This window comes from Ruegeria sp. HKCCD7296, from assembly GCF_013110775.1.
Taxonomy (GTDB): Bacteria; Pseudomonadota; Alphaproteobacteria; order Rhodobacterales; family Rhodobacteraceae; genus Ruegeria.
On the sequence record NZ_WVRF01000003.1, the window covers coordinates 338,359 to 395,398 of the forward strand.

The 57,040-nt window shown below is 56.9% G+C and carries 60 protein-coding genes (2 of these 60 running past the window's edge); 25 read left to right on the forward strand and 35 right to left on the reverse strand.

Going from position 1 to position 57,040, the window contains the following annotated elements; all coding sequences use genetic code 11:
• Both GS632_RS06685 and GS632_RS06690 read left to right on the forward strand, forming a co-directional pair.
• Positions 1-555, forward strand: partial view of a pyruvate dehydrogenase complex dihydrolipoamide acetyltransferase gene (locus GS632_RS06685; protein ID WP_171721483.1) — the 3' portion only. The gene continues 756 nt to the left of window position 1, outside the view; the window shows 555 of its 1,311 coding nt (coding positions 757-1,311); its start codon lies beyond the left edge, outside the window; it ends in the stop codon at positions 553-555.
• Positions 556-709: 154 nt separating this feature from the next.
• Positions 710-952 carry a hypothetical protein gene (locus GS632_RS06690; protein ID WP_171237772.1) on the forward strand — a complete coding sequence of 81 codons (243 nt, stop codon included), beginning with the start codon at positions 710-712 and terminating at the stop codon, positions 950-952.
• A 7-nt stretch (positions 953-959) separates the two neighbouring features.
• Here the strand turns inward: GS632_RS06690 and cysE are convergent, their stop codons facing one another.
• Positions 960-1,769, reverse strand: coding sequence for a serine O-acetyltransferase (gene cysE, locus GS632_RS06695; RefSeq protein WP_171179647.1), 810 nt, complete (start codon positions 1,767-1,769; stop codon positions 960-962).
• 84 nt (positions 1,770-1,853) lie between these two features.
• Here cysE and GS632_RS06700 point away from each other — a divergent pair, with 84 nt between their 5' ends.
• Positions 1,854-2,192, forward strand: coding sequence for a TraR/DksA C4-type zinc finger protein (locus tag GS632_RS06700; RefSeq protein ID WP_171234501.1), 339 nt, complete (start codon positions 1,854-1,856; stop codon positions 2,190-2,192).
• On the opposite strand, the gene GS632_RS06705 is transcribed toward GS632_RS06700, so the two are convergent.
• The 17 genes from GS632_RS06705 to GS632_RS06790 form a co-directional block, all read right to left on the reverse strand.
• Complete coding sequence (locus GS632_RS06705; RefSeq protein ID WP_171179643.1) at positions 2,173-2,469, reverse strand: hypothetical protein; 297 nt, start codon at positions 2,467-2,469, stop codon at positions 2,173-2,175. The two genes, GS632_RS06700 and GS632_RS06705, sit on opposite strands and share 20 nt — an antisense overlap.
• Complete coding sequence (locus tag GS632_RS22075; RefSeq protein WP_253284435.1) at positions 2,469-6,584, reverse strand: glycoside hydrolase/phage tail family protein; 4,116 nt, start codon at positions 6,582-6,584, stop codon at positions 2,469-2,471. Before GS632_RS22075 ends, GS632_RS06705 begins: the two co-directional genes overlap by 1 nt.
• The gene (locus tag GS632_RS06720) at positions 6,584-7,030 is read right to left on the reverse strand and encodes an NlpC/P60 family protein (RefSeq protein WP_171721484.1); all 447 of its coding nucleotides are present in this window, start codon (positions 7,028-7,030) and stop codon (positions 6,584-6,586) included. Before GS632_RS06720 ends, GS632_RS22075 begins: the two co-directional genes overlap by 1 nt.
• Positions 7,027-7,914 carry a DUF2163 domain-containing protein gene (locus GS632_RS06725; protein ID WP_171721485.1) on the reverse strand — a complete coding sequence of 296 codons (888 nt, stop codon included), beginning with the start codon at positions 7,912-7,914 and terminating at the stop codon, positions 7,027-7,029. Before GS632_RS06725 ends, GS632_RS06720 begins: the two co-directional genes overlap by 4 nt.
• The gene (locus GS632_RS06730; RefSeq protein ID WP_171721486.1) at positions 7,914-8,546 is read right to left on the reverse strand and encodes a DUF2460 domain-containing protein; all 633 of its coding nucleotides are present in this window, start codon (positions 8,544-8,546) and stop codon (positions 7,914-7,916) included. Before GS632_RS06730 ends, GS632_RS06725 begins: the two co-directional genes overlap by 1 nt.
• A gap of 15 nt (positions 8,547-8,561) precedes the next feature.
• Positions 8,562-9,224 carry a phage tail tape measure protein gene (locus GS632_RS06735; RefSeq protein ID WP_171721487.1) on the reverse strand — a complete coding sequence of 221 codons (663 nt, stop codon included), beginning with the start codon at positions 9,222-9,224 and terminating at the stop codon, positions 8,562-8,564.
• Entirely contained in the window at positions 9,211-9,420 is a 210-nt protein-coding gene (locus GS632_RS06740) for a rcc01693 family protein (RefSeq protein WP_171237778.1), read from the reverse strand. Before GS632_RS06740 ends, GS632_RS06735 begins: the two co-directional genes overlap by 14 nt.
• A complete protein-coding gene (locus GS632_RS06745) occupies positions 9,417-9,737 on the reverse strand; it encodes a gene transfer agent family protein (protein WP_171237779.1) in 321 nt (106 codons plus the stop codon). Before GS632_RS06745 ends, GS632_RS06740 begins: the two co-directional genes overlap by 4 nt.
• A 4-nt stretch (positions 9,738-9,741) precedes the next feature.
• Positions 9,742-10,155 (reverse strand): phage major tail protein, TP901-1 family, encoded by a 414-nt coding sequence (locus GS632_RS06750; RefSeq protein WP_171237780.1) that lies wholly within the window; start codon positions 10,153-10,155, stop codon positions 9,742-9,744.
• Positions 10,156-10,175: 20 nt separating this feature from the next.
• The gene (locus GS632_RS06755; RefSeq protein WP_171237781.1) at positions 10,176-10,589 is read right to left on the reverse strand and encodes a DUF3168 domain-containing protein; all 414 of its coding nucleotides are present in this window, start codon (positions 10,587-10,589) and stop codon (positions 10,176-10,178) included.
• Positions 10,586-10,924 (reverse strand): phage head closure protein, encoded by a 339-nt coding sequence (locus GS632_RS06760; RefSeq protein WP_171237782.1) that lies wholly within the window; start codon positions 10,922-10,924, stop codon positions 10,586-10,588. Before GS632_RS06760 ends, GS632_RS06755 begins: the two co-directional genes overlap by 4 nt.
• The gene (locus GS632_RS06765; protein ID WP_171721488.1) at positions 10,921-11,520 is read right to left on the reverse strand and encodes a head-tail connector protein; all 600 of its coding nucleotides are present in this window, start codon (positions 11,518-11,520) and stop codon (positions 10,921-10,923) included. Before GS632_RS06765 ends, GS632_RS06760 begins: the two co-directional genes overlap by 4 nt.
• 171 nt (positions 11,521-11,691) lie before the next feature.
• Positions 11,692-12,870: a phage major capsid protein gene (locus GS632_RS06770; protein ID WP_171721489.1), complete on the reverse strand. Its 1,179-nt coding sequence runs from the start codon at positions 12,868-12,870 to the stop codon at positions 11,692-11,694.
• Positions 12,871-12,906: 36 nt separating this feature from the next.
• Positions 12,907-13,452 carry an HK97 family phage prohead protease gene (locus GS632_RS06775; protein WP_253284436.1) on the reverse strand — a complete coding sequence of 182 codons (546 nt, stop codon included), beginning with the start codon at positions 13,450-13,452 and terminating at the stop codon, positions 12,907-12,909.
• 26 nt (positions 13,453-13,478) lie between these two features.
• On the reverse strand, positions 13,479-13,697 hold the full coding sequence (locus tag GS632_RS06780) for a hypothetical protein (protein WP_171237785.1): 219 nt from the start codon (positions 13,695-13,697) through the stop codon (positions 13,479-13,481).
• On the reverse strand, positions 13,690-14,850 hold the full coding sequence (locus tag GS632_RS06785) for a phage portal protein (RefSeq protein ID WP_171237786.1): 1,161 nt from the start codon (positions 14,848-14,850) through the stop codon (positions 13,690-13,692). The genes GS632_RS06780 and GS632_RS06785 overlap by 8 nt, the downstream gene beginning before the upstream one ends.
• A gap of 630 nt (positions 14,851-15,480) precedes the next feature.
• Entirely contained in the window at positions 15,481-16,824 is a 1,344-nt protein-coding gene (locus tag GS632_RS06790; protein ID WP_253284440.1) for a DNA-packaging protein, read from the reverse strand.
• A gap of 871 nt (positions 16,825-17,695) precedes the next feature.
• On the opposite strand from GS632_RS06790, the gene GS632_RS06795 reads away from it, so the two are divergent.
• A complete protein-coding gene (locus tag GS632_RS06795; protein ID WP_171237787.1) occupies positions 17,696-18,961 on the forward strand; it encodes a DEAD/DEAH box helicase in 1,266 nt (421 codons plus the stop codon).
• 85 nt (positions 18,962-19,046) lie between these two features.
• On the opposite strand, the gene mltG is transcribed toward GS632_RS06795, so the two are convergent.
• The 7 genes from mltG to fabD form a co-directional block, all read right to left on the reverse strand.
• Positions 19,047-20,204: an endolytic transglycosylase MltG gene (mltG, locus tag GS632_RS06800; RefSeq protein ID WP_171237788.1), complete on the reverse strand. Its 1,158-nt coding sequence runs from the start codon at positions 20,202-20,204 to the stop codon at positions 19,047-19,049.
• Positions 20,205-21,470 (reverse strand): beta-ketoacyl-ACP synthase II, encoded by a 1,266-nt coding sequence (gene fabF, locus GS632_RS06805; protein ID WP_171237789.1) that lies wholly within the window; start codon positions 21,468-21,470, stop codon positions 20,205-20,207.
• 194 nt (positions 21,471-21,664) lie between these two features.
• A complete protein-coding gene (locus GS632_RS06810) occupies positions 21,665-22,408 on the reverse strand; it encodes a HisA/HisF-related TIM barrel protein (protein ID WP_171237790.1) in 744 nt (247 codons plus the stop codon).
• A 123-nt stretch (positions 22,409-22,531) separates the two neighbouring features.
• On the reverse strand, positions 22,532-23,071 hold the full coding sequence (locus GS632_RS06815) for a GNAT family N-acetyltransferase (RefSeq protein WP_171179607.1): 540 nt from the start codon (positions 23,069-23,071) through the stop codon (positions 22,532-22,534).
• 138 nt (positions 23,072-23,209) lie between these two features.
• Complete coding sequence (locus GS632_RS06820) at positions 23,210-23,443, reverse strand: acyl carrier protein (RefSeq protein ID WP_050602116.1); 234 nt, start codon at positions 23,441-23,443, stop codon at positions 23,210-23,212.
• A 208-nt stretch (positions 23,444-23,651) separates the two neighbouring features.
• Positions 23,652-24,389, reverse strand: coding sequence for a 3-oxoacyl-[acyl-carrier-protein] reductase (gene fabG / locus GS632_RS06825; protein ID WP_171234507.1), 738 nt, complete (start codon positions 24,387-24,389; stop codon positions 23,652-23,654).
• 42 nt (positions 24,390-24,431) lie between these two features.
• On the reverse strand, positions 24,432-25,370 hold the full coding sequence (fabD, locus tag GS632_RS06830; protein ID WP_171237791.1) for an ACP S-malonyltransferase: 939 nt from the start codon (positions 25,368-25,370) through the stop codon (positions 24,432-24,434).
• 174 nt (positions 25,371-25,544) lie between these two features.
• Between fabD and GS632_RS06835 the strand changes: the two genes are divergently transcribed.
• Positions 25,545-26,765: a cytochrome b/b6 domain-containing protein gene (locus tag GS632_RS06835; RefSeq protein WP_171721490.1), complete on the forward strand. Its 1,221-nt coding sequence runs from the start codon at positions 25,545-25,547 to the stop codon at positions 26,763-26,765.
• Positions 26,766-26,856: 91 nt separating this feature from the next.
• Here the strand turns inward: GS632_RS06835 and GS632_RS06840 are convergent, their stop codons facing one another.
• Positions 26,857-27,429: a YceI family protein gene (locus tag GS632_RS06840; protein ID WP_171234510.1), complete on the reverse strand. Its 573-nt coding sequence runs from the start codon at positions 27,427-27,429 to the stop codon at positions 26,857-26,859.
• Positions 27,430-27,554: 125 nt separating this feature from the next.
• Positions 27,555-28,073 carry a hypothetical protein gene (locus tag GS632_RS06845; RefSeq protein WP_171721491.1) on the reverse strand — a complete coding sequence of 173 codons (519 nt, stop codon included), beginning with the start codon at positions 28,071-28,073 and terminating at the stop codon, positions 27,555-27,557.
• A gap of 283 nt (positions 28,074-28,356) precedes the next feature.
• On the opposite strand from GS632_RS06845, the gene rpsF reads away from it, so the two are divergent.
• The 6 genes from rpsF (at position 28,357) to GS632_RS06875 (ending at position 32,123) form a co-directional block, all read left to right on the forward strand.
• The gene (rpsF, locus tag GS632_RS06850; RefSeq protein ID WP_171179594.1) at positions 28,357-28,710 is read left to right on the forward strand and encodes a 30S ribosomal protein S6; all 354 of its coding nucleotides are present in this window, start codon (positions 28,357-28,359) and stop codon (positions 28,708-28,710) included.
• Positions 28,711-28,738: 28 nt separating this feature from the next.
• A complete protein-coding gene (gene rpsR, locus GS632_RS06855) occupies positions 28,739-28,966 on the forward strand; it encodes a 30S ribosomal protein S18 (RefSeq protein ID WP_005608650.1) in 228 nt (75 codons plus the stop codon).
• A 12-nt stretch (positions 28,967-28,978) separates the two neighbouring features.
• Complete coding sequence (rplI, locus tag GS632_RS06860) at positions 28,979-29,599, forward strand: 50S ribosomal protein L9 (protein ID WP_171721492.1); 621 nt, start codon at positions 28,979-28,981, stop codon at positions 29,597-29,599.
• A 156-nt stretch (positions 29,600-29,755) separates the two neighbouring features.
• Positions 29,756-30,238 (forward strand): transglycosylase SLT domain-containing protein, encoded by a 483-nt coding sequence (locus GS632_RS06865; RefSeq protein WP_371732260.1) that lies wholly within the window; start codon positions 29,756-29,758, stop codon positions 30,236-30,238.
• 238 nt (positions 30,239-30,476) lie between these two features.
• Entirely contained in the window at positions 30,477-31,178 is a 702-nt protein-coding gene (locus tag GS632_RS06870) for a LuxR family transcriptional regulator (RefSeq protein ID WP_171179589.1), read from the forward strand.
• Positions 31,179-31,274: 96 nt separating this feature from the next.
• Positions 31,275-32,123: an acyl-homoserine-lactone synthase gene (locus tag GS632_RS06875; protein WP_171721493.1), complete on the forward strand. Its 849-nt coding sequence runs from the start codon at positions 31,275-31,277 to the stop codon at positions 32,121-32,123.
• Between the two features lie 98 nt (positions 32,124-32,221).
• Here the strand turns inward: GS632_RS06875 and tig are convergent, their stop codons facing one another.
• From tig to GS632_RS06890, 3 genes are all read right to left on the reverse strand, one after another.
• A complete protein-coding gene (gene tig, locus GS632_RS06880; RefSeq protein WP_171721494.1) occupies positions 32,222-33,553 on the reverse strand; it encodes a trigger factor in 1,332 nt (443 codons plus the stop codon).
• 185 nt (positions 33,554-33,738) lie between these two features.
• Positions 33,739-34,863: a porin gene (locus tag GS632_RS06885; protein ID WP_171234512.1), complete on the reverse strand. Its 1,125-nt coding sequence runs from the start codon at positions 34,861-34,863 to the stop codon at positions 33,739-33,741.
• Between the two features lie 308 nt (positions 34,864-35,171).
• Positions 35,172-36,776 carry an NAD(P)H-hydrate dehydratase gene (locus GS632_RS06890; protein ID WP_171237796.1) on the reverse strand — a complete coding sequence of 535 codons (1,605 nt, stop codon included), beginning with the start codon at positions 36,774-36,776 and terminating at the stop codon, positions 35,172-35,174.
• 169 nt (positions 36,777-36,945) lie between these two features.
• Between GS632_RS06890 and GS632_RS06895 the strand changes: the two genes are divergently transcribed.
• The 5 genes from GS632_RS06895 to GS632_RS06915 all read left to right on the forward strand — a co-directional run bounded on the left by GS632_RS06895 (position 36,946) and on the right by GS632_RS06915 (position 41,433).
• Positions 36,946-37,284, forward strand: coding sequence for a P-II family nitrogen regulator (locus tag GS632_RS06895; protein ID WP_171179579.1), 339 nt, complete (start codon positions 36,946-36,948; stop codon positions 37,282-37,284).
• 33 nt (positions 37,285-37,317) lie between these two features.
• Entirely contained in the window at positions 37,318-38,724 is a 1,407-nt protein-coding gene (glnA, locus tag GS632_RS06900) for a type I glutamate--ammonia ligase (protein ID WP_171179577.1), read from the forward strand.
• Between the two features lie 107 nt (positions 38,725-38,831).
• On the forward strand, positions 38,832-39,467 hold the full coding sequence (locus GS632_RS06905; protein ID WP_171237797.1) for an MSMEG_1061 family FMN-dependent PPOX-type flavoprotein: 636 nt from the start codon (positions 38,832-38,834) through the stop codon (positions 39,465-39,467).
• A gap of 66 nt (positions 39,468-39,533) precedes the next feature.
• A complete protein-coding gene (locus GS632_RS06910; RefSeq protein WP_171237798.1) occupies positions 39,534-40,322 on the forward strand; it encodes a lytic transglycosylase domain-containing protein in 789 nt (262 codons plus the stop codon).
• Between the two features lie 199 nt (positions 40,323-40,521).
• Positions 40,522-41,433, forward strand: a complete 912-nt coding sequence (locus GS632_RS06915; RefSeq protein ID WP_371809969.1) for a hypothetical protein — start codon at positions 40,522-40,524, stop codon at positions 41,431-41,433.
• Between the two features lie 35 nt (positions 41,434-41,468).
• Here GS632_RS06915 and GS632_RS06920 read toward each other — a convergent pair whose 3' ends face one another.
• A complete protein-coding gene (locus GS632_RS06920) occupies positions 41,469-42,212 on the reverse strand; it encodes a DUF3445 domain-containing protein (protein ID WP_171237800.1) in 744 nt (247 codons plus the stop codon).
• A 122-nt stretch (positions 42,213-42,334) separates the two neighbouring features.
• On the opposite strand from GS632_RS06920, the gene dddP reads away from it, so the two are divergent.
• Together dddP and GS632_RS06930 are read left to right on the forward strand one after the other, a co-directional pair.
• On the forward strand, positions 42,335-43,678 hold the full coding sequence (gene dddP, locus GS632_RS06925; protein WP_171237801.1) for a dimethylsulfonioproprionate lyase DddP: 1,344 nt from the start codon (positions 42,335-42,337) through the stop codon (positions 43,676-43,678).
• 473 nt (positions 43,679-44,151) lie between these two features.
• Positions 44,152-45,366, forward strand: a complete 1,215-nt coding sequence (locus GS632_RS06930; RefSeq protein ID WP_171179564.1) for a bifunctional alpha/beta hydrolase/OsmC family protein — start codon at positions 44,152-44,154, stop codon at positions 45,364-45,366.
• A gap of 30 nt (positions 45,367-45,396) precedes the next feature.
• Here the strand turns inward: GS632_RS06930 and GS632_RS06935 are convergent, their stop codons facing one another.
• From GS632_RS06935 to GS632_RS06945, 3 genes are all read right to left on the reverse strand, one after another.
• Positions 45,397-45,720 carry a hypothetical protein gene (locus tag GS632_RS06935; protein ID WP_171179562.1) on the reverse strand — a complete coding sequence of 108 codons (324 nt, stop codon included), beginning with the start codon at positions 45,718-45,720 and terminating at the stop codon, positions 45,397-45,399.
• A 12-nt stretch (positions 45,721-45,732) separates the two neighbouring features.
• On the reverse strand, positions 45,733-46,293 hold the full coding sequence (locus tag GS632_RS06940) for a hypothetical protein (RefSeq protein WP_171237802.1): 561 nt from the start codon (positions 46,291-46,293) through the stop codon (positions 45,733-45,735).
• Between the two features lie 166 nt (positions 46,294-46,459).
• Complete coding sequence (locus GS632_RS06945) at positions 46,460-46,792, reverse strand: hypothetical protein (RefSeq protein ID WP_171721495.1); 333 nt, start codon at positions 46,790-46,792, stop codon at positions 46,460-46,462.
• A gap of 88 nt (positions 46,793-46,880) precedes the next feature.
• Between GS632_RS06945 and purB the strand changes: the two genes are divergently transcribed.
• From purB to GS632_RS06965, 4 genes are all read left to right on the forward strand, one after another.
• On the forward strand, positions 46,881-48,185 hold the full coding sequence (purB, locus tag GS632_RS06950) for an adenylosuccinate lyase (protein WP_171237804.1): 1,305 nt from the start codon (positions 46,881-46,883) through the stop codon (positions 48,183-48,185).
• A 379-nt stretch (positions 48,186-48,564) separates the two neighbouring features.
• On the forward strand, positions 48,565-49,113 hold the full coding sequence (locus GS632_RS06955; protein WP_171721496.1) for a hypothetical protein: 549 nt from the start codon (positions 48,565-48,567) through the stop codon (positions 49,111-49,113).
• 69 nt (positions 49,114-49,182) lie between these two features.
• Positions 49,183-50,277 carry a flagellar motor switch protein FliG gene (locus tag GS632_RS06960; protein WP_171721497.1) on the forward strand — a complete coding sequence of 365 codons (1,095 nt, stop codon included), beginning with the start codon at positions 49,183-49,185 and terminating at the stop codon, positions 50,275-50,277.
• A gap of 126 nt (positions 50,278-50,403) precedes the next feature.
• The gene (locus GS632_RS06965) at positions 50,404-51,327 is read left to right on the forward strand and encodes a lysophospholipid acyltransferase family protein (RefSeq protein WP_171237806.1); all 924 of its coding nucleotides are present in this window, start codon (positions 50,404-50,406) and stop codon (positions 51,325-51,327) included.
• Here the strand turns inward: GS632_RS06965 and GS632_RS06970 are convergent, their stop codons facing one another.
• The gene (locus GS632_RS06970; protein ID WP_171237807.1) at positions 51,328-52,029 is read right to left on the reverse strand and encodes a thioredoxin family protein; all 702 of its coding nucleotides are present in this window, start codon (positions 52,027-52,029) and stop codon (positions 51,328-51,330) included.
• Between the two features lie 226 nt (positions 52,030-52,255).
• Here GS632_RS06970 and acnA point away from each other — a divergent pair, with 226 nt between their 5' ends.
• The 3 genes from acnA to GS632_RS06985 all read left to right on the forward strand — a co-directional run.
• Entirely contained in the window at positions 52,256-54,946 is a 2,691-nt protein-coding gene (gene acnA, locus GS632_RS06975; RefSeq protein WP_171721498.1) for an aconitate hydratase AcnA, read from the forward strand.
• 117 nt (positions 54,947-55,063) lie between these two features.
• Positions 55,064-56,566 carry a BCCT family transporter gene (locus GS632_RS06980; protein WP_171721499.1) on the forward strand — a complete coding sequence of 501 codons (1,503 nt, stop codon included), beginning with the start codon at positions 55,064-55,066 and terminating at the stop codon, positions 56,564-56,566.
• Positions 56,567-56,705: 139 nt separating this feature from the next.
• A protein-coding gene (locus GS632_RS06985) for an SDR family NAD(P)-dependent oxidoreductase (protein ID WP_171237810.1) crosses the window boundary here: on the forward strand, positions 56,706-57,040 show its start. Its footprint extends 367 nt past the window's final position; only the first 335 of its 702 coding nucleotides appear in the window; its start codon is at positions 56,706-56,708; the stop codon falls past the right edge of the window.

Sequence of the window (57,040 nt, forward strand, 5' to 3'; positions counted from 1 at the left end):
CTGAACAAGCAGTTGGAAGGCCGTGGCGTGAAGCTGAGCGTCAATGATTTCATCATCAAGGCCGTCGCAAACGCGCTGCAACAGGTTCCAGCCTGCAACGCAGTTTGGGCGGGCGACCGGGTGCTGCAATTGAAACCTTCGGACGTGGCTGTTGCTGTTGCGATCGAAGGCGGCTTGTTCACCCCGGTTCTGCAAGATGCTGACATGAAGTCGCTGTCCGCCCTGTCTACCGAGATGAAAGACCTTGCAGGCCGCGCCCGTGAGCGCAAATTGGCCCCGCATGAATACCAGGGCGGCACCTTTGCCATCTCGAACCTAGGCATGTTCGGCATCGATAACTTCGACGCCATTGTGAACCCGCCGCATGCCGGAATTCTTGCTGTAGGGACCGGTGTGAAAAAGCCTGTTGTCGGAGATGATGGCGAATTGACCGTGGCAACCGTGATGTCTGTCACAATGTCTGTGGATCATCGCGTCATCGACGGGGCGTTGGGGGCGGAACTTCTCAAGGCCATCGTCGACAATCTGGAAAACCCGATGGTCATGCTGGCCTGAGGTGCAGAAACATGCCCCCGCCCAAGCTCTTGCTGGGCGGGGGCATCCTATCTATTGGCGCCGAATTGAGCCCACGTGATCGGCGCATCAATTGCCTAAAGCAGCCTGCCATCCCACCTTCTTCTCTAAGGTAGAAACAGAAGGAGAGTGCGCTGTGACCCGCAAGAACCTTGTTCAAAGCCTGATAATTTTGACCTTTCTGACCGGAACGGCATCAGACGAGGCGATTGCGAAACCGAACAGTTATCCGGGTGAGCACTCGAAATTCAATTCCAACGATCCTGCGGCGATTGCCGAGCAGAAAGCTGAACAAAAGCGGCGCAAAGAATTGCGTCAGCAAAAACGAGAGGAACGCAAGCGCAAGCGGTTGGAAAAACGCACCAACCGCTTGAAGTGATTTTTACCTACTGGTCTTTGCCCAGCATATGATCCATCGAAATTGCGGGTTGGTCACATCCCGCCTCGCCCACGATCTTCGCCGGGATACCTGCAACAGTTTTGCACGCTGGCACGGGTTGCAATACCACCGAACCGGCGGCGATGCGGCTGCAATGGCCCACTTCGATGTTGCCCAGCACTTTTGCCCCGGCTCCAATAAGAACACCGTTACCGATCTTGGGGTGACGCTGTTCCTCTTCCTTGCCGGTCCCACCCAGCGTTACAGAGTGCAGCATTGAAACATTGTCACCCACAACAGCAGTCTCACCAATCACAATCGAATGCGCGTGGTCGATCATGATACCCTTTCCGATTTTTGCGGCTGGGTGAATGTCGATTCCGAAAATCTCGGACGAGCGCATCTGGAAGAAGTAGGCCAGATCATAGCGACCTTTGTTCCACAGCCAATGCGCGACGCGATAAGCCTGCATGGCCTGGTAGCCTTTGAAATACAGGATTGGCTGCAAAAGGCGGTGGCATGCTGGATCACGTTCGTAAACAGCCATTAAATCGGCCCGCGCCGCTTCGATCACATTGGGATCATCACCGTAAGCCTCATCGACAATCTCGCGCAGGACCATCATCGACATTTCGTTAGAACACAGCTTGGCCGAAATCCTATAGGAAAGCGCGCGCTCAAGACTGCGGTGATGCAGGATACAAGCGTGCACAAGGCCGCCCATAAGTGGCTCTTGTTCAACGGCCGCATGGGCCTCGGATGTGATGCGGTTCCACACCGGATCGACCGGCGTCACATGGCTGCGCTTTTCAAACATGGCTTTTGATCCTTTGCTGCGCCTAGAATGCCATTTAGTGGCAAAAAGACCAAACGCAAACCCATGATCTGCTGCGCAACAAAAATGAATGAGTCCGAAAGCACATATTTCGAAACAAAAATTCGCGAGCGGCTGGCCGAGCTTGAGCAGCTTTCTGCGTCAGCCCTAAAGGCGCAGGCGGTGGTCGAATTGGATCAGCAGGCTATTGGGCGGCTGAGCCGAATGGACGCCTTGCAAAACCAGGCGATGGCAAAAGCACAGCAGGCCAACCGCGACATTGAAAAGAGCCGGCTTCAAGCCGCTTTGGTACGGATTGAGGAGGAAGAGTACGGGTATTGCGAAGATTGCGGCGATCGTATCCCGGATGGGCGGTTGTCTTTGGACTTGGCTGCCAGCAAATGCGTTAGCTGCGCTGCCGGGTGATCAGAAATCTGGACAGATGGTGCAAAACCGTTTCAAAACACTGGCAATATTGCAAGTTGTCGAACCCTGGCTCATCTGCCAGGGCTCTGTTGCGAGCAACGGCCATGAGAGAGCCGTTGCCGTGAATGGGATGAAGCCGCCCGGTGTTTTTAAGATGCTCGTCGGCCAGTTCCGCCTCATGGATCATCCGAACACATAGACGGGTCCGTTCCGCTTGCGGCACGGTCAGCAACGCGCGCGCCGCTGCGCTGACATCTCCGTGCAGGACTGGGCGCATCAGATCACCAGCCCCACTGTCAAACGCGACGACAAACCGGGGCCATAGATCGCCGACACCTGCGCCACATTAAGCTCGTACGCGCCAGTGACCCCATCCGCCGCCTTCATGGACGCAGAATAAGTCCAGTACGGCTCGGCGATGAGTTCTTCGCGCATCAAGGTGCCATTGGCACGGATGCGCACAAGGTAAGATTCGCTTTCCTCGCCCAATGGAATCTCAAATCCCGACCAATCGTCAGCGTCAAGACGCGCGCGCCGTATCCAGCTAAATGCATCACCGGATAAGCTGGATTGCACACTCAAGTGCGCCGGAGCGTAAGGGCGCAGTCCGTTACCATCAAACGAGGCGATCAGATGTTGGAAAGACGGGTCATCATAGCGTCGGTTTGCCGGGCCGATCCTATAGTGCTTGGCCATTCGACGTTCATTGCGTCGCAAGTTGATCTGTTGGATCTGCGTGTTCAACAACACAAACACGGACCCATCCGGCCAGACATCCGGCATCAGCGCATCCGTACCCAGTTGCCCCCTGAGACGGCCGCTCAGGGCATAAACACCGGGCGCTTCCAGGGTCGCGTCAGAGAACTGGAATACCTCCCAATTACCGGGCGACCCATCACCGATGGCCGCCAGGTTAACGCCATTCAGAACCGATCCGCGCGTACGCGATTCCAATTGACCCGAGACAAGCTTGACCCGCAGCGCGGGGCCTTCGTCCCAAACCCCCGTTTTGGCGCGGTGCAGTGGTGTTTCCGTGGTGCCAACAACTGCCTGCCTTTGGATGATGTCGCTTAAAGTGTACGATTCGTCACTGGACGAAGAGTAAACAACAGCGGCACCAGGCCAAGGATCGCCCGACACGGCAAGATACGGAGCATGCGGCGTTTCCGCCCCGGTGATCAACGGCAGATCCAGAAAGATCGGCAATACAGGCGTTGGCGCGGCATAGGGTTTGACTGTCGGCCTGTCATCTTTCAATTCCGACGCTTTATAGACGCCTTGTTCAACCCGGACCGCCTCGGCCAATTGCAAGTCAGATGTTTCCAGACGGTCGATGCGATAGATAGGGCTGTTTTCAGCATCCGATAACCGAACCAGGTCCCCCGCCCCCAGATGCAATTGCGAAGGTGGCAATGCAAACCTGAGAGTATCACGCGCAACCCGAGCTTCGCTGAGCCATCTTTCGGCTGTCTGACGGCCTTCCGTGCGTGTCATCGACAAGGGCATTTCGTTCACGGACACAGCATGGGTTTTATCTTCGGGCAGCACGGCTTCTTCGGCAACCAGTTCATGGTCGGAATCTGACTGCACAAATCGCAGACGAACCCGCCCGGTCATTTCGGCTTCGGCCTCGCGCCTGTGTTCCAGCGTACCCTCCAGATCGCTGCTTACAGCCAGATGATCGGAGTCCAGCGTGACCGCACCGTAGCCGTCGCGCATCTGGAACCGTAATTGACCGTCCCGTTCGATCGCGTCGAAACCATACCGCAGCATCAAAGGCTGCAACGCAGATCGCGCATTGGTCACATCTTCGATGACATATCCCCGAACCACGCCATAAAGCCGCGAGACGTCAATATCCGTCACACCTGCCCCATGGCATATTTCGGTCACGACAGATGCAAGCGTGCGCGATCCGGACCGCCCGTTCAGCCAATGCCCACGGGCATAGTTCTTACCATCATCCCACTGTCTTTGCAGATTGGGGAACGTAGGAAATGGACGAGTGTCCCAGGCCCAGACGTAAGCGTTCGCCAAGTCCAGCATCCGAGAGCCATAGATATGTGACACAGGATTGACTGCGGGATCGTTCCAATACCCAAGAGTCGCCGTCAGGTATTGCGCCTGAATGAAATCATCCCGCAATCCGTTCGAATACGCAGGCAACAGCGATTCCGAAGACTTAGGGTCCAGGAACTTGTTGGGCTGGTTGGTACCTTTGTCAATTGCTGCACAGCCTAGTTCGGTGAACCAGATCGGCTTTGAACCCGGCACCCAATCCGTTGGGTTGGGTTGGCGCACCCCATCGATCCTCTCGTGATGGGGGTTCGACCACCAGTTGCGCAGATCCTTGTAACGCCACACCCATGCCTCGCCATGCGCTGCGTCTTCGATGGGAGTTCTGATCTGTGCATTGGCCTCTTCGGGCGAGGCGTAATACCAGTCATACCCTTCCCCGCCCTCGATGTTGCTGCGCAAATAATCCAGGTCGTAGATAGACGGGGCACCGGCCTGGGCGTCCAGATGGTTCTCACCATCGCGCCAATCGGACAACGGCATGTAATTGTCAATGCCTATGAAGTCGATGTTGTCGTCTGCCCACAGTGGATCGAGGTGAAAATGCCTGTCATCACTGCCTTCAGGCTGATAGCCAAAATACTCGGACCAATCCGCTGCATAACTGATCTTCGTATTCGGGCCCAGAATCTGACGGACTTCTGCCGCCAGGGCTCGCAGTTGCGCAACGGCGGGAAAGCCAGATGCCCCGCGTATTTGCGTCAGACCACGCATTTCTGAGGATATGCAAAAAGACGACACACCACCCGCGGCTTTGCACAACATGGCATAGTGCAGAATGAAGCGGCGCAGGCTCCATTCCTGTGGGCCTGAATACGAGATGATTTCCTTTGCAATAATAGGTTCTTCGCCAACGCCAAGCCCCGCTAACAAACCGTTTTCGCCGAACCAAATCAGCTCTCCTCGCCCTTGATCATCCGCACGCCCTCCAAGCAATGGCGGCGTAAGTGTGTCGCGATCAGAGTCATTGTCCGGGTCAAGTGCTTCGGGGTTGATCGTAAAGTCCTGCGCCCGCGCTGTTCCAAAGAACGCAGCCACCTGAGCATCTGCTGCGGCTGTCTGATCCGGTGACCCGGCACGCCCAGGCGCCACGTCCAGCGTGATCCGCCCCCGCCACGGCAAATGTGGCTGGTTTGTCGCGTCAGACCATGGATCCGGCAACCCGTTATCCTTCAATTGCTCCATCAAAATAAATGGATAGAACATGACCCTTTTGCCGGTCTTGTTCAGATGGCGGATCGCCTCAACCACTGCTGCATCCGCGGGTGTTCCACCATAGACCGGGCGGCCATTTTCCTTGGCCACAACGCCCGCATTGCCTCGATTCCGGTCCGACACAGCCCACGGCATGTCTCTGCTATCTAGGCTGTTTTGCTCAATCTTGGGACGTATCTGGCAAGCGTTGCACCGCAGATCGTCGCCGAACCAAGACACAACCAAAGATGCGGCATCGCAATTGGGAAGTTCAGTTCGCAAAGCGCGCGTCGAAGCCAGAAAATCGGTCATTCCAGACGCTGAATGCGCGTTGGTGGCCCAACTTTTCCCTTTGTTCTTAAAGTTCACCTGTGACGTCGCCAATGTGTATTCACCGGTTCCGGGGATCATTGCGACCCCCCGTACGAGCTGCGAGACCGCACTGTCATGATCGGGCATGTCACGCTGTGCATGCCGTACGACTTCAAATGAAAACTGCGGCACGCGGTTACCAAAGGCGGCAAGCGGGAAATCTTCGATGACCACATAGGCCGTTCCCCGATACGCCGGTACAGTACCTGCGCCCTCAATGGCTTCAATCAGCGGGTCGGGCAATTGATTTTGCGTACCATGGTAGACCCGCATATTTAGGCCGGATCGTTCTTGTTCTTCACCATCCGCCCACACACGTCCCACATCCGCAATTTCGCCCGCGCTGACCGCGATAGCCAACGAAACCGAGTAGCTGTATGAGATGGTTGTGACTTCGGGTGTGCTGGGCGTTCCTTTACCACCGCCACCGCCCCCCTCGGTCGTCGATGTTTGCGTTTCCAGGAAATCCGAGGCCCAGATAACCTGACCGCCTACGCGCATGCGCCCGAACACCGTGCTGACCGGTGCGCCCTCGCCCGTTTCAGTGAGCCTAAAGCGGTCCATCCGCCCGGTTTCGACAACTTCGCTGCCGCTTCCCATGACAGATTGGCTGAAGAAACGCTGGTCAATCACCCGTCCGATCGTGGCGCCCACGGCCCGCCCAATGATGGCCGTCGACAAGCCAGCAATCGTACCACCGATCGAACCGCCCAGTGCGGCGCCGGCTGCAGAAAGAAGAATGGTAGCCATCAGAGCTCCTCCAACGGAAATTCAAAACAGGAAACGACCCGGCGCTGCCACGGGACGCTCAGAGCGTTCTCGACAACACCGCGACGGGAATACGCGTGAATGAAACGCGGGGTGGGCTGCGTCGCGCTGACAATGCCCAGATGCTTGGCCACGCTACCCTCGCGCATCCGAAAAAACAGCACATCTCCGGGTGCGAACCGGGAGACCGGTTTTTCGACCAGATGCCGCTGCGCGGCCGCCCACATGCGTTCTTCCCCTTGCGGCTCGGACCAATCCAGGCTGTAGATCGGAACGGCTTCGGGCTCTTGCCCGATCAGGGCACGCCACACACCACGCAGCAAACCCAGGCAATCCGTACCTGCTCCTTTGGTTGAAGCCTGATGGACATATGGCGTTCCAACCCAGCTGCGTGCCTCAGCGACAATGTCCTGTTTCTTGAGTGTCACCGTAGGCTTCCTCCGTTGTTGGCTTTGCCTTTCTTGGGAACAGCCATCACCCAATGCTCCCCAGGAAGATCCGGGAAACCTTGAAAGTTCAGAATGTTGTTGAATTTCGACCGACAGGTCTTCATGCGTTTGTCACACCCTGCCCGCAGTCGGACCAAGTCGCCCGCGACCAGGTTTTCGCCAAACCCTGACCACAGCGTGATCTCGCGCCCGCGTCCTGTTTGCCGGTCTCGCTTGATCGAGGCCCACAGCCCTTTTGCAGGACCCGACACCACATCGACCCGGCCGCGGTCGAACCAACCGTTTGCGATGGTTTCTCCGCCGTTCACCAACAATACAGTTCCGCCATCAAAGCCGATGACTGCGCCATCAATCCAGTACCCGGGCGAGTCCATGTTGAACCGGCAATTCTGATCCCCCAGAACAGCCGTGCAGGGCTTCTGGTAAATCCGTCCCAAAGGCCGGTTCAGCAAATCAGTCAGTCCGCGCAATTCAGCATGAAACGCGCCACCCGCGCGCCGCAGTTCGCCCATAGAGCCTCGGAACTGCAATACACGCTGTTCCAGATTGGCCCAATTTACCAACCAGGCCCGAACCTCGGCCCCGTCGAAACGCCCGGCGTCGATATCCTCTTCTCGAATAGAAGCATCCGACAGCGCACCCATGGCTTCGGTATTGTCAATTGAAAGGCCTGTGGCCTGTTCAATGGCCGTCGCGGTCAGCCCTGAACTGGCTTTGAAGGTCAATCCTTCAAACACCAGCTCCATGTCATGATCGGTGAAACCGTATTCTTGCCCATCCAAGCGTTTTATCGCCCAGCACCGGCACACTGTTGTCATCCCACTTTGCAAATGCGCATGCAGGCCCTGAATATCCCCGACCATCAGACACGCACCTCGACCACAGGAACATTTGGAACATCGCCGGCCTGAAAACTGGCAACGCTGGTCTGGATTTTGTCGGTGTCAAACCGAACCGGCACGTCAAATTCAAACCCGGCGGTGATATCAACTTCTTCCGGAGGTGGATCCGCAAAAGTGATCTTGCCGGTCGCCAGATCCACATCGAAATCCACGCCCTCGCGGATTTCATCCTGATCCACCCCCAAACGCACGGTGCCCAGAACTGGTTTGACAATGGGGCGCGCATAGCTGACCCCGCCCGAGCTGTAGGTTTTGATCAGTTGGAACTCGGTGGTGACGCCATCGCCCTGGGCGATCACCTGATCCGAAAAATCGACATCCAGCGTGACCTTGCCGGACTTGAAATCCGACCAATCCTTCCACCGGAAGCCGAACATCTGCCCCTGCCGCGCCTCGAAGAACGAAATCAGCGTTTCGATATCGTCCAATGATCGCATTCCCAGCCCCGCATCATAACGGCGACGGGAATGAGCCCAAGGGGTGTTGCGTTCTTCGAACCCGTTGGCCAACGTCACGATGTCCGTGCGCCGTTCGGGACCGCCGACCGAGCCAAAGCTCAAACTGGCGGGAAACCTTACCTCGTGGAAATTCATGACATGCTCCCTGTTTTATCTGTTTCGATTGCCACGCCCCAAAGCACGGCTCATCTGCGAGGCGATCTGCCCCTGAGATCTGCGGAACCCCTGTACGTCGGGCGTCGTGATATTCATCACCACATTCACGGCACGCCCTCCGCCCTGTGTGCGGACGCCCAGCTTGCCGTCGGCACCCCTTGCCAGCGGCATGATCGCCTCGGGCCCCGCCTCGCCCATCAGTCCGGTGCCACCACGCATGGGAAACATGGTCGGGCTGCTGACGACACCACCATTGGCAAAAGGCATCACCCGGCCCTGGCTGAAACTGCCACCATCAGCAAAGGGCAGGATGCCCTTCACCAATCCACCGACTGTATTCGCCAACATTCCACCGAAATGGTCCGTGACAGGCTTGATCGCAGCCGCATAAGCCGTTTGGATCAAAGAGTTCTTCAGAACATCCAACGCATCCGACAGGTTCATTCCATCCAACACAACGCCGTCGAATGCCTTGCGCAGTCCGCTGGACATCCCACGTTCCAGTGTCGCGACATCCTTGCCGGTTTCCTCAAACGCGGCGCTTATGCGCTTCATCTGGCTATCGAACGCTGCTGCCATGGTTGCAGCATCGCCCAGAGAGTCGCCCAGCGCCTCTCCCCGTTCTTGCAGGTCATCAAACCCGTCACGATCCGTCATTACGCTCTCCTTGTGTCTTGTCCGGATAGGCCGCCAGCAGCGCGTCCAACCCCGCCCGGTTCATTGCGGACATTCCGGCACCCTGCCCCAGCATCAGCCGCAACTCGGCCGGGGTCAGACGCCAGAACTGTTCCGGGGTCAGACGCAAGCCCAGAAACCCGGCACGCATCAGGGCGGGCCAGTCGAAGCCACTCATGCGCCCTCCGGTACCATGAAGGCCCGCGCCAGCAGCTCGGCTGCGGTTCTCGCCGCAGCCATGGGGCCGCCTTCTATTTCGGCATGAAGCAGATCAGTGCGGGAAATGTCCCAGCCTCCACCCCGCAAACCGGCGACGATCAGGGCCAAGACATCCGTGCTGGAATAGGCCCCACCTTCAAACCGCTGCACCAATTCGACCAACGACCCCGCGTTCAATTCTTGCTCCAGTTCCGCCAAAGCACCCAGCGTCAGTTTGAGCACCCGCCGCTCTCCATCGATGGTCAACGTCACCTCGCCCGTCCACGGATTGGCCATCTGATCAAAGCGCCGTAAAGGTTAGAGCGCCGGCACTTGCCATGCTCATCTCATAAGTCGCTTCACCATTGTGCGACCCTGCATACTCGATGCTGGTTACTTGGAAGGGCCCCTCAACGACGCCGAAATCAGGAATGATCACCTGGAAGCCGGGCGTCTCACCATCAAAGAACAACTGTCGCGCGCGCTCATCTGTCCCCGCGTCCTTGAAAACCCCCGAGCCCGAAATCGAGGCCGACTTGACCCCCGCGCCCGACAACAGCTCGCGCCACCCGCCCTGGCTTTCCAGGCTGGTGACATCCACACTTTCGGCGTTGAAGCTGATCCGCGTTGCGCGCAAACCAGCGATCGTCTGGAACAGTCCCGTTCCGTTCATATCCACTTTGACCAAAAGGTCTTTTCCGTTCTGGGCAGCCATGTGTTCTCTCCGTTGATTGCTTAATCGTCTTCCACGCGGGCGCGGAATCTCAGGTCGATCTGGCGGATCGTGCCGCCAGTTCCTGTGCGCCGTGCGCGGGCGCGTTCGAACCACAAGCCCACCAAATGGCCGCGATCCAACGTCAATGGCGCACCTTCCAAAGCGTCGCAAACCGCGCCCGCCAGGGTCTTCGCTACGCCAAACCCAGCCGCTTCGGACACGACCGAAACCGTAAATCGATGAATCGCGCCCGCACCCGAGCGGTCGGACGCGTCGCGCACCTCTTCCGGTCCAAGGGTCACATAGGTCTGCGGCACAACACCGGCGGGCACCGCGTCATAGATTGCGCCGCCAGACTGATTGCTGACCGCGATGTCCCCCAACAACTGTTGATACACGGCCGCTTGCAGGGCTGCTGACACGCCATAGCTCATGCTGCCACCTCTTCATCCGCGAAACAGGTCAGGTACTGTCCGCGTGGATCGCGCTCTGCCACAGCACGGATCACAAAGCGGCGATTGCCTTCCCGAAACCGTTGATCAGGCGCAGGACGCATGGAAGATCCCTCCGGGGCACCACGCACGACAATGCGATACCCAACCCTCGAAACTGACACCCCAGCGATTTGGCGCTCTGTCCCGCTGCGCGCTGTGACCTCTGCCCATAACGTTCCCAGTGCAGCCCAGGTCTGGATGTAACCGCCCGATCCATCCGCGCTTCGTATCGGGGCTTCCAGCATCAATCTGCGGTTCAGATGCGGTAGATTCATTGCGCCACTCCCGCACCGAAACGCACCATGCGATAGCGCTGGATCAAACTTGTGACGCCAAAAGGCATACAACCCGCGCTCAATGCAGTTTCATCGCGGTACTCGTAGTAATGCGCAGCCAACAGCAGAACCGCCTGACCCAAATCGGCAGGCAGCCCGCCCCAATCTTGCGCCATCCCCGCAACAAAGCTGATCTTTGCAGAACCGCCCGTTGCAATTGCAGGCAAGCTTGAACCCCTAGGACGCACGCGCGGTCGCTGACCGTCTCGTTCCAATTGATAGGTACCCGCATCGACGGCCGCTTCAGTACCCTGTGTGTCAGTCACTGTCACCGCCTGCACCGAGATCACCGGTGCAACCGGCAAAACTTCACCCGACGAATCCCGCCAACCATTCAGGCTCCACGAAAAATCCCGCGCAATCAGAAACTTGCCGGTACGCGCCTCAATCGCCGCGATCGCCGCACGCAAGAACCCCTTGAGTACTTCATCCTGCACATCGCCTTCAGCAAAGCCTGTACCCAGCCTCAGATGCGCTTTGAACTGATCCACCGGCAGCGCCGCATCCGCGATGGCGGTTTCTTCGATCAATATCATCCATTCACTCCGCAATCTCGGACCCCTCCGGGGCCGCATTCCTGGAAAATGACGGGCACGCGCCGCCCCACGTTGCTCGGACGGAGGGGAGCAGCTAGACAACGCGGGGGATCTCACCCCGGCCCGCGCCCGCCGCCCGAGGGGCCGGCGGCCCCCCGGATCCGCCACCGCTTAGGCAGTGCCGAATTTCACCAGCTTGATTGCAGCAAAATCGCTTACGTCGCCGCCCACACGTTTGGTCGCATAGAACAAGACATGCGGCTTGGCGCTGAACGGATCACGCAGCACGCGCATATCGGGGCGTTCGGCAATGGTGTAACCGGCCTGGAAGTCGCCAAAGGCGATCGAGAAACTATCGGACGCCGCATCCGGCATATCCTCGGCAATCAGCACCGGGTACCCCATCAGTCGTGCAGGTTCACCGGCCGCCAGACCATCCGACCACAAGAAACGGCCATCACCGTCTTTCAACTTGCGGATCACCCCAGCGGTTTTCGAGTTCATAACGAAAGTGCCGTTGACCCGGTATTGCGCGCCCAACGCATAAACCACATCGACAATCGCATCAGCGTCAATGCCCCCATCGATCCCGGTCGCGACATAACCAAGGCTGCCCCAGGACCAGCTGTCGTTGGACACAGCTCGGTGAATCATGATGCCCTTCGGCTTGTCGACACCGTCTCCATTTATAAATGCCGAAGCCTCGGCACGGGCAAACTTGTCCGCGATACGACCGGCCAGCCAGCCCTCGACGTCAAACGCGCTGTCATCCAACAGACGTTGTGACGCTTTGGGTAACGCGCTCAGCTCGTGCAGCGGAATCGAGATGCGGTCGATGGAAGGGGAGCCGGTTTCCGCCGCGGCCGCGTTTTCATCCGCCCAGCCCGCACCGACATCCGTGTGATCGATCAGCACGTCAAACGAGTTCGCCTCAACGTTCACCACTGACGCAATCGAGCGGATCGAAGCCGTCGAGTTTAGAACCGATTTGATGGTCTCCGCGGTTTGTGGATCAACAAGATACCCACCGTCGCTGTTAACAGCCGTCGAAAGCGACTTGGCTTCCATCTCCAGCCCGCGCAGGCCGTCATCCTCGCCAGACCGCACATAGGCGTCAAATGCCTTTTGGTGTGGGGCACCGTCTTCGTTCGAGGCCGCAAGGTGCGGGCGTGCCGCGATGGTTGATTTACGATCCAGCATGGTCAGTCGCTCTTCTGTCTGTTGCAATTTTGTCTTAACTTCAGCTTTCAGGCCCTTGAATTCATTCACGAAGCCAGCCATCTCCTGCTTCACCTCCTGAACCAGGGACGCACCCTCTCCGGTCAAGGCCGGGGTCTCGGTCTTGCTCATCAGCATGTCCTGTTTTTGGATGGGTTTTGAGGCGCGCTAGGTCCGCGCCAGCTCCTGCCGAGCGCTGTCGAACACTTCGGCAATTCTGCGCCAGGTGCTCTCAGCCTCAGGGTCGCTCCCCTTGGCCGACACCCGCGCACTGGGCAGCATCGGGAATGTCACCAGCGACACCTCCCAAAGCTCCAGTTCGGTCAGGACCCGCTGGCCCTTGTCATTCTTTAAAGCCCGCTTGGTGCGATAGCCAATCGACAGGCCATCCATCGCGCCCGCCCGGATCAACTCCGCCGCTTCGCGGCCCTTCTGGGTGCTTTCCAGCAGGCGCCCCTTGACCCACAGGCCCTTGTCGTCCTCGCGTACCTCGTCCCAGACACCGATGGGCTGCGCTGGGTCGTGTTGCCACAGCATCTTGACCCGCTGACCCGCAACCTTGAGCCCCTCAAGCGAAGCCCGATACGCCCCGCGCTGCACGACGTCACTGCCTTGATCGACCTGACCGAAAAGGCTCGCATAGCCCTCGATCATCGCGTCCTCGGACACCGACAACCCGTCTCCGAACCGCGCGAATTTATGTTCCAAATCCATGAACTTCTCCATGTAACAAACTGATCTTAAGGTGTTACCGCAAGGAATGACTGAAACGCCTGCGCCAAGATCACGGCGGCCACCCCGTAGACCGTCAGCCACAACCGACGCTCCAGCCGCTCCATCATTTCTTCAATCTGATCCAACCGCCGACAAAGATGCGCGTGCTGGATTTCGGCCACCCGCTCATGCGCGGCCAAACGCAGGCCCGGCGCGCATTCAAACGAGGGATACCCGTCAGTCATCAGCACGCTCCGGCAACCCCAACAACGCGCGTTTCTCGGCATCTGTCAGGAAATCAGCCCCGTTGACCCGCGCCCATTGCGCGTCACGCTCCACCGAAAGTGCAGGCACCTGATCCAAATCGGGTTTCAGCACCAGCTCTTCGCCGGTAAACCCCGCCAGCCACTCTGACACCGCCGCCGCCACCCGCGTCACTAGGGGCAGCACGGTCAGACGATAGAACGCCCGGTTGGCCTCCTGATAGTTCGAATAGGTCGCGTCGCCCTGGATCCCCAGCAACATCGGCGGGACCCCAAAGGCCAACGCGATCTCGCGGGCAGCGGCTTCCTTGGTCTTTTGAAACTCCATATCGGACGGAGAGAACCCCATCGGCTTCCAATCCAGCCCCCCTTCCAGAACCATCGGACGACCAGCATTGCGCGCCCCGCGATAGTTCTGCTCGATCTCATCCGACAAACGCCGGAACTGATCCTCGGCCATCACCCCATGGCCATCGCCCTTCCACACCAGCGCCCCCGAGGGCCGCGCCGCATTGTCTAACAGCGATTTCGACCACCGCGACGCGCTGTTATGCACATCAACCGCCATCGCCGCCGCCTGCATCGGCGAGAACCCATAATGATCATCCTGCGGATGGAACGACTTGATATGGCAGATACTTTCCGCAGCAAACCGGTGCTTCTTGCCACCCACCGCATAATCATACGCTTTGGGCCAGCCATCCGCCCCCGGAACAACGCTCATCCGGTCGGATCGCAACACATGCAGCTCAACCGGCAGGCTCTCATCGGCCTGCACCGCCTCAACGTAAGCATTGCCCGATAGCAGCAACTGTCCGAACAGCGCCTCCATCAACTCCGCCCGTCCCTGAGCCGCATTCGGACGGCGCATCAACGACAGGATCGGATGTGTCTCATACCGCTGCGCCTGATCCTGCAACACCAAGGGCAACGCCGCCGCCGCCTCGGCAATCAGCTTGACGGATCGAAACCCCACCGGGTTCCCCGAAAACCCCGTCCGCGTCAGCGATACCGCATCCCTGGGGCTCCACGCCACGCGCCCGCCCGTCTGCCACGCCACCACCGGGCCCGCCGCGCTCGCCTTCGCCTCGGGTGTCTCACCAGCCGATCCACGACGCAAGAAATCGAATACCATCTGTGCTCCTTTCTGCCGCCGCTCTGCCCGGCTTGTTGAAAGGATTTATGACGGAAAGAAGTTTAAGGCTTGGGAATGGTGCGTACGGGGGTGGGGCAACAGATAGTTGACTAGACACAAATGGATTTGGGGGCACCCAGGAAGCTCACCAAAAAACCAAATTACTCTTATCTTTCAATCTAGACGCAAAGAATCCGCTCGAATACTCCTGAATTTACAATGTAATAGTTTTTAGAATACAGTGAGGTTTTATGAATTTGACCAAAGCAATGGTACCAGTCTTGCTTTTTACAACGTCTGGGTGTTTCGGACCAAATCTGGACTACGACGCGGAGCCAACAACTTTCAATTATACCGAAGCGGGCACGTCAGGCTTAAATCCGGTCAGACCCTACCCCACACCGGAAGACGTTTGCCAAATCATAAGCGAAAATCGAGAAATCCGCGAACCAGTCAATGACGGATCTATTTTGATTGCTTGCCCAAAGCATGAACGCGGCGCTCTCAGCGACAGGCAAAGCGAAGGCGCGCAAGTGATAGCTCACGCGCGACACTGGACAATTCTATCTGTACCCGCTCGATAGAACCACGTTTCGCCAATTTATGGCATCTACTCTGGGCTGCGGAACGCTAGAGCGCCCGCACCCGAGGCCGCCGATAAGCCCCGGCAGGCCCCACCACAAGTTCATGCAGCGCCCAGACCAGCGCGTCGACCCGGTCGGGCGAGCCCTGCCCCTCGAACCCGCGCGCGGTCATCTGGCACATCTGCTCCTCCAGCGCGTCCAGACCGGCCACATGGCGCACCCGTCCCTGCTCGTACAACGCCGCCACAGGCTCGGCCCGCGCCGCCTTGCCGCGTGACGCCCGTACTGCGCGATAAGGGACCAGAGGGTCCACCTGCCGCACGACTTCCTCTACCAGTTGCCCACCCTGATTGACCTCGGCCACCAGCCGCTCGGCCCCAAACTCGTCCATCGCGTCAATCGCCGCCTGCGCCCAGCCCGCCGGACCAACGCCCTGCACCGTCCGGTCAGCCAGCACATAGGCGCGCCACTCCTCAGGCGTTCCCTGCACCTGAGCGCCAACAACCACGATCCCGCAGGCATCCGCGCCTGAACCGGATGTCACCGCCGGGTCCAGCGCCACCACCACACGGTCCAGCTCGGGCACCTGCGCACACCGCGCAGCATCCAGCATCGATCCCGTCCACAACGCACCCTCAGCATCCGACAACAACACCCCGTCCAATTCCTGCCGCCCCAGCCGCGTGCCCGCATATCGCGCGCGCACTTCCTGCAAGAACGACTCCGCCAGATTGGCACGGTTTGCCTCCGTCGGCGCATGGGTCTGCACCGTGGACGGCGAGGCCAACAAATCCTTCAAAACCTTCACATTGCGCGGCGTCGTGGTCACACAGACCCGAGGCCGCTCTCCCAACCGCAACGCAAATTGCAACATATCCCAGGTTTCCCCGGCTTTTTTCCACTTGGACAGCTCATCCACCCAGGCCGCATCAAACTGTGGTCCCCTCAACCCCTCCGGGTCATGCGCCGAAAACGCCTGCGCCTCGGCCCCGTTGGGCCAGATCAACTTGCGCTCCGATGCCTTCCACACAGGCCGCCGGTCCGGCGGCGAGCATTGCAAAATTCCACTGTCGCCAAAGATCATCACATCGCGCACCTGATCGAAGGTCTCGCCAACCAACGCCACGCGACTGGCCTCGCCACGATCCAACGGCTTGGCCCCCTCAACCATCGCCCGCACCCATTCAGACCCGGCGCGCGTCTTGCCCGCGCCGCGCCCGCCCATGATCACCCATGACCGCCAATCGCCCTCGGGCGGCAACTGATGCGGCAGCGCCCAGAACTCGAACAGGAAAGGGAGGGCACACAGCCCCCCCTCCCCGATCTCACTCAGAAATCTCTCCCGCACCGCAGCATCGGCGGAGGCGAGCCAACCTGCACCCGATTTCAAATCGAGCGCGCTCAAGGTCGAGCGCGTACCCCCCTTGGGCAATTCCGGCTTGTCTGTGATGTTGTTCGACAAAGCTTGTCTCCACTTTCTGACAACTTCGGATCAGCCCCTCTAACTGCCCGAGTTGCCTGGCTGAACCAGCAAGATCTGCATCCTCCCCGGCACCGATCTGTTTGCGCAGGTCTTCCGCCGCTTGCCGCAGATCGCGAATGGACCTCTCAAGCGACTGCAACAAATCAGCCGTCTGGGAAATCCGCTCTTCCGGGGTAATCAAAGTCATGTTTGCCTGTGACCTCATGCGTGAGTTTTCTCCGCACGAGAGAAACGAAAAACGGCCGCTGGGTTTCCCCGTGGCCGTTGCCCACTTCTTCTAGCATGACACAACTTATATGGATTTAAGTTCGCAATGTCAATTAGTTACGCAACACGAACGCAACAGGGAGCGTACGCAGAAGTAAGACTTTCAGCCCCCAGCATAGCTGCTTCGCGAATACTGCTCTCGTTGAAAAACCATCAAAACCACCCTCTTGCTTCAGGACGTCACTCAAAACCGGGCTAAGAAACGCGTTAAATTTGACACCCTCGCTGCCAACGCATGGCTCCATTTACAAATGCTAGCTTGACAATCCTTCCCTCAACCCCCATTTGCCGACAATCAAAGCGCTGCTGCGTGAGCTTGCGCGGACCTCTTCCGCCCTACAGCGCCCGATCCACATTACAGTTCCCCATCACGCAGGGTTCTTGACGCGACGACCGGATAGCGCAGGGTGCGCCTGCCCGTCCCGAGGTCTCGCACAACCCTGCTGGTCGCCACATGCGACCCGTCACGATCTGTCCGTGGGCGATAGCTCCGGACAAAAAGGATAATTTTTTGTTCGACTTCGACATGCTGGGCCTTGCCCCCACACTCAACAAAGCACTGAAAAGCGCCAATTTCACACAACCCACCCCGATCCAGAATCAAGCCATTCCGCTGGCGCTGAATGGGCACGATATCCTCGGACTGGCCCAAACTGGTACAGGCAAGACACTGGCCTTTGGCCTACCTCTGATCGACCACCTGCTGGCTCAGCCGGGAAAACCTGATCCAAAGACAGCCAAAGCGCTGATCCTTGCACCGACCCGCGAACTGGTGAACCAAATCGCCGACAGCCTGCGCGTCCTAACCAAAGGCTCCAAGCTGCGTGTGGCGACCGTTGTGGGCGGACAATCGATCAACAAGCAGATCATGTTCCTGTCCCGTGGCACTGATATTCTGGTCGCAACCCCCGGTCGCTTGATTGACCTAATGGACCGAGGCGCGGTTGACCTCGGCGCAGTCCGGCATCTCGTGCTGGACGAGGCAGACCAGATGCTTGATCTTGGCTTTATTCACGCATTGCGTCGCATTGCACCCGCTTTGGGAACGCCGCGTCAAACCATGCTGTTTTCCGCGACCATGCCCAAGCAAATGGAAGAACTCAGCCGAGCCTATCTGAATAACCCGCAACGGGTGCAGGTTTCGCCTCCGGGCAAGGCCGCCGATAAAATTACTCAGTCCGTGCATTTCGTCTCAAAACCCGAAAAACCAGCCAAACTGCGCGAGATTCTCTCACGAGACAGCAATGCCCTAACGCTGGTGTTTTCGCGCACTAAACACGGGGCCGAGCGGTTGATGAAGGGACTGGTGGCCGACGGCTACAACGCCGCTTCGATCCATGGCAACAAAAGCCAGGGGCAACGCGACCGCGCGATCAAGGCGTTTCGCGCAGGCGAGGTCAATGTCCTGGTGGCCACCGACGTCGCAGCCCGTGGTATCGATATCCCCGGTGTTGCCTATGTCATCAATTTCGACCTGCCCGAAGTGCCAGATAATTATGTCCACCGTATCGGCCGCACAGCCCGTGCCGGGCGCGAAGGTGAGGCTATTGCCTTCTGCTCTCCGGAAGAAGTCGATTTGTTGCTTCAGATTCAGAAGCTGATGAAGATCGAAATTCCAGTGGCAAGCGGCTCCATGCCCGAAAGGATAGAAACTCAAAAACCGGCGCGTCGCCAGAACAACCGCCGCCGGGGGTTCAAGCCCAAACCGGCAAATGGTGCTGGCAAACCTTCAGGGTCAAAAGGTCGACGTCCCCGCCGCAGGCGTCCTGCTGCGTAGCGCCCACACCGAATTCAAAATGAAACGCCGACGTCAGACAACCCTCTGACGTCGGCGTTTCTTTTGAAAGCGTTTAAGGTTCGGATTAATTCCCCGAGTTCCGCTCGGCTTCAATCTCGCGCCACTTGGCTACGTTACGATTGTGCTCCTGCAACGTCTCTGCAAACGCATGACCACCGGTACCATCGGCCACAAAGAACACAAAGCTGGTGTCATCCGGCGCAACAGCAGCCTCAAGACTTGCCAAACCTGGGTTCGCAATCGGGGTCGGCGGCAACCCATCGATTTGATACGTGTTCCAGGGCGTTGGGCGATTCAACTCGCTGCGACGCAAACCGCGACCCAAAGTGCCCTGACCCTTGGTCACGCCGTAGATGACCGTCGGGTCCGTCTGCAACCGCATCCCTTGATTCAGGCGGTTCACGAACACGCTGGCTACTTGACCACGCTCTTCGGGAACTCCGGTTTCCTTTTCGATGATCGAAGCAAGGATCAGCATCTCTTCGGGGCTTTCCAGCGGCAAGCCATCCTGACGGTTTTCCCAGGCCGCATTGATCCGAAGCTGCTGTTTATCTTGCATGGCTTGCAGGACATCATTGCGGTCCTGACCGGCCACAATGTCATAGCTGTCTGGGGCCAACATCCCCTCGGCCGGAATCTCAGTCACTTCTCCGGCCAGCGCCTCGAAGGACTTCAACGCCTCAACCACCTGCCACGAGGTCACGCCTTCGGCCAACGACACACGATACCTGGTATCGGCCTCGTTGCGTTTTTCGGTATAGGTTTCTGGCGCCTCTTCCTCCAACGCATCGAAAGACGCGATTTCATCAAACTCCAACGTCGCGGGGTTCAGCTCGCGCACCCGTGTCTGGGCACGGTTCACGCCGATGCGGTATTCGATCTCGGATCCGCAGGTGCTGGCACCGCTGCTGGTAATCTCAGCGATGATCTGCTCCATCGACGCGCCTTCGCGCACCAGAAAGCTACCGGCTTTCAGCTGCTGCGCGCGGTCGGTGTAGTCCGCTGCCATCCGGAACAGCGTCGCATTGCTAATCGCGCCTTGCTCTTGCAGTTCCTGACTGACACGCGTCATGTTCGATCCGCTTCTGACTTGTAGGCAGATCGCGGTTTCCAGCGGGCCTTCCGCTTTGTATTGAGATTGCCCCCAAAGGATCAGTCCGCCCATCAGGAACAAGCCGACCACCAACATGGTCAGAGCATTCGAAGCAATGGCCCGCCACATTTAGCTGACCTTTCCAAAGATCACGCTGGCATTGGTACCGCCAAACCCGAACGAGTTTGACAGAGCCACGTTGATCTCACGCTCGCGCTTGGCATTCGGTGCCAGATCAATCGGTGTTTCGACCGCCGGGTTGTCCAAGTTGATCGTCGGCGGCGCAACCTGATCACGGATTGCCAGAATCGAGAAAATTGCCTCAATCGCGCCCGCAGCCCCCAGCAAGTGCCCAGTGGCTGACTTTGTCGATGTCATTGTGGCGTTTGACGCATGATCGCCCAGCAGGCGTTCCACAGCACCCAACTCAATCGTATCCGCCATGGTCGAGGTGCCATGCGCGTTGATATAGTCCAGATCTTTCGGCTCCAGCCCGGCACTGCGCAGCGCGGCCTTCATCGAACGTTCGGCCCCATCGCCATCCTCTGACGGCGCGGTGATGTGATACGCATCACCCGACATGCCATAACCCAGAACTTCGGCATAAATCTTGGCTCCACGTGCTTTTGCGTGTTCGTAGTCTTCCAACACCACGATGCCCGCACCCTCGCCCATGACGAACCCGTCGCGGTCGACGTCATAGGGACGGCTGGCTTTCTTCGGGTCGTCTGCATATTTCGTCGACAGCGCCTTACAGGCATTGAAACCTGCAATCCCGATCTCGCAGATGCAGCCTTCGCCGCCACCTGCAACCATGACGTCCGCATCACCCGCGCGGATAATACGGCTGGCATCGCCAATCGCATGGGCACCAGTCGAACATGCGGTCACAACAGAGTGGTTCGGCCCTTTGAAACCGTGGCGGATCGACACCTGACCCGAGGCCAGATTGATCAGAGCACCCGGAATAAAGAACGGTGACACCCGTCGCGGACCCTTGTCGCGGATCAGATTAGCGGTGTTGGCAATCGAGCCCAACCCGCCGATACCCGAACCAATCAGAACACCTGTTCGCAGACGGTCTTCCTCATCCTCCGGCAACCAGTTGGCGTCCTTGCAGGCCATTTCCGCGGCCGCAATCGAATACAGGATGAAGTCTTCGATCTTGCGCTGTTCTTTCGGCGGCATCCAATCGTCAGGATTGAACGTTCCGTTGGTACCATCCCCGCGCGGCACCTCGCAGGCATAGGTCGTCGTGACCCCGCTTGCCTCAGCGTCGAAATGCGTGATGGGGCCTGCGCCGGATTCCCCGTCCAGCAACCGCGACCATGTTTCCTCGACCCCGCTGGCCAAAGGAGTGACCAATCCAAGACCGGTTACAACGACTCTGCGCATGAAGTGCCTCTTGCCTGCTTCCTGTTATGAGAACCGCTCATACCCCGGCCCGGGGTCCGGGGGCAAGAGCAAGGGCGATTTCCGAACCGGCATCCAGCCGCCGATCACCCAGAGAAACGCGTATTTTAAGGAAAACACAGTACCCGCCCTTTCACGCGCGCAGCAGAAAGGGCGGGATGGTTTGTTTATTCGGCTTATTGGAACTGCGCCACTGGCTCATGTGCGGCCTTAGCCATCTCCAGAGCATCTGATAATTCCAGCGACTTGCGGAACAGCGCCCGCCCGACAATTGCGCCCGAAATGTTCGGGATATAGGCCAGACGGGATATATCGTCCGCCGTGCGCACGACTCCGCTTGCAATCACCGGGGTCCGGGAATGCCCGGCGATCCCGGAAATCAAACCAAGCTGCGCGTCTACATCTTCCATGTCGCTATCGATATCCGTGACGACAATCGCTGCAAACGGAACGCCCTCAAACGCGTCAATAAATGCCTCGGGTGTAAAGGCGCTCTGGTTACGCCAGCCATCCGTCATGACAAATCCCTGCCAGACGTCGACAGACAGCACGATCTGATCCGGATAGAGCTTGGCCAGTTCTTTGACCAGATTCGGCTCCAGCGCGGCCAACGTGCCGATAACGACACGCCCCACCCCTTTGTCGATCCAGTATTCGACCTGTTCACGTGTGCGCATACCGCCGGCCAGTTGCACGGGAATCTCTGCTCCTCGAATGATTTCCTCAATCAGCTGGGCGTTGGTGTCCTTGCCTTCAATCGCGTCGAAATCAGTCAGATGCATCCATTCGGCACCTGCCTCGGCCCAGCCCCGCGCGGTTTCAACCGGATTCACATGCCAGATCATCGCGTTATCCAGACGGCCTTTATCCAGCGTGACACACCGGCCGTTCTGCAGTTCCATCGTGGGGTAAATCCTCATGAGCTTGCTCCTCCGCTCAATCGCTCTGAAAATCCCCGGCAGCATAGATCACACATTCCAAACCCGATTTACCGGGATCGGCACAGTTTGGCCATTTTGCGGCATATAGGCGAACTGGCGGAATTACGCGCGGGCGGGTGGTCCGTTGCGCCGCAACAAATGCACCGGGGTTTCATTATATACCCCTTCACGGATCAGAACATAGCCCAGCTTTTTCGCGAGCTTCTGCGAAGACGTATTCGACGCGTTCACCATTGCAACCAAAGGTCCGGGAATCACCCGATCAAACCAATCATGGGCGGCCTTGGCCGCTTCATATCCCAACCCTTGGCCCTGAGCTTCGGGGGCTAGGATCCAACCGGCTTCGGGGAAACCGTCAAAATCCTCCCCCATACGTCGGTTGCCGTAGAAGAACCCTGCCTGCCCTATCAGCGTACGCGTTGACTGCTGCATTACGCCCCACTGGCCGAATCCGGCCATTTGCCAATGCCCAGCATTTCGCAGAAACGAATCCCACGCTTCGCCACGTGACCGTGGCGTCCCGCCAATATTCTGAACGACGCAAGGGTCACGCCAGATTTCGGCGAACCGCTCAAAATCCTCGGGGCGCATGGCGCAAAGCGTCAAACGCGCGGTATTTATCATTGGAGTGGATCTTATCATGCCCTGTCCACTTTGAGTTTTGCCTCAATGGAAACAGTGCGCAGTGGAAAATGACCACGCAAGACCGAAATTTGATCGGGCACAAAAAAACGGCGCCTCCGTTGCTCGGAAGCGCCGCTTTTGATCAGATAGAAACGCTTAGGACGCTTCGCTGATGAACTTAACCGCGTCGCCGAATGTTTGAATGGTTTCGGCTGCGTCATCGGGGATCTCGATGCCGAACTCTTCTTCGAAGGCCATAACCAGCTCAACAGTGTCCAGGCTGTCTGCGCCCAGATCGTCGATGAAGGACGCGTTTTCAACGACCTTATCTTCTTCAACACCCAGGTGCTCAACAACGATCTTCTTAACGCGATCTGCGACGTCGCTCATATCTATTCCTCATTCCTTTACAGGGCGGTCTGCCCGATTCTGCCCTTGCCCGCACGGGTTGGCTTTGATTTGCCCGTTTCGGGCGGTTTGGGTCCCGGGAAACCGGGAAAGTAGAAGGCCGACCTGAAAGACCGGCCCCGCATAGATGCGCCGCCTATAGCATAGTCGACGCAAGAGGCAAACGCTTTCGCGCTCGCCCCTGATGCGATCACAACATGACCATACCGCCGTTCACATGCAAGGTGCTTCCGGTGACATAGCCTGCTTCGGGGCTTGCGAGGTACAGAACCGCCGCAGCAATTTCTCTGGGATCGCCCATGCGGCCCGCCGGAACCTTGGTCAACAAACCCTTTTTCTGATCCTCGCTCAGCTTTTCTGTCATTGCCGTTGTGATGAAACCCGGCGCCACGGCATTTACGGTGATACCGCGCGTTGCAACTTCATGGGCCAAGGCCTTGGAAAAACCAATCATTCCGGCCTTTGAAGCGGCGTAGTTAGTTTGCCCCGGATTACCGATAGCCGCCACGATGGACGAGACATTCACGATGCGCCCCCATCGGGCCTTCATCATGCCCCGGATCACGCCTTTACACAGTTTCATGGTCGAGGTCATGTTCACGTCAATGACGCTCTGCCATTCCTCGTCTGACATACGCATAAACAGATTGTCGCGCGTTATACCGGCGTTGTTGACCAGAATGTCGACCGATCCCATCACCTCGGCCGCTTGCTTCGGCAGCGCCTCCACAGCTTCGGGATCACTCAGATTACAAGGCAGTACATGTGCACGCTCGCCAAGCTCATCAGCAAGGGCTTGCAGCGGTTCGACCCGTGTACCGGACAACCCAACCGTTGCACCCGCGCCGTGCAGTGCACGTGCAATGTCGCCACCGATGCCCCCTGACGCACCAGTGATCAGTGCGTTTTTACCTGTCAAATCAAACATACAGTTTCCCTCTTGGTGCGTCGGCAAAGACGCGCATTCAGCTTACGATTCGGCCTGAAGGGCCTTATGAACATCTTCCGGCGCACCCACAGCTTTGCCGGCGATGGCACGGTCGATTTTACGGATCATTCCAGAGAGTGCTTTACCGGCGCCAATCTCCCATGTCTCAGTCACACCCTGCGCAGCCATGTACTGCACGCTTTCGCGCCAGCGCACCGAGCCCGTCACTTGTTCGACAAGCAACTGACGGATCAAATCAGGGTCACTGACCGCCTCAGCGCGTACATTGGCGACCAACGGCACTGCAGGTGCCTTAATTTCGACTGCAGCAAGGGCTTCCGCCATTACATCTGCAGCAGGTTGCATCAGCGCACAGTGAAATGGAGCACTTACAGGCAACATAACTGCACGTTTAGCCCCTTTTTCTTTGGCGATCTCAGCTGCACGCTCAACGGCGGCTTTTGAACCGGACACAACAACCTGGGTTGGGTCGTTGTCATTGGCCGCCTGACATACCTCGCCCTGCGCGGCCTCTTCGGCAACGGCGCGAACCGCTTCAAGGTCCAACCCGAGAACAGCGGCCATGGCTCCCTCGCCTACGGGCACGGCGCTTTGCATGGCTTGCCCGCGCGTGCGCAACAGGCGCGCGGTGTCGGCAACCGACAACGCTCCAGCAGCGGCCAAAGCGGAATATTCACCAAGCGAGTGCCCCGCCACAAAAGCGGTCTTGCTGATTGAAACACCCTCGGCCTCCAAGGCACGCATTGCGGCCATTGACGTTGCCATTAACGCGGGTTGCGCATTCTGTGTCAGCGTCAACTCAGCGATATCGCCATCCCAGATCAGGCTGCTCAGTTTCTCACCCAGAGCGTCGTCCACCTCATCAAAGATGGCTTGCGCCGCCGGGTAAGCCTCGGCCAGCGCTTTGCCCATACCGATTGTCTGGGCGCCCTGCCCCGGAAAAACGAACGCGAGTGTCATTGCAACCTCATGCATGCTGTTAGGTTGCGGCGGGGTGTAAACTGACTGCTCGTCTGGCACAAGCGCTGCCTGCGTTCTGCATTCTGGCACTGTTGCTGTGCGCCCGCGCTTACTTGTGTCTCATTCTGTCAGCTTTACGTTGGACAAGATCAAGAATCTCGGAGTCCACGACCCATGGCCGCGACCAATTCCTTTTCCAGCTACGGAAGCGTTGCAAAGACGTTTCACTGGCTCACAGCCCTGCTGATCCTGACGGCCTTGCCGCTCGGCTGGGTCGCAGACAACCTTGCATATGCGGTTCTTCACGCAGACACCGCACCAACCGAAGCCGAGATCGCCCGCGCAGCGCGCGTCTTTTCGCTGCACAAAACAGTCGGGATCGCAGTGTTCTTCGTCGCATTGGCGCGTATCCTGTGGGCCCTCACCCAAACAAAGCCCGGCCTTTTGAATGTCGAAAACAAGCCCGAGGCCTTCGCCGCAGAGACCGTTCACTGGCTTCTTTATGGATCCTTGGTTCTTGTTCCTCTCAGCGGGTGGGTTCACCACGCCGCAACAGAAGGCTTTGCTCCGATCCTATGGCCTTTTGGGCAAAACTTGCCCTTTGTTCCCAAGTCCGACGTACTGGCCGAGGTTACAGGCGTGCTTCATTGGCTGTTCATGTGGGTTTTGGTCGGTTCTCTGATTCTGCACATCGCTGGCGCGTTGAAACACCATGTCGTCGATAAAGACAGCACGTTGCGCAGAATGCTGCCAGGACGTTCGGATGCGCCTGAACCCCCGCGACAACACCATTCTCTCGTTCCCGCAGTTGCCGCTTTGGCGGTCTGGGCTATGGTTTTGACGGGCGGTTGGGTCACGGGTGAATTCGCTCGGGAAGCTGGAGACGCCGACATCGAACTGGCCGAGGTACAATCGGACTGGCAAGTTCAGACAGGCACTCTGTCGATTACGATCTCGCAACTGGGCAGCCCCGTCACCGGTTCCTTTACAGACTGGACGGCGGCCATCACATTCGACGACCCGGCGCAAGTCGGACCTGCGGGATCAGTGGACGTCACCATTGCCATTGGCTCGCTCAATCTTGGTACAGTTACCGAGCAGGCCATGGGTGCCGATTTCTTCAATACGGCGCAATTCCCCACTGCTCAATTCACTGCTGACCTCTTCAGGACCGAAACCGGGTTTGAAGCTCGCGGCCCCCTGACAATTCGCGACAAAACGATTGATATCGTGCTGCCCTTCTCGCTGGATGTTGAGGGTGAAACAGCCGTAATGTCTGGCTCGGTTGATTTGAACCGCTTGGAATTTGATGTCGGCACGTCACAGCCCACCGAGGAATCCCTGGGTTTTGCCGTCTCTGTTTCCGTCGACCTTACAGCTACCCGCGCGGAATGATCCTAGGGCTATCCACGCGGAATAAGGACGGTTCAACAAAAAACCGCCGGTGAAATGCTCACCGGCGGCTTCGTCTTTAGCAATGTGGGCTTTAGTCGGCCTTTTGGGCCTCTATCGAGATTTGAACCTGAACTTCGTCACCGACAAACGGTGCAAACTGACCCAGATCGAAATCGCTGCGAACCAAAGTTGTCGTTGCGTTGAAGCCGGCCCAAGGCTTGTTGGCCATCGGGTGGCTGTCCGCTTTGTTCAGCTTGGCGTCCAGAACAACGGATTTGGTGACGCCATTCATGGTCAAATCGCCGGTGATGTTGGCGGTGTCGTCGCCCGTCACCTCGATACCGGTCGAAGTGAAAGTGATCAGATCGCCCTCGGCAGCGCCGAAGAAATCCTCGGTCATAAAGTGATCTTCGCGCGGCTTCCAGCCGGTGAACATCTCCATGACTGGCATCGAAACGCTGACGCTGGACGCCGCAGGGTTTTCCTGATCAAACATGATCTCGCCCTCAAAGCCCGAGAACATGCCATAGGTGGTCGAAAACCCAAGGTGGTCATAGCTGAAAAGAACCTGGCTGTGGCTGGGGTCCAGCACGTATTTCTCAGCGCTGGCAAACGAAGCAGTCGCCGAAACGGCCAAAGCAGCAGCAAGAAGGGTGGATTTCATAACAATCTCCGCGTTTTTGTGAATGCAAGCCGATGGGGTTGCTCAAAAACAAGATGTGCCGCCCTAGGGCGGCACACAACCTCTGTTGGCTAACAATTTCTGTTCCTTTTTGAACAGAATAAATATCAGCCGAAAATTGTTACGCTTTTGTTCAGCTGTCCTTTCAGGGCTCGGCTGACATCCGCCGATTCAAGCGGCAGCTTCATCAACAAGCTTCCGTCCACGTCAAACAGATGAACTTCATTCTCTTCAAAACGCGCACCACCCAAAGAGTCATAGCTGCGGCGCAAAACAGTCTGCGGACGCCCGTCCTCGTTCTTCTGCAGCACTCGTACTTCGCGGCGAATTGGGTCGAAATAGGCATCAGGACGAGGATCAAGAACCTCGATTGTCAGCAGGCTGACACCAACGATCAAAAACAGCATCGAAGCGGCCATCTTGATGGGCCAGACTTCAGCCCCAATGACGGACCCCGGCATCAGCCACATGGAAAACGCCGATACGATCAGAAAAGCGCCAACCATCCGCGCCAGGATCAAACGCGCCTTCCAATTCGGCGCGAAAGTGATCAGTACCGGGACCGAGTGCTCAAAACGCGATCCCGCCGCATCTTCCCGGTATGTGTTTGTGTTCATCGCGGTCATAACATTTCACCTTTTGTCAGGTTACTGTCGAATAAAAATTGGCTCCGGGTATCGTCCGGTATGCAAAACAACTTTGAGCCGAAAAGCGTCAGCAATTGGGCACCCCAAAGGAAATTGGGCGGCGTCTCAAAGGCATATGTGGCAGGGCTTGCCCCGCCCGCTCAAACGTGTATACGGGGCCATCCTTCGCAGTCATATGAATCGCGCAGCCTCTCGTGGCAGGGTCGCGAAGGACCAGATGGCCCCGCCTATGAAATGCGCCTTGATATAAACAGGAGTGCACATGCCACTGTATGAGCATGTAATGATCGCGCGTCAGGACCTGTCCAACGCGCAGGCGGAAAGCCTCGTCGAACACTTTGGCACCGTACTGGCCGACAATGGCGGCAGCCTCGTCGACAGCGAGTACTGGGGCGTCAAGACGATGGCCTACAAGATCAACAAAAACCGCAAAGGCCACTATGCCTTCCTGAAGACCGATGCCCCCTCGGGTGCGGTTCAGGAAATGGAACGCCTGATGCGCCTGCATGACGATGTCATGCGTGTTCTGACCATCAAGGTCGACGGCCACGAAGACGGCCCGTCGATTCAGATGCAGAAGCGTGACGAACGTGGCGACCGCCGCGAGCGTCGTTGATCACCGCCTGAGGAAAGGACACTAAACCATGGCCGCAAAACCATTTTTCCGCCGTCGTAAGGTCTGCCCGTTCTCGGGTGAGAACGCGCCGAAAATCGACTACAAGGACACCCGTCTGCTGCAGCGCTACATCTCTGAGCGTGGCAAGATTGTTCCTTCGCGCATCACCGCCGTTTCGGCGAAAAAGCAGCGTGAACTGGCCCGTGCTATCAAACGCGCCCGCTTCCTCGCCCTGCTGCCCTACGCCGTGAAGTAAGGAGACACTGACATGCAAGTTATCCTGCTGGAACGCGTTGCGAAACTGGGTCAGATGGGCGACGTCGTTGACGTCAAGCCCGGCTATGCCCGCAACTTCCTGCTGCCCCAAGGCAAAGCGCTGAGCGCGTCCGAAGCGAACATCGCCTCGTTCGAAGCCCAGAAAGCGCAGCTGGAAGCCCGCAACCTGGAAACCAAGAAAGAAGCTGAAGCACTGGCTGAAAAGCTGGACGGTCAGCAGTTCATCGTGATTCGCTCGGCATCCGATGCTGGCGCTCTGTACGGCTCTGTCACCCCGCGTGACGCGGCAGACGCTGCGACTGAGGCCGGTTTCACCGTCGACAAGAAACAGGTCGTCCTGCTTGCTCCGATCAAGGAACTGGGTCTGCACACCGTTGGTGTTCGTCTCCACCCCGAGGTCGAAGTCGCGATCAAGATGAACGTTGCTCGTTCGGAAGAAGAAGCTGAACTTCAGGCATCGGGTAAATCGATCCAGGAACTGGCTGCTGAAGAAGAAGCCGCTGCTGAATTCGAAATCGCCGAACTGTTCGACGACATCGGCTCGGCTGCGTCAGATGATGATGACCTGGTTGCCGAAGTCCCTCCTGCTGAGGAAGACGAAGCGAAAGCCTGATCAGGTTTCGAACCTACCAATCCAAAGGCCGCGCAATTTGTGCGGCCTTTTTTGGGCGCCGCAGTCACACCAGCAAATTTCGGCCCAAATTGATCGCTAGTGTTGCGACCGGACAAACGTTCCATATCATAGCGCCCTATTGACCGGAGATTCATGATGCCTGTTTACCCTCGCCGCAGCATTCTTGCTCTTTTGTTCGCAACGCCACTGCTTGCCTGTGGTGGCGGAGAAGTCTCCAAAGCGGACACGTCCCTATACAACCCACCGCTATATCCAAACGAAACCCCTGAACTCAGAGCGTCGATCAACAAATGGGCAGACCATTACGAGCTGCCCCGTGAGCTTGTGCATAAACTGGCCATCCGCGAAAGCACACACCGCCCATGGGCAGTGAACCGCCCATATTATGGGCTATTGCAGATCCTCCCAGCCACAGCACGGTCCATGGGATACAAAGGCAATGCCGAAGGATTGCTGGACGCGGATACCAACCTAGAATTCGCAGGCAAATACCTGCGCGGGGCATGGTTGCTGTCTGATGGAGACCAGCAACGCGCGATCTTTCTGTATGCCAAAGGGTATTGGCCCGAGGCCAAAGCCCGCGGATTGCTGGTAGAAACTGGATTGAAATCGCAGTAGCAGTCTGCACAATCTAGCGATTAACTATGGACATTCGACGCGAATTCACGTCAAATCCCCCGCAATATCACCATATTCAGCCGCATTCGAGGTTTAATGTTGCGCAAAACACGCACCAAACTGCGAGATATGAACACTTCCCTTGCGCTTTGCGCATCGGTTGACGCAACGTAGCGTTGAATACGGACAAACTTGGCACTTCTTGAGGGATGGGAAGGGCTAAACAAAGGTTGGACAGGTGAAACTGATAGACTTGGCCGCGCTTGACCACGAGGAAAAGTCGACCGCAGACGTTATAAATTCTGTCTGCGAGGAGCTTGGATTCGACTACGCGTCCTATGCCACGATGAACCCTGTCAAAGGGGATGTGCAAGGATATGCAAACTATCCTGACGAGTGGAAGATTCATTATGGCAGCCACGGGTATCACCATTTCGATCCCACAATCTATCAATCCGTTCTAAGCATCGCCCCGGTCGATTGGAGCCGCTTTAATCAGGACGAAAACTTCAACGCTGTTTTTCGCGACGCGCATGACTTTGGCATTACCCCACGCGGGTTGACTGTCCCTGTTCGTGGTCCTTATGGCGAGTGCGGGATTCTCAGCGTGACACGCGATTGTTCAGACGGTGAGTGGGAAAAGCTGAAAAAGCATGTTATGGGCGATCTGCAAATGGCGGCTGTGCATGCTCATGACATGGTTATGCAGTCTGGCGTTCTGGCCAAAGCGCTTTACCTCCCTGCCCTGTCCACGCGCGAAAAAGAGATTTTGCAATGGGTTGCCGAAGGCAAATCCCAACAAGATGTCGGCGATATTTTGTCTATCTCGCACCGAACGGTTGAGGTTCACATGCGGTCGGGTCGGGAAAAACTGGGCGCGCTGACCACTCCCCAAGCCATCGGACGGGCAATAGGTCTGGGCTTAATAGCACCGGGTTAAGTAAAAAATCGCAAAAATACGGGAAATCCCCAATAGTCCCCGATCACAATATGGTTAAATGTTGTGTCACGGTAACCAGACTGCAGGGGGATGGAAATGATCATCGTAATTGATGGTATCAACCAACATAAATTCAAAGACGTCCTGGACGATATGTTCAAGCTTCGGGCTCGTGTGTTCGGGGATCGTTTGGGCTGGGAAGTTAATATCGTGGACGGTCGCGAGCGCGACATGTTCGACGACCTAAATCCTGCGCATGTGGTCAGCATCGACGACGAGGGGGAAGTCGTCGGTTGTATGCGCCTGTTGCAGACAACTGGTCCACACATGTTGTCGGACGTATTCAACTCGATCTTGGACGGAGAGCCACCACTCCGCAGTTCGCAGGTTTGGGAAGCAACCCGTTTCTGCGTCGACACCAAGAAACTGGGCCGCGGCCGCGGCAAAAACTCTGTGTCCTATGTCACCAGCGAGGTCATGATCGGATCGTTCGAATATGCAAAAACCGCTGGCGTGCTGGATTCGATCGCCGTCATCGACCCGGTCATGAACCGCGTTCTCCAGCGATCAGGAAACGCTCCATATGACTACCTTGGCTCAGCCAAACCTATGGGTAAAGTGGTGGCAATGGCAGCTCTGATGGATTGCTCAGACGAGCGTATTTCGGGCATCCGCGACTATGCTGGCATCGATCACGATGTCTTTATGTCCGATGAACAGGCGCTGGAACTGTTTGCTCAGGGCAAAACTGAAGCGCCAGCCAACACCAACCACCAACCGCTCACCGATCTTGAGAAGTATTTTGTGGAACAGATGAACGCCGCAAAAACCGAAGCTGAGCGGCAGGATGTCCTTAAGCTGATAGAGACGCTGATGGACACGTTCACCCCAGAGCAGAGAACCGCTCTGTTAGAAACCCCCCGCGCTTTTGCTCATGAGGCCTGACCCCCTCACCTCATAGATACAAAAGCCACCCATGCGGAGCCGTCTGATCAACAGGCGGCTCCGTTGCTTTGTGCCCATTGGGAATGGGCGGAAGAGGATTAATCCTCTTCCAGAGCCTCTACGGCTTTTTGCAGATCGTCTTTGCTCACGTCCTTTTCGCTGACCTGAGCCAGCTCGAACACATAGTCGACAACCTTGTCTTCAAAGATCGGCGCACGCATTTGCTGCTGCATCTGAGCGTTCTGCTGAACGAACTCAAAGAACTGACGCTCTTGACCCGGGTACTGACGCGCCTGGTTCATGATCGCCTGTGTCATTTCCGCGTCGGTCACTTCAACCTCGGCCTTCTGGCCCAACTCGGCCAGCAGCAGACCGAGACGTACACGGCGCTCTGCAAGCTTGGTGTGCTCTTCCGTGGGCTCCACTTCGCCGTGGTCATGGCCTTCCACGTCCGGGTTTTCCTCGTGGAACAGCTGGTGCGCGATCTGCTTGGCTTCGGCTTCCACCAGCGACGGCGGCAGGTCGAACGAGACTTTCTCGTCCAGCACATCCAGCAGAGTGCGCTTCATGACCGCACGCGATGCACCGGCGTATTCTGCTTCCAGACGTTCGGAAATCTGCGCTTTCAGGGCGTCCAGATCTTCGGCGCCGAATTTCATGGCCAGTTCGTCGTTTACTTCTGCGGCCACCGGCTCCTTCACTTCTTTGATGGTGCAAGTGAAAACGGCATCTTTTCCAGCCAGGTGCTCGGCACCGTATTCTTCGGGGAAAGTGACGTTGACGTCCTTTTCTTCTTCAGCCTTCACACCAACCAACTGCTCTTCAAAGCCAGGGATGAAGCTGTTCGAGCCCAGAACCAAAGGATAATCTTCGGCCGATCCACCCTCGAACTCTTCGCCGTCAACCTTGCCGACAAAGTCGAATACGATCTGATCGCCATCTTTGGCTTTCGAACCTTTGCGACGCGCTTTGAAATCCTGCGCAGTTTCGGCCAGGTTGTTCAGTGCTTCTTCCACAGCAGCATCGTCAGCTTTGACAACCAGCTTCTCCAGCTCGACCGACTTCAGGTCAACCTCGGGAATTGCAGGCAGTGCCTCATAAGACATCGCCACTTCAACGTCGTCGCCTTCTTTCCAATCCTCGTTGGTCATCTTGACCTCGGGCTGCAGCGCAGGGCGGTCACCGCTGTCTTCAAAGTGCTGGTTCATCGCACCGTCGATGCTTTCCTGCATCGCTTCACCCAGCAGGCGCTGGCCAAACTGCTTCTTAAGCAGCGCCATCGGCACCTTGCCCTTGCGGAAACCTTTCATTTCGATTTCCGGCTGCGCTTCGGTCAGCTTTTCATTGACCTTGTCGTCCAGCTCGGCTGCGGTCACAACGATGTTGTAGCCACGTTTCAGACCTTCGTTCAGCGTCTCGGTAACCTGCATTATGGTAGTCCCCATAGGATTCGGGGCGCGCAAAAAGGGCGCGCCGGGCAAATTTGACGCCTTCTATTTGGCCAGCAGCTTACGTGCAAGGGGCAAAGGCGGAATCCAACAGCATTTGATCGCCTAAACCGCAAAAAAGAACGCCCCGGAAACCGGGGCGTTTACGTTTGGCGCTGTCACGTCGATCAGAACTTCCAACGCGCACCCAGAACCCAGGCTTCGTTGTTGTCAAAGGATGATCCGTCATCAAAGTCGTGGTTGCGGTATTTCAGGTAAACGTCTGTATCGATCGCGTCGACTTTCTGAACCACCGCGATACCCCAGGCCTTGGTGTCCGACCCGTTGCTGTCGAAATCCGAACCGTCATAGTAATCAATACCGACACCCGTCTTTCCCCATGAAATCCAGTTTCCTTCGTACGAAATTTTGCCGTACCAGTAATTCGGATCCGTTGCACCAGCCTGATCATCGTCACGCGTACCACCCGCGATCGTAAATCCCAGACCGCTCGGCAGCAGAACCGACGCAGAGCCTATCGTGTCTTTGCTATCCCCGGAATTGTCATCCCGATCTCTCACCGCATAAGCAATGGCTGCTGCGAATTTCACACCACCGGCAAAGGTGTTTTCATAGAACAGGCCAATGTCGTAATAGTCATCATCGTCGCTGCTGGACAGGATATTCTGACCGTACGCAAAACCAGCCGAAAACCCATTCAACGATGGCGTATCATACCGCACACGCCCACGGCGCCCGCCGTCAAAGTTGCTTGCGCTGTCTCCGACAGTAATTCCGCTCAGCAAACCGGTCGTATCGCGATAAAAGAAGCCTGCGTTTTCATCATTGGTAAACGAATAAAGCGCAGTTCCGACATAAGACAGATCGACCTCAGCGGCACCATCAGCGACCATACTGCCCTGACCGGCTGAGAACTTGCCATAGCCGCCCTTGAGCGAGAAATCCACGTGGCGAATGTCTTCGCGATTCCAGCCATCAGCGTTGGTTCCAAATTGATCGGCCGACGCGGACCCCGGCAAACCAAGACCCGTTTCAAACCAAAACTGGAACTCATTGCTGCCATATGGCTGCATCAGGCGCAGGCCCACGCGGCTGTTCGACAAATCGTTGTCCAAAACGCGGGTCTCGGTATCTTGTCCGTCATCGACCGAGATCAGCGCAGGGTGCAGTTGCCCGTACAGCAGAACATAACCACCAGTGTTGTTTTCATATTTCAGTTCTGCCGCAGCCGGGATGACCGTCGTCGCTGTCAACGTGGCGGCAACGGATAGGGTTTTGAATTTAAAAGTCATTTCACTCACCATGAATGGTTCGGGTCTTTCACCCCGTCTAATTGATTACCGAGCATCGACGTTCCAGATAACAGCGCGCTGTTTTGTAAAGGAATTGCAAATTCGCAACACTGGGCACAGCGGTCGTGAAAGTTTTACAATGTATTTCATTAACTTAAACACATCACCGCCAATCCGTTTCGGAGGTGCTCAGAAAAACTGTGCCGTCCGAATGTGTGTCTGGCAAACACTCGCTCTGTAATCATACAGACGCGATCGGCGGAATTTTGCCGGTTTTGTGTGGATTGAGCCATTCCCCGCCAACACACTCAAATATTCATCTTTCTAAACACTTCGGGCAGTTGCTCTGGAATATCTTCGGCGATCAAACCGGGCCCGAATTGGCGCGCGCATTCCACATGCAGCCACGCCGCCGTATCGGCTGCTTGCATCGGTGCAAACCCACGAGCCAGCAAACCCGTGATGAAACCCGCCAACACGTCGCCGGACCCAGCGGTTGCCAGCCAAGGGGCCGCCCTTTCGTAACACGCCGCATTGATCGAGCATTGTCCATCTGGTGACGCAATCACCGTATCCTGCCCTTTGAAGAGAACCACACACCCCGCCCGTTTCGCCGCGGCCCGCGTAGCGTCAACCTTGGAATAAGCCGGGCCTTTGGTTGGCACCGCATTCAGCTTCTCTGCAATGTCCGGGAAAAGCCTCGCAAACTCTCCACCATGCGGTGTCAGAACGCATTTCTCGTGAATCTGCTCAAATAAGACGCCCGGATCGTCTGCAAAAGCTGACAAGGCATCGGCATCCAACACTGTCGCCCGTCTCGCCGCCAAAGCCACAGAAACCAACGTACGAGCTCGCTGCAATCCAAGTGCTGGCCCCAGACAAAGCGCATTCAGGCGCGTGTCGCTCAGGACCTCAGCCAAACTCTCCGCCCCCTCAACCCGTTGCATCATCAAAGCCGTGATCTGACTGGCCACTTCCATCTGTGCCGAGGGCGGTACCCCCAATGTTACCAACCCGGCCCCAATTCGTAGCGCCCCCCGCGCCGCTAACCGCGCCGCGCCTGTTTTTCCGGAACCGCCCGAAAGGATTAGGGCGTGACCGTGGGTGTATTTGTGATCAGAGACATCTTTCGCGACCAAAACATCCTGTGAAGACATCAAGCGTACGACTCGGTCGAGCTCAGAATGAGCAAGACCGATGGACTTGTTTCTGACATTGCCGCACTTCAACGGTCCATCGGCCACCACATGCCCAATCTTTCTTGCATGGAAGGTGACCGTCAGATCGGCTTCAATCGCATTCCCGATCACATGACCGCTGTCTGCACACAGACCACTTGGGGTGTCGATCGAGACGATGCGCGCGCCCTTCTTTCGAACTAGAGATCTTGTTTCTTCGAGAGCCAAGAGAGCAAACACGCCGCTAAAGGGACGCGTCAACCCGGTTCCGAACAGCCCATCAACAATCAGGTCAAATCTGTCGGGAAAGCGCAAATAATCGTCATGAAACGGCGCAGGATCGATCACCCTGGAATGCGTTTCGCCAAGCTTGGCCCACCGCTCATAATTCACCCGCGCATCCGGAGGCAGCTTTTCTGGTTCCCCATACAGAAAAACCTCAACCTCCCATCCTAACTCTCGCAGAAGACGCGCAACAACAAACCCGTCGCCACCATTGTTCCCAGGCCCGCACAAAACCACCGCGCGCCAGGGATCCCCTTCATCTGGCCCCAAATACCTCGGGGAGCTCGAGGGGCTGGCCCCTCGATCCCGCAACTCCGGCCATTCCTCGAAGATCGCGTCGACAACGCCCAGCCCGGCCAGTTCCATCAGTTCCAGACCTGTCACTTTACCGGACTCGATGGCGGCCCGCTCAATCGCCCGCATTTGGGCCGCTGTCAGCAACTCTGTCATCTCAATCCTTTCCGCGATTCAATTTCGATTACTTTTTGTGCAACATGCCCAAAATCTCACCCAGCCTCGAAATTCGCCCTGCCCGCCGCACAACAATTCCGCAATCACATTGCCGCCTGATCTTAGACGTGATCACTGCGGGTCTGACAACCATGCGAGGTGAGCCGGGATGAAAAAGATCGAAGCGATCATCAAGCCGTTCAAACTGGACGAAGTGAAAGAGGCATTACAGGACGTCGGCGTCCAGGGCCTCAGCGTGATCGAAGTCAAAGGCTTCGGCCGCCAGAAAGGACACACGGAACTCTACCGTGGCGCAGAATATGTCGTCGACTTTCTGCCCAAGGTGAAGGTCGAGGTCGTGTTGGACGATGATCAGGTCGATGCCGCCATCGAAGCCATCGTTTCGGCCGCAAAAACCGACAAAATCGGTGATGGCAAAATTTTTGTCTCACCAATTGAACAAGCCATCCGTATCCGTACCGGCGAGACCGGTTCGGACGCGCTGTAAAACTCAAATCTTCAAGTCAGAGGAAACAAGAGAATGAGCAAGGACGCAGTTCTTCAGCTGATCAAGGAAGAAGACGCAGAATACGTCGACATCCGCTTCACCGACCCGCGCGGTAAGCTTCAGCACGTGACGATCATGGCCGATCAGGTCGACGAGGACTTCTTGGAAGAAGGCTTTATGTTCGACGGTTCGTCCATCGCGGGATGGAAATCGATCGAAGCTTCGGACATGAAACTGATGCCCGACACAGGCAGCGCCTATGTCGATCCGTTCTACGCGGAAAAGACCATCTGCCTGCACTGCTCGGTTGTTGAACCCGACACTGGCGAAGCATACGAGCGTGACCCGCGCGGTACTGCTCAGAAAGCCGAAGCTTACCTGAAAGCATCCGGCATCGGCGACGTTGCCTATATGGGTCCGGAAGCCGAGTTCTTCCTGTTCGACGATGTTCGTTTCTCGAACAGTATCAACAAAGTATCCTACGAAGTTGATGCGACCGACGCGTCGTGGAACACCGACACCGAGTACGAGATGGGCAACATGGGCCACCGTCCGGGCGTCAAGGGTGGCTACTTCCCGGTGAACCCGGTTGACGAAGCGCAGGATCTGCGTTCGGAAATGCTGTCGACCATGAAGCGTCTAGGCATGAAGGTCGACAAGCACCACCACGAGGTTGCCTCGTGCCAGCACGAACTGGGCCTGATCTTCGACAGCCTGACCAAACAAGCGGACGAGCTGCAGAAGTACAAATACGTTATCCACAACGTTGCGCATGCTTACGGCAAATCGGCGACCTTCATGCCGAAGCCGATCGCGGGTGACAACGGCACTGGTATGCACGTGAACATGTCGATCTGGAAAGACGGCAAGCCGTTGTTCGCAGGTGACAAATACGCCGACCTGTCAGACGAAGCACTCTACTTCATCGGCGGCATCCTGAAGCACGCCAAGACCCTGAACGCCTTCACCAACCCGGCGACCAACAGCTACAAGCGTCTGATCCCCGGCTTCGAAGCGCCCGTTCTGCGCGCCTACTCGGCCCGTAACCGTTCGGGTTGTGTCCGTATTCCATGGACCGAAAGCCCCAAAGCCAAGCGCGTTGAGGCCCGCTTCCCGGATCCGGCTGCGAACCCCTATCTGGCGTTTGCCGCACTGCTGATGGCTGGTCTGGACGGCATCAAGAACAAGATCGATCCGGGCGAAGCCATGGACAAGAACCTGTACGATCTGCCTGCCGAAGAACTGGCCGATATTCCGACCGTTTGCGGCAGCCTGCGCGAAGCTCTGGAAGCTCTGGCATCTGATCACGACTTCCTGCTGCAGGGCGACGTTTTCACCAAAGACCAGATCGACGGCTATATCGCACTGAAGATGGAAGAGGTCGAAACCTACGAGCACACCCCGCACCCGGTTGAATACGGCATGTATTACAGCTGCTAAGCTGGGCTTGGGTTTAAATCTGCAGGGGCGTCCAATCGGGCGCCCTTGTTTCGTTAGTGCTGATCTTTCACACTTCTGCCCATCGATCCCAATGCAGGAGAGATCGCATGAACGCTTTTTCAAAGTTTTCCAACATTGTGACCACGGCAGAGGACCTTGAGCGTATCACAGGCTCCCCTCTGCCTCAGATCCTCGCCAAAGAACTGAACGCGCTGGACCGGATGTGCCGCGACTTCATCGCAACGTCACCGTTCTGCTTGATCGCCTCGGCCAACCCTGACGGATACCTGGACATCTCACCAAGGGGGGACCCGGCTGGTTTTGTTCAGGTAGTGTCTGACACACTGATCGCCATCCCGGACAGGCCGGGCAACAAACGGGTGGATACCTTTCACAACGTTCTAAAGGACCCGCGTGTCAGCGTGATCTTCTTTGTGCCTGGCAAGATGGAGACACTCAGACTTAGGGGCGAGGCCCGGATCTGCGCAGACCCTCACCTGCTGGCAGAAATGGCTGTAGGTGGCCACCCCCCAAAACTGGCGCTGCTGATTCATGTTGAAACCGCTTTTGCGCATTGCCCCAAATGCGTTATCCGCGCGAACCTTTGGCAACCAGAGGATTGGCCAGATGCGTCCAACCTGCCAAACATGAACGCCATGATGGTAAAACATGCCCGCATCAAGGCCACCCCGGATGAATGGTTTGAGACGCTAAAGGAAAAAGGAGAGCTAGATCTCTACTAGCTTCTTTTCCGATCTCGACACCCGCGCTACGCTGAAGTCAGATTTCTTCTTCGTTGGATTTAACCTATGTTTCGCCTCGCTGCTATCCTTGCCTTGTCTCTAACCGCCCCCGCTTTGGCCGCCCCATGCGGGAATACCAGCGCTGGCTTTGAGGCGTGGAAAACCGATTTTGCGAAACAGGCACGAAAGGCCGGGGTGAAAAAAAAGGGATTACGTGCGCTGTCGCAAACGCAATACGCAACGCGCACCATCGCGGCGGACCGCAATCAGAAAAGCTTTAAATACTCACTGGACAAATTCATGCGGGTCCGAGGGGCCGACACTATCGTCGCTCAAGGGCGCAAACGCAAAGCCGCCAACCCCAACTATTATGCTGCGTTTGAGCGCCAATACGGTGTACCAGCAGGCGTGCTGATCGCCATTCATGGCATGGAAACCGGATTTGGAAACTTCATGGGCGACAGCCAGGTTGTGTCCGCAATAACCACTTTGGCCTATGATTGTCGCCGATCCGAGTTCTTTATTCCGCACGCAATTGGGGCGCTGAAATTGGTGGACAAGGGGAGTATCACAATGGCGACAAAAGGGGCAAAACATGGCGAGTTGGGCCACACGCAATTCCTGCCAGGCAATGCTCTGACCTATGGGGTCGATGCCACCGGCGACAGGCGTGTGGATTTCTACAACATGACGGACGCACTGGCTTCAACCGCAAATTTTCTTCGCAAGAAGGGCTGGAAACCGGGGCGCGGCTATCAGCCAGGAGAGCCAAATTTCCGTGTATTGCAGCAGTGGAACGCAGCCTCAGTGTATCAGCAATCCATCGCGATCATGGCCTCCCGAATCGATCAATAACGTCGCAGCACGGAAAACATGCGCAGCACCCGTTTTCGCCACATTTCCGCCACAGTGACAAACAAAAGCCTTTAGTTTCTTGGTTTCCAAAGCGTAATCAATCGCGGGAAAATTTCGGTTTTTTGCATTTTTCGCCAAATTCTCCCCCAGAACGGTTGCTAAAGTGTCTTTCGAACAAAGCTTGAATAAGGACAAAGCAGTGGCTCGGAAGCACAGCTACCATGGCGGCCTGCAATTTGATGGTGACGCAAACGGCGCTCTTGAGCGCTTTGGAACCATCGTTGCCACAACGCTTGAAGATTATGGCCATTTGGTCGAACGCAAAGCGTTGCTCAGTTATTCCGAATCTAGCATCGTATCGAGCCAATACTTGGTTCGCCTTACGCTGGATACAGGCACACCCGAGCAGGAAGACCGTTACGAGCGTATGGACCGTGCCGCGGGGTTAAAAACCATAACAAAACCCCGCGTGTCACATCCTCAAAACCGGCTCGTGCTATCAGTCACCCCCGTGTCCCCGTTATTGGATGATACTGAGATTTCGGAACTGATGCTGGTGGTCATTTTGTATCGCATGGTCGATATCTGCTCGACCCGGCGAGTCGAATGGCTTTCGCCGAGCACGGTGCTAACGGTCGAACAATTCATGAGCGCCTTCGACACCCTGGCGCCTAATCCCGCAACGCGCGACCGAAAACAGATTTTTCAGTCACTGACCGGTCAGTTCACCGGCGTCAACCTGCCCGAGCTGGACGACACTGTTAGTGCACTTCACGCCCCGACGGCACGTCCGATCCAGCTTACAGATGAGCAATTGCTCAGCATCGCGTTCCGCAGCGAAGACACGCCCCCGTTTGACCAGACCGCGCCTGGAGCCAAAATAACAGAAGATGGTGAACGCCCAAGCGATGTCTTGCGGCTGAGCAGCTGGTGCATGACAGGTGTTCTGGCCAGCGTTTCAGCGCCAATCGCTGTGTCAATGGCCGCCGTCAACCTGATCCGAGGCGAAGATTTCCGCCTGAATACCCAGGTGCTTGTGTTCACTTTTGCCATTGTAGCACTGAACGCCAGCAATGCGTTTGCCGATGTTGCAGATGCGTTGGGCATGTAACTGAATTACCAAGACCCTCCTTGGAGGCCCCGCCGTCAGGCGGGGTTTTCCATGTCTGCAACTGCGTGCGCGGCCAGCACATAAGTGTGGATGGAAAACACGACCGCGTTTGTTTCGGGCAGACGCAATAAAGTTTGCCGCTCGCTCCGCAAAAACGAGTTCTCGCGCCGATCCGGGATTTCTCGTCGGGCATGGGCTCTGCGGGGCTGGAACAGCTCGGGATCCTCGTACCAAAGAGCATTGAAACGCCACAACGGACGACCGGGCTGAATTCCGTCGAACAGTCTTTGCACACGCTTTGCAATATTGGCGTCGTAACTCTGAACCGGCACATGAATATCGACCAGAGGCCGCATGAATTTTTCCGACAAGCGCCAACTGGCCGGAAAGCACAGGATCGCCCCGGTCAAAACATGCTCTTCACCGAGTTTTTGGAGAATGCAGAAGTCTTCCTGCACCAATTTGCACAACGTATCCAACGGCTGGCTGCGATCAATGAGGACCGTCGCGCCATCGGGTCGGACAACTGCCTCAGCTGCTGACGGGTAAACGCGCGCCAAGACCATATCCAGCAGCTCTTGGGCGGCATGTTCGGCTTGCGGATCAAGGGCCAGAACGTCATCTCGGTGATCACAAAGCAGCTCTTCACGGCGCTGCATTTGACCGGAAAACGCCTCGTCCTGATGCAGCCAACCTTCAAGTGTTGTGGGCTGTATCCCGGGCAGAGCACGTGGATTACCAACATCATACGGGATTGTGTTTTGTAGAATCTGCCTCATGACAAAGACTTAGCACGCACGGAGCCACGTGTCGGTCGAAAACGACAGCCTCGCCGTCGCAATTTTGTCAGACGATACGGGTCGGCTCTTTAGTTTTGCCGCAGCATTTAAAGAGGCCCGCCATGAATCAACACTACCGAGACACGCGCAAGATTGACCCCAGCAAAGGCGCGACGTTGGGTGACGGTACTCCGAACGACAATGATCGGATTGAGATCGGACCAACGCAGTTGGCCTTTGACGAATGGGCCGCTGCGGGGCTTGAGCTGCCCAACCTGACGCGGATGCGGGAACACCGCTGGAAGCGACTGACACGGGCCATTGCAGATCGCGGCTATGACGGCTTGCTGATGTTTGACCCGTTGAACATTCGCTATGCCACCGACAGCACCAACATGCAGCTTTGGAACACGCATAACCCGTTTCGCGCGGTTCTGCTGTGCGCTGATGGCTATATGGTGATTTGGGACTACAAGAATTCGCCCTTCCTCAGCACATTCAACCCGCTGGTGCGTGAACAACGTTCGGGCGCCGATCTGTTTTACTTTGACCGGGGTGACAAGGTCGACGTGGCTGCGGATGTGTTCTCGAACGAAGTCCGGGTGCTGATCGAAGAACACAGTGGCGGCAACAAGCGACTGGCCGTCGACAAGATCATGCTGCACGGCCTGCGCGCACTTGAGGCGCAAGGGTTCGAGATCATGGAAGGCGAAGAGGTGACCGAAAAGACCCGCGCCATCAAAGGGCCTGACGAAATCCTCGCCATGCGCTGTGCCAGCCATGCCTGCGAGACGGCCGTTGCTGAAATGGAAAAGTTCGCGCGTGCCAATGTGGGCGACGGGAAAACCTCGGAAGACGACATCTGGGCTGTCCTGCATGCAGAAAACATCAAACGTGGCGGAGAATGGATCGAAACGCGCCTTCTGGCCTCAGGCCAGCGGACCAATCCTTGGTTTCAGGAATGCGGCCCTCGGATCACCCAGCAGAACGAGATCATCTCGTTCGACACCGACTTGATTGGGTCATACGGGATTTGCATCGACATTTCCCGCAGTTGGTGGATTGGCGATCAGAAGCCGCGTGAAGACATGATCTATGCCATGCAGCACGCGCATGAACACATCATGACCAACATGGAAATGCTCAAACCCGGCGTGATGATTCCGGAACTGACAGCAAACTCTCACAGGTTGGACGACAAGTTTCAGGCGCAGAAATACGGCTGCCTGATGCACGGCGTTGGCCTTTGTGACGAATGGCCGCTTGTGGCTTATCCGGATAAGGCCGTCGAAGGATCCTATGACTATGCGCTGGAACCGGGAATGGTTTTGTGTGTCGAAGCTTGCGTTGGCGAGGTCGGTGGTGACTTTAGCATCAAGCTAGAAGATCAGGTTCTCATTACCGAAGACGGGTACGAGAACCTGACCAAGTACCCATTTGATCCCCGCTTGATGGGGTTGGAGTGAGACCTAAGCCTCACTCTGACCAGTGCGATCTGCGGACATTTCCGTGCCAGTCTTCAAGAACTGGTTCGTCTTGAACCTGTGGCCCTGTTAGATTTGCGGGCCAGGACTGTCCGATTGCAAATCCAATGAGACCGGCCAGCAGCAGCGCGATGACCCACAGCGGGCGCGTCTCGGGCGGGCGGTGAATTCTGCGTGTGACATGTATATCTCCTAATGCAACATCTTCGCTGCATAGTTGTGTTCACACCGAGAATAAGTGAAATGAATGTTTGGCCGACATTACTTCACAATACTTGATGTGACTCCCAGAAATGCAAATCGCCTTTCAAACCTTCAGCGTAGTGATGATATTCGGGTGAAACGACACGTGCTCAGTTCTCACCTTCCCGTGACGCGACTGACATAAGGGTTGAGACCAGACCAACATGAACACAGTATTGTTCGTGTTCCCCCAACCCATTCAAGGAGCCGACATGCCCACGGAACGCATTACCTTTGCCGGACATGACGGCAGCCAATTGGCCGCACGACTGGATCTGCCTGACGGCCCGGTGCTGGCGACAGCGCTCTTTGCCCATTGTTTTACCTGCTCCAAAGACATCCCCGCAGCCCGGCGCATTTCGGCGCGCTTGGCAGCGATGGGGATTGCAGTACTGCGCTTTGACTTTACGGGGCTGGGCCATTCTGAGGGCGAGTTTGCCAATACGACCTTCACCTCGAATGTCCAGGATTTGATCGCTGCTGCGCAATTTCTGGCGGGGCGGAACATGGCACCGTCCTTGTTGATCGGCCATTCGCTGGGCGGTGCGGCGGTTTTGCGTGCACGCGCTGGCATTCCAACGGTAAAGGCTGTTGTGACACTGGGCGCGCCAGCAGATCCCGGTCACGTCTCACATCACTTCGAAGAGGCGCTGCCTCAGATCGAACAGGACGGAAGCGCCGAGGTGACTTTGGGTGGGCGCCCGTTCCGCATCGGCAAGGCCTTTGTGGATGACATTGCCCAATCCGCCCTGACCGCAGCGATCACCGACCTAAAAGCCGCTTTATTGATCCTGCACGCGCCACGCGACGAAACGGTCAGCATAGACAATGCCAGCACCATCTTTTTGGCGGCGAAGCATCCAAAAAGCTTTGTGACCCTTGATGATGCCGATCATCTGATCACGCGCGCGGCCGATGCCGAATACGCAGCCGATGTGATATCAGCTTGGGTTTCGCGGTATGTGAAACTGTGCCCGCCCGCCCCGCCGCCAGGCGCCCCGGAAGGCGTCGTCCGTGTGACCGAAGCAGACCCAAGCGGTTATATGCAGGATATTCAGGCCGGTCCGCATCACCACGCGGTCGCGGATGAACCAGCTTCTTACGGCGGTACGGATAAGGGCATGTCGCCTTACGGCTTTGTCTCATCCGGTCTGGGTGCCTGTACATCCATGACCATACGCATGTATGCGCGCCGAAAGAACTGGCCGTTGAAAAAGGTGAGCGTGGATGTCTGTCACGACAAGGTTCACGCTCAGGACGCCGGGCTGGCGAATGAAGGAAAGGTGGATCAGTTCCGTCGCAAAATCCGATTGATCGGCCCGCTGGATCAAGCGCAAAAGCAACGCTTGCTGGAAATTGCGGACAAGTGCCCTGTTCACCGGACGCTTGAGGGTTCAGCCCATATAACAACTGAGCTTCTGCCATAGAAAAAGGCCGCCCCTGTGCGGCCTTTGCGATCAACGACGCGGCGATGGCCGGTGAATAGGCGGCCGTGCAGCGGGCGGGCGCGCCGTTGGCGGCCTTGGCCGTGCAGGCGGTTTGGCAACCGGCGGCTGTGGCCGATCAGGGCGCGTTGGCCGATCTGGACGGTTTGGTCGATCTGGCCGATCGATGTCGATATTGACGTCACGACGGTAGTAATCGTTCCAGAGCATCGAGTCATAAAACGGGTCATACCCATAACCGACCCCGACCGAGACACCATCACAGGCCGACAGTGAAAACGTCGCAGCCCCCAGCCCCAGCGCAAGAGAAATCCGTCTGATGTTTCGCAAACTCATAGCACCCTCCCCTTACTGGAACGACCGGAACGACGCGAAAACCGCGTTCAGATCGTCGGCATAATCTGGATTAGCGCCGTCACGAAGGATGGCCACGGCAACTGCAACGCGGTTTTTTGGCAGATCAATTAGGGCCGCGGTAAAGCTGACTCCTTTGCTTTCCCGACGCCCGGTTCCCCGAAAAACACGCGCCGGCAATCCACCGATGCGGGTGTCGCTGGTGCTGGTGATGGTCGGGTCCTTGACCAGAAACTTGTCGATATCCTGCAAATAGCGGACACCATCCTCAATGGTCGCGACACCAGCGGGCGAGACAAAGCCCATCCAGACAGTATCATCAGTAACCGGGCGCATCCCCATGACGCGGGACACGGCACGCGTATCCCCCAACTCGGTATCTTCGATTTCGCGCGGGCCACCTGTACGCAGCGCCCAAAAGTCTGGAACATGAAAGCCGAACAGTGCGCGGCCATCCTGAGTATAAGTCACCGGGGTATCAGCTGCTGCGGACCCTACCCCACCCAACAAAATGGCAGCGCATGCAGCAAGCAATGGACCTGAAAATAAACGCATATCTCAATAACCTGATAGTTTCCTCACGCACAGCTTGAACTTTCAAGGCGCGGTTTGTCCAGTGCTGGCGCGTCGTGATCAGGTGGATTGAACCCGCGCATATCCACTTTCCTGGCGCTGCGGCCAGTGCCAACAGGTCTTGAACGCGTTAGGTCAGCACGCCCGCTTATTGGGCAAATGTGCCATCTGTCCGCCCCCCGGCATCGTCGACGAAACGGATCGTATCCTCGTTCCGAAAAACGTCGTAGCAAGCCCAAAGGTCCGAAGGTGGCCAGATCGAGCAATACTGGTCTTCGCGCACCACCCAGCGACCTGCACTCGGCCCACCCGAGAAATATTGCGTGACCATACTGGAGTCGAAAGTTTGCCAGACCCCGCTGCCATATTCCAATTTCTGGCCCGTCAAAGCTGCAAGGATTTCCTCGCCGGACAATTTCTGGAAGCCATCTGCGGCCAAAACACCCGGCCAAAGGGCCAAAATCAGGGCAAACCGTCTCATACCCGCTCTCACGTCTTGTTCCCTAACGCGCTCGGGGCTAAACCCCGCGCCAACGCCTCATCCCAACCACATAAAGGTGCTGCCGCCAATGATTCCCCGTTATTCCCGCCCTGACATGGTCGCCATCTGGTCGCCTCAGACCAAGTTTCGCATCTGGTACGAGATCGAGGCACATGCCTGCGACGCCATGGCCGATCTGGGCGTCATCCCGCGCGAAAATGCCGAGGCCGTGTGGAAAGCCAAGGATGTGGAGTTCGACGTAGCCCGTATTGATGAGATTGAGGCCGTCACCAAACACGATGTCATCGCCTTCCTGACCCATCTGGCCGAGCATGTGGGCAGCGAAGAAGCCCGTTTTGTGCATCAGGGAATGACCAGCTCGGACGTGCTGGATACCTGTTTGAACGTACAGCTGACCCGTGCTGCGGACCTGCTGATCGCCGATCTCGAAGGCCTTCTGGCCGCGCTCAAGCGTCGCGCGATTGAACACAAAAACACCGTTCGCATCGGTCGCAGCCATGGCATCCACGCAGAGCCTACCACCATGGGCCTGACCTTTGCCCGGTTCTATGCCGAGATGGATCGCAACCTGTCTCGGATGCGTGACGCTCGCGCGGAAATCGCCACCGGCGCGATCAGCGGCGCAGTTGGCACCTTCGCCAATATCGATCCGCGTGTTGAGGAACATGTCTGCGACCAGATGGGGCTTGTGCCGGAACCGATCAGCACACAAGTCATCCCGCGCGACCGCCACGCGGCCTTCTTTGCTACGCTAGGTGTGATCGCCAGCAGCATCGAGAATATCGCCATAGAAATCCGCCACATGCAGCGGACCGAAGTGCTGGAGGGTGCCGAGTTCTTCTCGATGGGTCAGAAAGGCTCCTCGGCCATGCCCCACAAGAAAAACCCTGTTCTGACCGAGAACCTGACAGGTCTGGCGCGCATGGTGCGCGCGGCCGTGATCCCGGCGATGGAAAACGTGGCGCTCTGGCACGAGCGCGACATCTCGCACTCTTCAGTCGAACGCATGATCGGACCGGACGCGACAATCACCCTGGACTTTGCGCTGGCACGACTGACAGGTGTGATCGACAAGATGCTGATCTTCCCCGAGAACATGCTCGAGAACATGAACAAGTTCCCCGGCCTTGTCATGAGCCAGAGGGTTTTGTTGGCACTGACCCAAGCCGGTGTCAGCCGTGAAGACGCATACGCCATGGTCCAACGCAACGCGCTGAAGGTCTGGGAACACCGGACCGACTTCAAGCAAGAGTTGCTGGCAGATGCGGATGTCACCGCTGCGCTCAGCCCTGAAGAAATCGAAGAAAAATTCGACCTTGGCTATCACACCAAGCATGTCGATACGATCTTTGCCCGTGTGTTTGGCGAGTAAAAATCAAGCAGATCAAACAGTTCAGGGGCCCGGTTCGTACGCAGCGATCCGGGCCTTGTTCTTTTGCCAGATCATCAAAAATCGGTTATCTTGTCCGCGCATTCCCGAACAGGAGAAGCTTGATGATCCGGACTTTGATTTGCGCATTGGCCCTTGGCTGCTCAGCCTCTGTCGCCTTGGCCTGCAGCGCCCATACTGAACAAACGCAGTCCTGCGCGCCGGGAACACAATGGGACGCCGAAGCCCATAGCTGCGTAAAAACTGTCAATAGCTGAGGTTTTTCTTTCCTACTTGTGAATAAAAGAGGCAGCGCAATTGTTAGCCTTTTATCAAATCGCGCTATGCTTGATCAGAGCAGCCCAGAGAACGGAGTAGGAAAATGCGCCTTGTTTTAGTTTCAGCTTTTGCCCTTCAGGCTTTTGCCTTTGCGCCGGCTTTGTATGCAGCCGGCGACGGTGGCAGCACCACGACCCCACCAAAACCAACGAACACGACCAAGAGGTGCCTTTTTGGCCGCGTCTACGACAAGGACGCGGGGCGTTGTGTCAAACCGAACAAGACCAATTTCACCGATGATGAACTGTATGACGCCGTGCGCGAGTTGGCTTATGATGGGCAATTCGAGAACGCTCAGAACATTCTGCGCATCATGGATCAGAACGATGATCGCGTCCTGACATATTGGGGTTTTACGTACCGCAAAATGGGTGAGCTTGAGCTGGCAAACGCCTTCTACACCAACGCCATCGAGTCCAACCCCGACAACATCCTCGCCCGCAGTTATATGGGACAGGGCTTTGTCGCCGAAGGCAGAACCGATCTGGCGATCGAGCAATGGCGCGAGATCAAAGCTCGTGGCGGCGAAGGAACCTGGGCCGAGGCATCCCTGCGCGAAGCCATTCGCACCGGGCTGACCTATAACTACTAAACTTCAAGGTTATTTAACCCGATTCTCCGTAATCTGCCTGTGGTTCAGAAATTTTGGCACCACAGGCAGATGCAGGACACAAACGCGTTGATACACACGGCACCCGGAGCAGCTGCTCCGCTTGCCAAGGGGAATAACGATAAACCACGGCTTGTTCCCCGGACATTGAGCAACCGACAAAAAGCAGCGGTTGTCGTCCGCCTTCTGCTGAGCGAAGGCGCGGATCTTCCGCTTGAGGAACTCCCTGACGATCTGCAAGAAAAATTAACCCATCAGCTTGGCGAAATGGGTCTTGTGGACCGCGTGACACTGGATGCCGTGGCGCAGGAGTTCGGCGAAGCACTGGATAACATCGGCCTGGCCTTTCCTCATGGCTTGGCTGGGGCGTTGGATGCGGTAACCGGCAAGATTGCCCCGAAAACAGCGGCACGCCTGCGCAAGGTGGCCGGGATACGACAGGTTGGTGACCCGTGGCAAAGGCTGCGCGACATCCCTGTCGAAGATCTTGCAGCCATGGCCCAAGCGGAAAGCACCGAAGTGGCCGCAGTGATGTTGTCAAAGATGGATACCGCGCAAGCCGCTCAGATGCTTGGACAAATGCCCGGCCCGGTGGCGCGTAGGATCACCTTTGCTGTCTCGAAAACAGCGAACGTTACCCCAGAGGCGGTCGAGCGGATCGGCTGGTCTCTGGCCGCGCAACTGGATCAGCGCCCGGTGCAGGCGTTTGATGACGGCCCCAGCGCACGCGTTGGCGCGATCTTAAACCAGTCAGCCGCGGCCACCCGCGACGACTTGTTGAACGCATTGGATGAAGACGATGCCGCCTTTGCAGAACTCGTACGTCAGTCGATCTTCACCTTTGCGCATATTTCGAACCGCATTACAGCCCGCGATGTTCCGGCCATCCTGCGCGAAGTGGACCAAGCCGTGCTTGTAACAGCCCTGGCCGGAGCTGCGGCAGATGACGACAAGGCATCGGTTGAATTTCTGCTGACAAATATCTCGTCACGCATGGCGGAAAACCTGCGTGAGGAAATGGGTGAACGCGGACGAGTCAAACAATCCGAGGCCGAAGAAGCGATGACTCAGGTCGTTGGCGCCATTCGAACACTGGTTGATGCAGGAACAATTGCTCTGGTCGAAACTGAGGAAGAGACTGAGTAGCATCAGGTTAGCAGATTTGCCCCTTAACATGCTCAGTTTGCCCATCATCTTGCTGAACGCTTGAGCTTGCCAAGATCGGCCTGTATGTCTGGCACGGAAATACCCATCACGCGGTGAGACGCCTCCATGCCCGTCGAAAAGTCGGAGCTCAGCAAGTTTGAGCTTGGAAAATACTATGTCGCCAATCTGTTCCTTCAGGGGGTTATCGGTGCTATGCGCCTTCTCCCGTATGAGCGGCGCATCTCAACCATGGGCGCGATTATGCGCGTTTTGGCCCCGGTCGTGGGGTTTCGTACACGCATCCGGCGGAACCTGAAGCTCACCTGCCCTGACCTGTCCGACGCCGAGGTCAAAAAGATTTGCCGTGACGTGCCCGACAACGCAGGTCGGGCGATCATGGAGCATTTCTCGCCAGAAGGATTTACTGAGCGTCAAAGTACAGCGAAAATTTCCGGCCCTGGTATTGCAGCATTTGATGCGGCCATTGCTGCAGGGCGTCCGGTCATGATGATCACTGCGCATTTTGGGCACTATCTGGCCGCGCGCATTGCCCTGCAAAAACACAGCGGCCAACCGATTGGCTGCCTGTACCGCCGCATGGCGAATCCTTACTTCAACGACGCCTATGTCGAGGCCTTTTATAAGACCGGTGCGCCCATGTTCGAGCAGGGGCGGCGCGGAATGGTTGAGATGGTGCGCACGCTGAAAAAGGGCGGGATCATTGCAATTGTGTCCGATCTCCATGCGATGGGCGGGGAAGAGCTTGTATTCTTCGGCAAACCCGCTGTCACATCTGTGCTGAACGCGGAACTGGCGATGAAATACAACGCGGAACTGATCCCATGTTATGCCGTGCGCCAGCCAAACGGCATCGATTTCGAAATCATACTGCACGATCCGGTTCCGCACACTGACCCGAAAACGATGACGCAATTCACCAATGACGACCTTGAGAAGATGGTACGTCAGCATATGGGTCAGTGGTTCTGGATCCACCGCCGCTGGAAGCATTGGAACGGGCTTGGCATTGCACCGGACGAGATGCCCTGATCACTTAACCCGCGTTGCGGCGACAATGGGACCATGACCCGCACGTTGCACCAAAACAACCGCCGGCAGGTCTGACCCAAGCTGGGCTGAGAAGGTTTGTGGTGCAGCCCCATCCCACTGCCCTGCCATCTGCCATGTTTCGACAACGTTGGCATAGTCCAGATCGTGCCCAGCCAGTTCTCCGCGGCGGATCGAGGCGTGGCGCATCGGCGAATACTGTACGATACGCACGTCGTAGGTCTCGCCCTCCGGCAATTCTACGGGCGTCACATTCACGGTTACTTCATCTGCTGTCCGGGTTGCAGTCACCGACGCTTCGGGTGCCGCCTTGAGATGAGCGTCAATCAAGCGGTCGAGCTCACGGGACTGCGCGCCCACAACATCATGCTGCCCATTTATCACCATCTGTGGCGTGTAGATCATCGAACGACCGCCTTCCCGGGCATACGCCCGCTGCCGCAAAGTATGATCCGGGTCGGCATATTCGTCCTTCCAACCGATGTAATCCCAATAATCCACGTGCAACGCCAGGCCAATCACATCGTCCCGCTTGGCCAGGTCGTGCATCAACCGGTCTGCCGGAGGGCAAGAGGAGCACCCCTGCGACGTAAACAACTCAACCACCACAGGGTCGCTCTCAGCCGCAGCAGAGGCAGCCATAAGCCAGGACATCAGGGCGGTTACAGCGGCGGATCTGAACATGTGGACTCTCGGTTTGGGCGGTTGATTTTCAGAAATAGCTGCTTTGGCATTCGACGACCAATCAAGGTTTCTTGAGGCTGGAATACATGTTTACCTTCGCAAATGTGTGCAATGGTATACAAAATTTACTCCTTTGTGCCCGTTCAACCTTGAACCAAGGGCCTTCGTGATGCAGATAACAGACAGCAAATCCTATTATCCAAGTCATTTGAGAGGGAGGCCACTGATGCCCATCAAAGTCGGACAGGATACCGCCAAGACACGCCGCAGCCTGAGCGTGAATGGTAAGTCCATTTCCTATTACTCGATCCCCGCCTCGCAAGAGGCCGGTTTGGGGGATTTCTCAAAACTGCCTGCCGCACTGAAAGTGGTTCTGGAAAATATGCTGCGGTTCGAGGATGACGGATTTTCTGTCTCAACCGACGACATCAAGGCCTTTGCTGAATGGGGTGTAAACGGCGGTAAGAACCCACGCGAAATCGCATACCGCCCTGCCCGCGTGTTGATGCAGGACTTCACCGGCGTTCCAGCTGTCGTCGACCTGGCCGCGATGCGCGACGGTATCAAGGCGCTGGGTGGCGACGCACAAAAGATCAACCCGCTGAACCCGGTTGATCTGGTCATCGACCATTCGGTCATGATTGACGAATTTGGCAATCCGCGTGCATTCCAGATGAACGTGGACCGCGAGTATGAACGCAACATGGAGCGGTACCAGTTCCTGAAATGGGGTCAGAATGCCTTTAACAACTTCCGCGTGGTGCCTCCCGGCACTGGGATTTGCCATCAGGTGAACCTGGAATATCTGGCTCAAACCGTCTGGGCCGACACGGATCAAAACGGCGAAGAAGTCGCCTATCCCGATACGCTGGTTGGCACCGACAGCCACACCACTATGGTGAACGGCATGGCCGTTCTGGGTTGGGGCGTTGGCGGGATCGAGGCCGAGGCCGCGATGCTGGGTCAGCCAATCTCGATGTTGATCCCCGAGGTTGTGGGTTTTGAACTGACGGGTTCGATGGTCGAAGGCACCACCGGCACCGACCTTGTTCTGAAAGTCGTGGAGATGCTGCGCGAAAAGGGCGTTGTCGGTAAGTTCGTTGAATTCTATGGCGAAGGTTTGGACCGCCTGCCATTGGCCGACCGCGCCACTATCGCCAACATGGCCCCGGAATATGGCGCGACCTGCGGCTTCTTCCCTATTGACGGAGAAACCTTACGCTACATGCGCAACACCGGGCGTGACGAAGACCGTCTGGCATTGGTTGAAGCCTATGCCAAAGAAAACGGCCTCTGGCGTGACGCGGACTACGCTCCGATCTACACCGATACCCTGACGCTAGACATGGGCACGATCGTTCCGGCGATCTCGGGCCCGAAGCGTCCGCAGGACTATGTTGCGCTGACCGACGCCAAGGCGGCCTTTACGCAGGAAATGGCAGAGACTTTCAAACGCCCGATGGGCAAGCAGGTCGAAGTCAAGGGCGAAAACTATGGCATGGAGTCGGGCAAAGTCGTGATTGCCTCGATCACCTCCTGCACCAACACGTCGAACCCCTACGTCATGATCGGCGCGGGTCTGGTGGCCCGCAAGGCCGCGGCACTGGGACTGGATCGCAAGCCCTGGGTCAAGACCTCTCTGGCGCCGGGATCGCAAGTGGTGTCGGCCTATCTCGAAGCTGCAGGATTGCAAGACGATCTAGACAAGATCGGGTTCAACCTTGTGGGATATGGCTGCACCACCTGTATCGGCAACTCGGGCCCGATCCAGAAAGAAATATCCGAGGCAATTTCCGAAGGCGATCTGGTTGCCACGTCGGTTCTGTCCGGCAACCGCAACTTCGAGGGTCGAATCTCGCCGGATGTGCGCGCAAACTATCTGGCCTCACCGCCGCTGGTGGTTGTCTACGCACTGGCGGGAACAATGGATATCGACCTGACATCCGAACCGATTGGTCAAGACAAGGATGGCAACGATGTCTTCATGAAAGACATCTGGCCAAGCCAGAGCGAAATCGCGGAACTGGTCGAGGCGACCGTGACCCGCGAGGCGTTCCAATCGAAATACGCCGACGTGTTCAAAGGCGACGAGAAATGGCGCGAAGTTGAGGTGCCTCAACAGGAAACCTATGACTGGCCACCAACCTCGACATACATCCAGAACCCGCCCTATTTCCAAGGTATGGGCGCAGAGCCAGGCACGATTTCGAATATCGAAGGGGCCAAGGTGCTGGCGATTCTGGGCGACATGGTCACAACCGACCATATCTCGCCTGCCGGGTCATTTGCGTCGACCTCGCCCGCTGGCCAGTATCTGATCGAACGTCAAGTGCAGCCGCGCGAGTTCAACTCTTACGGCTCACGCCGCGGCAATCACGAGGTCATGATGCGTGGCACCTTCGCCAATATCCGCATCAAGAACGAGATGCTGGATGGCGTCGAAGGCGGCTACACCAAAGGCCCGGATGGCGAACAAACATCGATCTACGACGCATCGATGGCCTATCAGGAACAGGGCACACCACTGGTTGTCTTTGGTGGCGAACAATACGGTGCAGGCTCGTCGCGCGACTGGGCGGCCAAAGGCACCGCGTTGCTGGGTGTGAAAGCCGTCATCGCCGAAAGCTTTGAGCGTATCCACCGGTCAAACCTGGTTGGAATGGGCGTCATTCCGTTCGAATTTACGGGGGGTGACACACGCAAGACCCTTGGCCTGAAAGGGGATGAAACCGTCTCAATCCACGGATTGGATTCGGTTGAGCCCCTGCAAGAGGTGCCCTGCACAATCGTTTATGGCGACGGAAGTGAGAAGACCATCACCCTGAAGTGCCGCATCGATACCGCACCCGAGATTGAGTACATCGAAAACGGCGGCGTGCTTCACTATGTACTGCGCAATCTTGCGAAGGCATCGTGACCTGACAGCATAACGTGCGAATTAACCCCCCGGCCAAGCGCCGGGGGTTTTGTTTTCTGGCCATTCATTCGAAAACCTGAAACTGTTGGGTAAAGTCACTCACGGAAACCGTTCGCCATGCAAAAACCAAACGCCTTGCTGGTTTGCTCTCTCAGCGTCATTGCGGTCATCGGGATATGGGGTGTCATCGACATCCAGAGTTTGGTGACTTGGGCCAGTGGTATTGTCCAACAGACCTTCCACAGCCGGGGATGGTTCGTGATGCTCGCCGCCTCGGGCATGTTGATCGGGTGTCTGGTTCTGGCATTCTCAAAACATGGGAACATTCGCCTTGGTCGCGATGACGAAGAACCAGAATTCTCGACTGCCACCTGGATATCGATGTTGTTCTCAGCTGGGATGGGGGTCGGTCTGTTGTTCTGGGCGGTGGCCGAACCGTTAACCCACTTCAATTTCATCTCAGGCATGGCACCGGAATTCATCGCCGCACAACAGGCAATGCTGGCAACAAACTTCCATTGGGGTTTACACGCCTGGGCCATTTACGGATCGACTGCGCTGACCATCGCCTATTTCAGCTTCCGGCGCGGCACCGGGATGATGGTCAGCGCCCCGATCAAAAGCCTGTTTCCCGGTGAACGCTGGGCCGAACGTGTCGGATGGCTTTCAGACTTCATGGCGATCATCGCGATTGCCATTGGTGTCGGGGGCTCAATGGCTATGGGCGTCTTTCAGGTCGCAGACGGAATTGCCGTGTTGGGAGGTCGGGAAACAGTTGGTGCCTTTCTGATCGCTGTTGTGTTTCTTGCAATGGTCGCGGCTTACATCCCTGCGCTTTTGATTGATCTGGGGCAAGGCATGGCGCGCTTGTCTAACGCGGCCATGCTGATTGCGATCGGCCTCGTGGCCTACACCATTATTCTTGGCCCAACTGAATACCTTTTGAATACTGTGGTTCAGGGCTTTGGCGACTATGTCAAAAACGTCATCCCACGCGGCTTTCAAACCTTCACGTTTTTTGGCGACGACGTCACCAGGTGGTTCAGCGACTGGACCCTCACCTACATGGTTTGGTGGATCGCCTGGGGGCCTTTTGTGGGTGTCTTCGTGGCGCGCATCTCTCGTGGTCGAACGATACGAGAGTTCGTGATCGGGGTACTGTTCGCCCCCACTTTGTTTTCCATACTCTGGTTCGGCGCTTTTGGCGGCATTGGCCTGTTCGAGGCACTCAACGGCGCAGGCGAACTTCTGGCCTATACGCAGACAAACATTGAACGCGTGACCTTTGCTCTGCTCGACCGGCTGCCGCTGTCCTTGATCACAACACTTGCAACGGTACTGGCTGCGTTTCTGTTCATTGTGACCAGTGTCGTCAGCGCTGCATTTGTTTTGGGCACCTTCTCGACCGGAGGAGACGAGAACCCTCCTCCGCGCGTGCGCCTGATATGGGGGGCCTTGCTGGGGCTGCTGAGCGTGGCGATGATCCTTTCTGGGTCAGTGGACTCGGTCAAGATCCTGATTTCACTGGGTGCTTTGCCCTTTGTCTTCATTTCAGTCCTGCTGATGGTCTGCCTGTTCCGCGGTCTCAGAGAGGAGGGCCAGCACGATGCTGATCGGTGATCTCACAGATACTCTGATGAACCTGGTAACCTTTGCGTTCATCGCGGCGATGATCTGGATTTTGCTGCGCAGCTGACGCTATTCCAAGGCGATCAGATTAAGCGTTGAAACACATCCACTTTACAGATTTGGTGTGCCTATGGACAAAGTTGCATTGATAACCGGCGGCGCCCGAGGGATTGGCCGGGCAATCGTCGAAGACCTTGGTCGAGATCACAAAATTGCGTTCACGTGGTTAAACAGCGCGCCTGAGCTGGATGTGTTGGACAGCGATGTTTTGGCGATCCGTTCAGACCTGACTCAGCCAGATCAACCGGCTCAGGTTATTGAACAGGTCATCGCACAATTCGGACGGCTGGACGTTCTTGTGAACAATGCGGGGCTTGTGCGCGCGACACCCAAAGAGGCGTTCAATCAACAGGACCACAGGGACATTCTTGACCTGAATTTGCTTGTGCCCGTGGCCCTTCTGAC

Coding starts and splice junctions, on each gene's coding strand:
- fabG (WP_171234507.1), bottom strand. CDS start 24,389: ATGTTTGATTTGACAGGTAAAAACGCACTGATCACTGGTGCGTCAGGG.
- GS632_RS06890 (WP_171237796.1), bottom strand. CDS start 36,776: ATGACAGAGTTGCTGACAGCGGCCCAAATGCGGGCGATTGAGCGGGCC.
- GS632_RS06775 (WP_253284436.1), bottom strand. CDS start 13,452: ATGGATTTGGAACATAAATTCGCGCGGTTCGGAGACGGGTTGTCGGTG.
- GS632_RS06725 (WP_171721485.1), bottom strand. CDS start 7,914: ATGGTCGGGGATATTCAGGGCCTGCATGCGCATTTGCAAAGTGGGATG.
- GS632_RS06935 (WP_171179562.1), bottom strand. CDS start 45,720: ATGAGTTTGCGAAACATCAGACGGATTTCTCTTGCGCTGGGGCTGGGG.
- GS632_RS06910 (WP_171237798.1), top strand. CDS start 39,534: ATGTTTCGCCTCGCTGCTATCCTTGCCTTGTCTCTAACCGCCCCCGCT.
- GS632_RS06865 (WP_371732260.1), top strand. CDS start 29,756: ATGCCTGTTTACCCTCGCCGCAGCATTCTTGCTCTTTTGTTCGCAACG.
- GS632_RS06745 (WP_171237779.1), bottom strand. CDS start 9,737: ATGGCCAATCCGTGGACGGGCGAGGTGACGTTGACCATCGATGGAGAG.
- GS632_RS06820 (WP_050602116.1), bottom strand. CDS start 23,443: ATGAGCGACGTCGCAGATCGCGTTAAGAAGATCGTTGTTGAGCACCTG.
- GS632_RS06760 (WP_171237782.1), bottom strand. CDS start 10,924: ATGAATCTACCGCATCTGAACCGCAGATTGATGCTGGAAGCCCCGATA.
- GS632_RS06755 (WP_171237781.1), bottom strand. CDS start 10,589: ATGAGCTATGGCGTGTCAGCAGCCCTGCAAGCGGCCGTGTATCAACAG.
- GS632_RS06845 (WP_171721491.1), bottom strand. CDS start 28,073: ATGACCGCGATGAACACAAACACATACCGGGAAGATGCGGCGGGATCG.
- GS632_RS06930 (WP_171179564.1), top strand. CDS start 44,152: ATGCCCACGGAACGCATTACCTTTGCCGGACATGACGGCAGCCAATTG.
- GS632_RS06765 (WP_171721488.1), bottom strand. CDS start 11,520: ATGATATTGATCGAAGAAACCGCCATCGCGGATGCGGCGCTGCCGGTG.
- GS632_RS06780 (WP_171237785.1), bottom strand. CDS start 13,697: ATGACTGACGGGTATCCCTCGTTTGAATGCGCGCCGGGCCTGCGTTTG.
- GS632_RS06895 (WP_171179579.1), top strand. CDS start 36,946: ATGAAAAAGATCGAAGCGATCATCAAGCCGTTCAAACTGGACGAAGTG.
- GS632_RS06810 (WP_171237790.1), bottom strand. CDS start 22,408: ATGAGGATTTACCCCACGATGGAACTGCAGAACGGCCGGTGTGTCACG.
- dddP (WP_171237801.1), top strand. CDS start 42,335: ATGAATCAACACTACCGAGACACGCGCAAGATTGACCCCAGCAAAGGC.
- rplI (WP_171721492.1), top strand. CDS start 28,979: ATGCAAGTTATCCTGCTGGAACGCGTTGCGAAACTGGGTCAGATGGGC.
- GS632_RS06815 (WP_171179607.1), bottom strand. CDS start 23,071: ATGATAAGATCCACTCCAATGATAAATACCGCGCGTTTGACGCTTTGC.
- GS632_RS22075 (WP_253284435.1), bottom strand. CDS start 6,584: ATGGCTACCATTCTTCTTTCTGCAGCCGGCGCCGCACTGGGCGGTTCG.
- GS632_RS06920 (WP_171237800.1), bottom strand. CDS start 42,212: ATGAGGCAGATTCTACAAAACACAATCCCGTATGATGTTGGTAATCCA.
- GS632_RS06940 (WP_171237802.1), bottom strand. CDS start 46,293: ATGCGTTTATTTTCAGGTCCATTGCTTGCTGCATGCGCTGCCATTTTG.
- acnA (WP_171721498.1), top strand. CDS start 52,256: ATGCCCATCAAAGTCGGACAGGATACCGCCAAGACACGCCGCAGCCTG.
- GS632_RS06785 (WP_171237786.1), bottom strand. CDS start 14,850: ATGGTATTCGATTTCTTGCGTCGTGGATCGGCTGGTGAGACACCCGAG.
- GS632_RS06875 (WP_171721493.1), top strand. CDS start 31,275: ATGATCATCGTAATTGATGGTATCAACCAACATAAATTCAAAGACGTC.
- rpsF (WP_171179594.1), top strand. CDS start 28,357: ATGCCACTGTATGAGCATGTAATGATCGCGCGTCAGGACCTGTCCAAC.
- tig (WP_171721494.1), bottom strand. CDS start 33,553: ATGCAGGTTACCGAGACGCTGAACGAAGGTCTGAAACGTGGCTACAAC.
- GS632_RS06945 (WP_171721495.1), bottom strand. CDS start 46,792: ATGAGACGGTTTGCCCTGATTTTGGCCCTTTGGCCGGGTGTTTTGGCC.
- GS632_RS06955 (WP_171721496.1), top strand. CDS start 48,565: ATGCGCCTTGTTTTAGTTTCAGCTTTTGCCCTTCAGGCTTTTGCCTTT.
- GS632_RS06960 (WP_171721497.1), top strand. CDS start 49,183: ATGCAGGACACAAACGCGTTGATACACACGGCACCCGGAGCAGCTGCT.
- GS632_RS06970 (WP_171237807.1), bottom strand. CDS start 52,029: ATGTTCAGATCCGCCGCTGTAACCGCCCTGATGTCCTGGCTTATGGCT.
- mltG (WP_171237788.1), bottom strand. CDS start 20,204: ATGTGGCGGGCCATTGCTTCGAATGCTCTGACCATGTTGGTGGTCGGC.
- GS632_RS06835 (WP_171721490.1), top strand. CDS start 25,545: ATGGCCGCGACCAATTCCTTTTCCAGCTACGGAAGCGTTGCAAAGACG.
- fabF (WP_171237789.1), bottom strand. CDS start 21,470: ATGCGCAGAGTCGTTGTAACCGGTCTTGGATTGGTCACTCCTTTGGCC.
- rpsR (WP_005608650.1), top strand. CDS start 28,739: ATGGCCGCAAAACCATTTTTCCGCCGTCGTAAGGTCTGCCCGTTCTCG.
- GS632_RS06965 (WP_171237806.1), top strand. CDS start 50,404: ATGCCCGTCGAAAAGTCGGAGCTCAGCAAGTTTGAGCTTGGAAAATAC.
- GS632_RS06770 (WP_171721489.1), bottom strand. CDS start 12,870: ATGAGCAAGACCGAGACCCCGGCCTTGACCGGAGAGGGTGCGTCCCTG.
- GS632_RS06905 (WP_171237797.1), top strand. CDS start 38,832: ATGAACGCTTTTTCAAAGTTTTCCAACATTGTGACCACGGCAGAGGAC.
- fabD (WP_171237791.1), bottom strand. CDS start 25,370: ATGACACTCGCGTTCGTTTTTCCGGGGCAGGGCGCCCAGACAATCGGT.
- GS632_RS06885 (WP_171234512.1), bottom strand. CDS start 34,863: ATGACTTTTAAATTCAAAACCCTATCCGTTGCCGCCACGTTGACAGCG.
- cysE (WP_171179647.1), bottom strand. CDS start 1,769: ATGTTTGAAAAGCGCAGCCATGTGACGCCGGTCGATCCGGTGTGGAAC.
- purB (WP_171237804.1), top strand. CDS start 46,881: ATGATTCCCCGTTATTCCCGCCCTGACATGGTCGCCATCTGGTCGCCT.
- GS632_RS06735 (WP_171721487.1), bottom strand. CDS start 9,224: ATGACGGATCGTGACGGGTTTGATGACCTGCAAGAACGGGGAGAGGCG.
- GS632_RS06750 (WP_171237780.1), bottom strand. CDS start 10,155: ATGGCTGCCCAGAACGGAAAAGACCTTTTGGTCAAAGTGGATATGAAC.
- GS632_RS06740 (WP_171237778.1), bottom strand. CDS start 9,420: ATGAGTGGCTTCGACTGGCCCGCCCTGATGCGTGCCGGGTTTCTGGGC.
- GS632_RS06980 (WP_171721499.1), top strand. CDS start 55,064: ATGCAAAAACCAAACGCCTTGCTGGTTTGCTCTCTCAGCGTCATTGCG.
- GS632_RS06700 (WP_171234501.1), top strand. CDS start 1,854: ATGAATGAGTCCGAAAGCACATATTTCGAAACAAAAATTCGCGAGCGG.
- GS632_RS06705 (WP_171179643.1), bottom strand. CDS start 2,469: ATGCGCCCAGTCCTGCACGGAGATGTCAGCGCAGCGGCGCGCGCGTTG.
- glnA (WP_171179577.1), top strand. CDS start 37,318: ATGAGCAAGGACGCAGTTCTTCAGCTGATCAAGGAAGAAGACGCAGAA.
- GS632_RS06730 (WP_171721486.1), bottom strand. CDS start 8,546: ATGAATTTCCACGAGGTAAGGTTTCCCGCCAGTTTGAGCTTTGGCTCG.
- GS632_RS06840 (WP_171234510.1), bottom strand. CDS start 27,429: ATGAAATCCACCCTTCTTGCTGCTGCTTTGGCCGTTTCGGCGACTGCT.